We start from the raw sequence: 57,237 nt of genomic DNA, 5'->3' as shown, positions 1-57,237 counted from the left end.
CGCCGATCCGCGCCAACAGCAGATTGGCGCAGGTGTTGTCGCTGAGCTCGACGATCGCCTTGCACATCTCCCTGACAGACATCGCGCCGGCCGTGAGATTTTGTCTGGCCGCCGGCGCATACTCCAGGAGGTCGGCTTCGCGGTAAGGGATCATGGCCGCGAGTTGCTCCTCGCCGCGATCGGCCCGCGCCAGCACGCAGGCCGCGAGCGAGGCCTTGAATGTCGAGCACATCACGAACCGCTCGTCGGCGCGCCAGACGAGCTTCGCGCCGCTGGCCAGGTTTTCCGCATGGAGCCCGATCCGCCCGCCGCTCTCGCGTTCATAGGCCTCGAATTCCGGCGGCGCATCCGCGGCCAGCACGGGGGAGGCGGCCATCCAGCACAGTGAGGCGAGCAGGGAGCGGCGATCGAGCGGCATATGGGAGGCTTTCAGGCAAGTGGAGGCAGGATTGCGGAAGTTGCATCCGCGTCGTCATTGCGAGGAGCGAAGCGACGAAGCAATCCAGAGTCTCCCCGCGGAGGGATTCTGGATTGCTTCGTCGCTTCGCTCCTCGCAATGACGGAGAATGGACATCGAGCGCGACAGATATTGGGCGAACGTCGAGCCTCGTCACTCCCTCAGGTCATACCGATACGATTTCGACACGATCTGCCAGCCGTCGGCGAGCTTCATCGCGACCAGATAGTCGGTGAAATAGCGCGGCGGCAGCTGGCATCGGACCTTGATGAAGGCGGTCTTGTCGTCGGAGCGATCGATGGTGACGATGAAATCCTCGCGCGGCTTGCCTTCGGCCTTGCCGGAGGGGCGCTTGCGCACGCGGTCGAGCCAGTCCGGCACGGTCAGCACTTGAAGCTCGCCCTTCTCGACCCAGCGCAAATCGGCGGAGGGATGGAAGATGGCACCGAGTTTCTCGGCGTCGCCCTCATAAAGGCCGTCGAAATAGGATTGCACGACGGCTTCGACACTCGACCGGTTCTGGCTCATGGGTCATCCTTTTGCATGATGGCTTGAAGCGAATTTAGTCGGGCGCGCCAAAATGCGCTATGGGTGTCTCAGTAATTTACGTGAAAGCGTCGCCATGACCGGATCAGAAAATTCGAACGTTCGTATCCTGATCGGCGAATGCTATTGCCGCGCCGTGCGCTTCGAGGTCGCCGACGAATTCTCCTATGCGATGAACTGCCACTGCTCGAACTGCCGTCGCACGACCGGCGCGGCGTTCAAGCCGTTCGCCGGCATCGCGCAGGACAAGCTCCGCATCATCAGGGGCGGCGACCTGCGGATGATTTTCGGCGACGATACCACCCATAATGCGCATTGTGCCCGCTGCGGCTCGCTGCTCTATTCCCGTGTGCGCGAGGGACAATGGGTCCATGTCGCCATGGGAACCCTGGTTGACACCCCCTCGATCCGGCCAAGCGCCCATATTTTCGTGGGTTCAAAGGCGCCCTGGCATGAGATTGCGGACGATCTGCCGCAATATCGGGAGCATATCGGGGTTGTCTGAGGGAGCCCGGTTCGCTCGACCCTGTCGGCGAACCGCGACCGGGCTGGTGCGACAAACATAATGGGTCCTTTCGTCCAGCCGTCGGCGTCGCCTTCGTGACCTCCGTCACAAGCGCCGGCGGCGGATCCTGCTAAAGCGGTCCCACGGGCTCGAAAGGCCCCCGAACCTTCGGAAGTCGTGTCATGCGCAATCTGCTCAGACTTTGCCCGCTTCTTCTCGCCGTCGTGTTGCTGCTCGGCGCCCAGCCCGCCCTTGCCGGCAAGCGCGTCGCCCTGGTGCTCGCCAACTCGGCCTATCAGCACGCACCATCGCTGGCGAACCCCGTCAATGACGGTTCGGTGATGGCCAAGACGCTGAAGGAGGCCGGCTTCGATGTCGTCGATTCCCGGCACGATTTGTCGGCGCTGGAGACGCGTCGGGTGCTGCGCGACTTCGCAGATTCGACCCGGGATGCCGACATCGCCGTGGTCTACTATGCCGGTCACGGCATCGAGGTCGAAGGCTCCAACTATCTGATCCCCGTCGACGCCAAGCTCGAGCGCGACACCGACGTGTACGACGAGGCGCTTTCGCTCGATCGCATCCTGGTCGCGGTCGATCCGGCAAAGCAGCTCCGCCTGGTGATCCTGGATGCCTGCCGCGACAATCCGTTCGGCAAAAGGATGAAGCGCACCGTCGCCTCGCGCAGCTTCGGCCGAGGCCTGGCCCAGGTCGAGCCCTCCAGCCCCAACACATTGATCGCCTATTCGGCCAAGGCCGGTTTCACGGCGCAGGACGGCGACGGCGTCAACAGCCCGTTTACGGTTGCTCTGTCGAAGCATTTGACGACGCCGGGCCTCGATGTCCGCCGCGCTTTCGGCTTCGTGCGTGACGACGTGCTCAAGTCGACCGGCAACAAGCAGGAGCCGTTCGTCTATGGCTCGCTTGGCGGCGAGGACGTGCCGCTGGTGCCGGTCAAGGTGGCTGCGGCACAAGCGGCGCCGCTGGCGAACCCGCAGGCCGACATCCGCCGCGACTACGAGCTCGCGCTCCAGGTCGGCAACAAGGCGGCATGGGATGCCTTCCTCGCCCAGCATCCCGATGGCTTCTATGCGAGCCTTGCCAAGCTCCAGGTCGAGAAGATCGGCGCCGAGCAGGCCCACGCAGCGGCGATCGCGAAGGCAAAACAGGCCGAGGCCGAGCGCGACCGCCTCGCCGCCCTCGGCGCCCAGAAGGACGCGCAGGCCAGGGCCGCAGCCGACGCGAAAGCAGCCGAGCAGGCCCAGCTTGCCGCCCAGAAGGCGAAGGAGCAGGCGCAGCAGCAGGCTGCGGCCGCCGAACAGCAGCGGGTCAATCTCGCCGCCACGGCACCGAGCGCTGCGCCGGCCAGCACGGCGAGCCCCGCCGGCACCAACGTCGCGGCACTGACGCCCGCGACTGCGCCCGCCGATCTCAGCCGCTCGGTGCAGGCCGAGCTCGGCCGCGTCGGTTGCTTCACCGGACAGGCCGATGGCAATTGGAATACGTCCTCGCAGCGGTCGCTGTCGCAGTTCAACCGCTATGCCGGCACCAAGCTCGACGTGAAGGTGGCCAGCACCGACGCGCTCGATACCGTCAAGACCAAGCAGTCGCGTGTGTGTCCGCTGGTGTGCGAGCACGGCTTCAAGGCCGACGGCGACAAATGCACAAAGATCGTCTGCCGCGCGGGTTATGCCGTCAACGATGATAATGAGTGCGAGAAGCAGCGTGCGGCCAAACCGGCCAAACCTGCGACCGCCAAGCGCGACGACGGCGATGAGCGTCCCGCACGCCAGCGTCGCCAGTCCGCAGGCGCGGCAGGCGGCTATGGCGCCTCCGCCGGCATTGCTGCTGGCGCCGGTCGCGCCGCCGGTGGCGGGCAGGTCTACTGCAACAACACTGGTTGTCGTCCGGTCCATCGCGGTTGCCGTCTCGAATATCGCGGCGGCGGGGGCCCCGGCAATGACGCCAATGCCGAGGTCTGTTACTAGGGTTGCGGTGTGGCTACATGGTCGTCCTGGCTTTTGCCGGGACGACCGGAGAGACTAAGTCGAGATCGCGCTCGCCGCGATATTCACCGTCAGCGCCAGCAATGCCGTGTTGTAGATGAAGGAGACGATGCCGTGCGCCGTCGCGGTGCGGCGGATGGTCTTGTCGGTGATGCCAACGTCGGAGACCTGCGCGGTCATGCCGATCACGAACGAGAAATAGACGAAATCCCAATAGTCGGCGTGGTCTTCTTTGTCGCCGCTCGGGAATTGCAGGCCGCCGGGCTTGGCGTTGCGGTAATAATCATGCGCGTAATGCAGCGCGAACGTCGTATGCACAGCCGCCCATGACAGCACGATGGTGGTGATCGCGACGGTGAGCTCGAGGACGCCGCGGTGCGGCGTGCCGAGTTCGGAGACGATCGCCGCGATGCTGGCGAACGCGCCGGTCGCCGTTACCAGCAGGATCACGAAGCGGCCGTCGTCCTGCATGGCCGCGGCGCGACGGATGTGCTTGTGATCGTTGCACAGCATCATCGCGTAGACCAGCACGAGATAGGCCGCGATCAGTGCGTCCCACCCGAACAACAGCCGGGTCACCAGGCGGTGCGTGCCCGGCAGCAGCAGGCAGACGAGAATGCCGACGGCGAGCGCGATGAAGGTCCGTGGCCGCGCATAGAGCAGCCGCATCGGCCGCGACATCTGGCGGAAGCGGACGAGGACGGGATCCTCTTTGCCGCCGGCCGCCATCACCGCGCGTCAGTTCTTCCGTTCGGCGACAAAGCGCGCCGCGGCCTGCAACACGGCGGCGCGGTCGCCGAAGATCGACACCGCGCTGTCCGCGCGCGCGAGCAGATCGCGCACGCGCTGCTTGGCGCCGTCGATGCCGAGCTGGGTGACGAAGGTGGTCTTGCCGAGCGCGGCATCGGCGCCGGCCGGCTTGCCGAGCGCAGCCGCATCACCTTCGACGTCGAGCAGGTCGTCGGCGATCTGGAAGGCTTCGCCGAGCGCGCGGCCGTAATCGTCGAGCGCCTGATATTCCTTCTGCGAGGCCTGGCCGAGGATCGCGCCGGCGATGCAGCCGTAGCGCAGCAGCGCGCCGGTCTTCATCTGCTGAATGCGGGCGACGTCGATCGGCTCGTTGCCGCCGAAGCGGCCTTCGCCGGCAAGATCGAGGATCTGGCCGCCGACCATGCCGCCGATGCCGGCGCAGCGAGCCAGCGCCCGGGTCAGCAACAGCCGCACATTGGCGTCGCGATGGATCTCGTCCCGGGTGACGATGTCGAAGGCGAGCGTGAGCAGGCCGTCGCCGGCGAGGATCGCGGTCGCATCGTCGGTTTTCTTGTGCAGGGTGGGCCGGCCGCGGCGCAGATCCGAATTGTCCATCGCCGGCAGATCGTCGTGGATCAGCGAATAGCAGTGGATGCATTCGAGCGCGGCGCCCACGAGCAGCGCCGCTTCACGGGGCACGCCGAACACGGCCGCGCTTTCGACCACCAGGAACGGCCGCAGACGCTTGCCGCCGTTGAGGCTCGAATAGCGCATTGCGTCCATCAGTCGCTTGGGCCGGGCGATCTCGTCGTGCAGGATGTCGTCCGACAGCAAGCGGCCGAGCAGGGCCTCGGTGTCATCAGCGGTCTTGTCCAGACGATTGGCGAAATCGGACGGGGACGTGCCGGTCATCAAGAAGGGCTCCAGAACTAAAATTCGGCGGGACAATCCTTTATGCGCCCGCCCCAGTCAATCGCTTGGAAGGGCTAAAAAGTGCTGGAAAAGGCCCGAATAATCACAGACTTAATGGTCTGGCCCGTAGCCGCGTTTCATTTTGTGCCGGAAAGGTCGATTTGCGCATCGTTAAAATCCTTCTCCTGGTGCTCGTGGTCGCAGCTCTCGCGCCCTATGTGATCGCGCCGTTTTACCGGGTCGGCCATCCGGTTTCGACGCTGATGGCCTGGCGTTCGCTCCGGGGTGCGCCGATGCAGCGGCAATGGATCGATCTGGCGGCGATGTCGCCCTATCTGCCGCGCGCGGTGGTGGCAGCGGAGGACGCGCATTTCTGCAAGCATCACGGCATCGATTGGGGGGCGCTGCGCGAGGCGATCGATGACGCGCAGGAGGACGGCACGCCGTTCCGGGGTGCCTCCACCATCACCCAGCAGGTCGCAAAGAACCTGTTCCTCTGGCAGGGCCGGGATTTCGTCCGCAAAGCGCTGGAGTTCCCGCTGGCGCTCTGGATCGACCTCGTCCTGCCCAAGCAGCGGATCCTGGAGATTTATCTCAACATCGCCGAACTCGGCCCGCAGGGGCAATTTGGCGTCGAGGCAGCCAGCGCCTATGCCTTCGGCAAGTCGGCGGCCAACCTTTCGTCCCGGGAAGCCGCCCTCCTGGCCTCGATCCTGCCGAATCCGGTCAAACGCAGCGCCCGAACCCCCGGCCCGGGCGTCCGGCGGCTGGCGGCGACCTATATGGCGCGGGGGCAGGCGAGCTCGCTTGCGACCTGCTGGCGCGAAAATCGCTGATTTCGGGCCTATTTTGGGCCGATTTTCCGGCCCAAAAGCCTAGCTTTACGGCCAGCCTTCCTCTATAAGCCCGGTCTTGATCGGCATTCAGCTCGCCTCCTATTGCGGGTGCTGAGCCGTCCTTCGCGGACGATGCCCTGATGACACCAATCCCTAGAGGATATTGAAATGGCCGTTCCGAGAAGAAAAACCTCGCCGTCGCGCCGTGGCATGCGCCGCTCGGCAGACGCCATCAAGAAGCCGACCTATGTCGAAGACAAGGACTCCGGCGAGCTCCGTCGTCCGCACCATCTCGACCTCAAGACCGGCATGTACAAGGGCCGTCAGGTCCTGAAAAAGAAAGAGTCCTAAGGGACCTTTCTTCAGGCGGGACGATCGCGCTGCCTGATTTCGGCCAACCCATGAGCTAGACGGTGACGGCGGCGGAGCAAATGCTTCGCCGCCGCATTGTCCTGTCCGGATATCTTGATCGAGAAGGCATTTTGCCGATGGTCGGTTTCCCGCTGCTTCTGATCCCGCTCGCAGTCTACAACATTATCGCCTTCCTGATGCCGACCGTGTCCTTCACGGACGTGCTGTTCAAGGTCCCGATGGTGTCCGGCGAGGTCTGGCCGGTCACGCTCGCCGATCTCCTGCTCGCGCTCGGCGTGGTGCTGCTGCTGCTCGAAGTGGTCAAGGGGGCCCGGCCCGGCTCCAAATTCCTGATGGACCATCTGCTGTCGCTGATCGTGTTCGGCGCGGCCGCGGCCGAATTCGTGATGTGGCTCAAATTCGGCAACTCCACCTTTTTCCTGCTGGTGCTACTTGCGATGGCCGACTTTTTCGCCGGCATCGCCCAGCGCACGCGCCGTCGCGTCACCTATGTCGCCGAGACGACGGTGGCCGCGCCACGCAAGGCCAAGCGCCAGGCCGAAGCGCCGGCAGAGGATGTGGCGTCCGAGCGCAAGTTCGAGCCGGTGATTGCGCCGCAGGCGGCACCGGCCGAGCCGCCCGCACCTTCGGCGCAATCCGTCGCCGAGTCCGTGCTGATGGATCATCCTGCGCCAAAGCCCGCACCGGGCGCGCCGTCGCCGGAAATTCCCTCGCCGCATCTCCAGCCGGGTAACGGCACACCGCCGTCTTCCGAGACGCCGCCGCGCTGATCGGCCTCAAGCCACCTGCCGTGTCCGCGCGCTGACGCTTTGCAGCGGACGTTTGCTGCCATAGGCCATCTGCGCATCTTCGGACGAGGCGCGGCGGAGCGGGCGCGTCTGGGGCAACTGCTCGGCATTGGCGATCAGCTGGGTGACGAAGCTGGGATCGGGGCGGGGCAGGGGCATTTTGTGGACCCACGCAAGCGTAGGCAGCATCGGCACCAGGTCCGTGCCCGTGCGCGTGCCGTTGTCCACTTGGTCCAATCGATCGGTACCCAACATCGCCATCACCGTTGATCCGGCGGAGCCTGTCGCGTTTTGGGACGCTGGCGCCGGTGCGTGTCAGTACTCGCAAGGCCTATGCCGGCTGAGCCTACTTGGTTCCCGACCACCTTGGAAACGTGGTTTCCAAATTGTTTATGAACTTTGCCTAGGGTCGAAGACGAATCTGGCTTTATCCTGTACCGGCTCAGGACTCTCTGCTGTCCCGAAACGAGGCGATCTTGACCCCTGCATTGCCGCAAGCCTCCGACATTCTGGCCGCGCTCGGCCAGGCCGTGTTCGCCTGGGACATCGCCAGCGACGTCATCGTCTGGGGTGAGCAGGTCAGCGCCGTCTTCCCGAACATTCCCGCCGAACGGCTCGCCACCGGGGCCGAGTTCGCCAAGCTGATCGAACCGGCGCAGACGCTGCGCACCGCGGCGCTGGCGCAGACCTCCGCCGTGCATGGCGCCGACGGCACGCCGTATCGGGTCGAGTACGGCGTGCGCATGAGTGCCTCCGATCCGGTGGTCTGGGTCGAGGAGACCGGCCGCTGGTTTGCCGGCCCCGACGGCCGCCCCACGCGCGCGATCGGCTCCGTCCGCATCAACAATGAGCGCCATGCCCGCGACGAGGAGCTGTCGAAGCTGGCCCGGCTCGACCCGCTGACCGGCGAGCTCAACCGCTCCCATCTGATCGCGGCGCTGGCCGAGTCCATCGAGGAGACGACCCGCTTCCGCTCGACCGCGGCCTTCATGCTGGTCGGCATCGATCACCTTGCCCGCGTCAACGACGCCTTCGGCTTCGACGTTGCCGATGCCGTGATTCTCGACGTCGCCAAGCGCATACGCGCGCGCTTGCGCGGCGGCGACGTGCTCGGCCGCTTCTCCGGCAACAAGTTCGGCCTGATCCTGAAGAACTGCACCGTCGACGATATGAACGTCGCCGCCGAGCGCTTCCTCGCCGGCATCCGCGACGAGGTGGTGCCGACCAAATCAGGCCCGGTCTCGGTCACCGCATCCATCGGCGCGGTCAGCGTGCCGCGCTATGCCCGCAACACCGATGAAGCCGTCAACCGCGCCCATGAGACGCTGGATGCCGCCAAGCGCCGCCGTGTCGGCTCGTTCGCGGCATGGCGTCCGGATGCCGCGCGCGACGCGCAGCGCCGCGTCAACATCCGCGTCACCGACGAGATCGTCACCGCGCTGAACGAACGCCGCATCAAGCTCGCCTATGAGCCGGTGGTGGCGGCCGCCTCGCGCGAACGCGCATTCCACGAATGCCTGGTGCGGATGGACCAGGGCGACGGCCAGGTGCTGCTGGCGCCCGACATCGTGCCGGTCGCCGAGCGGCTCGGGCTGATCCGCTTGGTGGATCATCGTGTGCTCGAGCTCGTGGTCGCCGAGCTCGCGGCCGCGCCCGATATCTGCCTCAGCCTCAACATCTCGCCCGACACGACGATGGATCCGGACTGGTGGGCGGGAATCGAATCGCTGATGCAGGCCCATCCCGGCGTTGCCGAGCGGCTGATCGTCGAGATCACCGAAACGGTTGCGATCCAGGACATCGACGACGTTCGCGCCTTCGTCGGCCGCCTCAAGCATTTCGGCAGTCGGATCGCCATCGACGATTTCGGTGCCGGCTACACCTCGTTCCGCAATCTGCGCAAGCTCGGCGTCGACATCGTCAAGATCGACGGCGCCTTCGTGCAGAACATCACCCGTTCCGCCGACGACCGCGCCTTCGTGCAGACCCTGATCGACCTCGCCCGCCGCCTCGACATCAAGACGGTCGCCGAATGGGTGCAGGACGAAGAGGCCGCAAGCATGCTGCGCGATTGGGGCTGCGACTACATCCAGGGGCGCCTGATCGGGCTTGCATCAGCCGAGCGGCCATGGGGCGGGACGGCGGATAGCGCGCTGCCCGCGGCGGGGTAGCTGATGAATATTGCTCCCGTAAGCTTTGTGGATCGCGACACTGGCGATGATGCGATGGTATTGGTCCGTGTGACCGAACATCATGTCGGCCTTGCGCTCTCGCTGAAGCGAAATGGCGATATCGAAGTCCTTTTTGGCGCGAAGGAATTGGATCAGGTCATCGCAGCGCTGGAGTTGGCGCGTTCTGCTGTTCGACGATCGTGATCTTCACGCCCCTTCATCCAGCGCCACCAGTTCGCGCTTCTTGCGCAGTGCGGGCAATAGCGGCGCGATCAACAGCACCAGCGCGAACGCCAGGCACGTTGCCGAGATCGGCCGCTGCACGAAGGTCCAGAGATCGCCTTGTGACAGGATCAGCGACTTGCGCAGATTGTTCTCCAGCATCGGCCCAAGCACGAAAGCGAGCACCAGCGGCGCCGGCTCGTAGCCGAGCTTGCGCATGAAATAGCCGATGATCCCGAACGCGATCATCACATAGACGTCGAACACGTTGTTGCTCGAGCAATAGACGCCGATGATGGTGAAGAGGATGATGAGCGGAAACAGGATGTTGTAGGGCAGCTTCAAGAGCTGCACCCACATGCCGATCATCGGCAGATTGAGCACCAGCAGCATAACGTTGCCGATATACATGCTGGCGACGATGCCCCAGAACAGGCCGGGATTCTGCGTGATCATCAGCGGTCCCGGCTGCAGGCCGTGAACCACGAAGGCGCCGAGCAGCAGCGCCATCACCACGTTCGGCGGGATGCCGAGCGTCATCAGCGGAATGAAGGCGCCGCCGGCCGCGGCGTTGTTGGCGGATTCGGGGCCCGCGACGCCTTCGATGGCGCCATGGCCGAACCGCTCCGGCGTTTTCGACAGCCGCTTCTCCAGCGCATAGGAGCCGAACGACGCCACGACAGCGCCGCCGCCCGGCAGAATACCGAGCAGGAAACCGAGCAGCGTACCGCGCCCTACCGGGCCCGCGCTCGCCTGCCAATCGGCTTTGCTTGGCAATAGCTGCGTGATCTTCGTGTCGATGATGTCGCGCTTGATCGCCTGCTCGGTGTTGAGCAGCACCTCGGCGACGCCGAAGAGGCCCATCACGACGGGCACGAGCCCGATGCCGTCGATCAGCTCCATGCGGCCGAAGGTCAGCCGCGGCTGTGCCGTGATGCTGTCGAGCCCGACCAGTCCGAGCACGACGCCGATGCAGGCCATCAGCAGCGCCTTCGGCATCGAGCCCTGGGTCAGGAAGGTCAGCACCACGAGGCCGAGCACCATCAGGCTGAAATATTCGGCCGGGCCGAACGCGATGGCGATGCTGGCAAGCCGCGGCGCCACCAGCATCAAGGCGATCAACGCAAAGGTGCCGGCGATGAACGAGCCGAAGGCGGAGATGCCGAGTGCGGGACCGGCGCGGCCCTGCTTGGCCATCTGATGACCGTCGATACAGGTGACGACGGAAGCGGCCTCGCCGGGGATGTTGACCAGGATCGACGTGGTCGAGCCGCCATACATCGAGCCGTAATAGATGCCGGCCATCATGATGATGCCGGATTCCGGCGTGCCCGACAATGTTACGGGCAGCAGCAGCGACATCGCCGAGATCGGGCCGATGCCCGGCAGCACGCCGACCAGCGTGCCGATGAAGACGCCGATGAAGCAATAGAGGAGGTTGATTCCAGTCAGCGCGACGCCGAACCCGTGCGCGACATTGGCGAGCGTATCCATGTGATCAGCCGATCCCGAACAGGCCGGAGGGCAACTGGATCAAGAGCAGGCGCTTGAGCACCCACCACATGCCCATCGGCACCAGCACGGCGATCGGGACCGCCAGCGTCCAGCGCACGGGGTCGATCAGCCGCAACAGCAGCAGCACCAAAGGGATCGATGACAACAGGAAGCCCAGCGGTTCCAACGCAAGAGAGAATGCGGCGAGGCAGGCGATGACGAGAAGCGGCTTGCCCCAGCGTGCATTCTCCCAGCGCGAGGCCAGGGTAGGCCCGCCTTCGGTGACGGCGGAGATGATGATGGAGCCTGCGAACACGCAGATCAGGATGCCGGTGTAGAACAGCACGTAGCCGGAGCCGGGATCATTGATGGTGCCGAGCTTGAGCTTCAGGCCCTGCCAGATCACGAAGCCGCCGATCGCGAGCCCGATCAAGCCGCCCCAGAGCTCGGAGTTGCTGAGGCGGAGTTTGACGTTGGTTTGGTCGTTCATCGATTCTCTCTCGTGCCCCGGACGCAGCGCAGCAGCCATAAGTGCGTTCACGCACGTCTTCGACGTGATATGGCGGTGCGCTGCAGAACCGGGGCCCATCAGTGTGAGCGAAAAAGCTGGTCCCGGCCCTGCGCAGCAGCGTTGCACGCTGCAGCGCGTCCGGGACACAAGCAGTGCGACTCTACTTCTTCGCCAGCCCAAGCGTCTCGATCACCTTGCGTTCGGACTCCGTGACCTCGACGACGAACTTCTTGTAGTCCTCGGTGTTCTTGTAGTTCGGGACCATGTCGAACTTGGCGAGCGTCGCGATCACCGCGGGGTCGTCGAGCGCCTTCTTGAAGGCATCGTGCAGCTTAGCGACGATCTTGGGATCCATTCCCTTCGGGCCGGCGATGCCGAACGGGGAATCATAGACCATGGGATAGCCAAGCTCCTTCAGCGTCGGCACATCAGGGTAATTCGGTGAACGGGTACCGGTCCACACCATCAGCAGTTTCAGCTTGCCGGCGTCGACCAGCGGTCGCCATCCCGTGGAATCGGCCTGAAGCATCGTGTGCTGGCCGAGCACGGCGGCATTGGTCTCCGCGCCGCCCTTGAACGGCACCTGCGTCAGCTTGATGCCGGCCATCCCAGCGATCTGCTCCATCCCGATATGCAGCGAGGTGCCGGCACCGGGGGTTGCGTAGGTCACCTTGCCCGGGTTGGCCTTGGCGAACTCCACCACGTCCTTCCAGCTCTTGAACTGCGACTCCGCGCTGGTGGTGACACCGAAGGTGTAGCCGGTGAGGTGGACGATGTAGCTGAAATCCTTCGCCGGATCCCACGACACCTCCTGCATCAAGGGCAGGCGGAATACGGTAATCGGAATCTGCGAGATGGTGTAGCCGTCCGGCTTCGCCCCCGCTGCCATGGTCGCAGGCCCCACCGTGCCGCCGCCGCCGGCTTTGTTGTCGATCACGATCGGCTGCCCCAGGACCTTCGAAGCGCTGTCGGCGATTGCGCGCATCGAGATGTCGGTCGAGCCACCGGCCGGCCATGGCACGATCAGCGTGATGGGTTTGGTGGGATAATCCTGCGCATTGGCGCCAGTGGTGAGCACTGCACCCATGACCGCATGCACGGCGGCAAAGGCAATCGTCTTCAGCCCGTATCGCAACATCGAAAAGCCTCCCTCGCAGCAACCGCGCTCGGGCCGCCGCTCCTCATTCTTGTGGCGGCGATTGTTCACGAAATCACGAGAGAAGAAAAGCGACATTGCGCGTGCTGGGCGAGGAGCCGGACGACAACCCGACCGGCAACGTTGCGTGCGACAATTGGTCGTTCGAAGATGTACCGAGATACGGAATTTGAGCGGGCGATACCGCTACGCCACGCGCCGGAACGTGCTCAGCGTCTCGATGGCATGGCGGACCTCGGCCGCCGGGCACGGCTTGCCGAAATAATAGCCCTGCACCGCGGTGCAGCCGCATTCGCGGACGAAGTCGAGCTGCTCCTCGGTCTCTACGCCCTCCGCCGTGGTCTCGACGCCGAGCACGGTGCCGAGGCTGGCAATGGTGCGGACGATGGCGACGCTCTCCGGGCTTTCGCCGAGCGTGCCGACGAAGGAGCGATCGATCTTGATGCGATCGAACGGGAATTTGCGCAGATAGCTCAGCGAGGAATAGCCGACGCCGAAATCGTCGAGGCTGACCCGCACCCCTAAGGTGCGGAGCTGGTGGAGAATCTCAATCGTCGCCTCGCTGTCGTCGAGCAATGCCGTCTCGGTGACCTCGAGCTCGAGCCGGTGTGGCGGCAGGCCGGCTTCGGCAAGCGCGCTCGTGACCATCGCCACCAAGCCGCGCGAGCGGAACTGCACCGGCGACAGGTTGACCGCGACGGTGACGTCGGGCCAGGACACGGCGGTCGCACAGGCGCTGCGCAGCACCCATTCGCCGATCGGGACGATCAGCCCGGTCTCTTCCGCGATCGGAATGAATTCGGCCGGCGAGACGAAGCCGCGCGAGGGATGCTTCCAGCGCAGCAGCGCCTCGAAGCCGGTGAGCTCGGAGTTGTCGAGGCGGACCTGCGGCTGGAACACCAGATGGAACTCATGCGCCTCCAGGGCGCCGCGCAGGTCGTGCTCCAGCGCGTGCCGGCTGCGCGCCTCTTCCTCCATCTCGGGCTCGAACAGCTGATAGGCGCCGCGTCCCTTGGCCTTGGCCTGGTAGAGGGCGAGGTCGGCGCATTTCATCAGTTCGTCGGCATCGAGCCCGTGATCGGGCGCGATCGCGATCCCGACGGAGACGCCGACATGGATCGATTGGTTTTCCAGCGGCGGCGGGTGGCCGATGATCTCGACCAGGTGGCGGGCGAGCTTTTCGGCCGATTGCGGCTGTGGTCCGCGCTGGAGCACGGCGAACTCGTCGCCGCCCAGCCGTGCGACGGTGTCGTGCTCGCCGACATTCTCCTTCAGTCGCGCCGCGACCCAGCGCAGCAGCCGGTCGCCGGCGGCGTGGCCGAGGCGATCGTTGACGGTCTTGAAATTGTCGAGGTCGAAGCACAGCACGGCCATCGCGCCGCCGGCGATCGCGACCTGGTTCAACCCTTCGCTCATCTTCTCGCGGAACAGCGTGCGGTTGGGCAGGTCGGTCAGCGAATCGTGGCGCGCCATGTGCGCGACGCGGGCCTGGGCCTTGTGGCGCTCGGTGACGTCCTCATAGGTGACGACCCAGCCGCCATGCTCCATCCGCTTGTGATTGAGCTTGATGATGCGGCCGTCGCTCAAATGGCGGTGCAGAGTATGCTCGCCCTCGCGCAGCCGCTCGACGTAATCGGCATAGAGCCGCGCACCGGTGGTGTTCGGATGGATGCCGAGCTCGCAGCTGTGCTCCATGATCTCGCGCATAGAGACGCCGGGCTTCACGATCTCGGGCGACAGCTCGTACATCTCGATGTAGCGGCGATTGCAGACAATCACGCGCAGACTCGAATCGAGCATGCACAGGCCCTGGCTCATATTGTTCAACGCGGCATCGAAGCGGCGATATTGTTCGCTCAGTTCTTCGACCGCGTGCTCGCGCTCGGTGATGTCCTCGTAGGTGGCCACGAAGCCGCCATCTGGCAGCGCGCAATAGCGCACCGAGATGACGGTGCCGTTCGACATGCGTCGTCGCATCGGCGAGGAATCGCGGCTCGCAATCCTCGCGCTCGCGGCTTCCATGAGCTGTTGCGGACTGTATTCGGAAGCGAACGCGCCGTTGGCCATCGACCGCTCGATCAGTTCGGAAAGATGCGTGCCGGGCCTGGTCTCCTCCGGCGACAACAGGTAGATCTTGCGGTAGGTGGTGTTGCAGACGCGCAGGCGCATGTCGCTGTCGTAGAAGGCGAGCCCGTGCGCCATGTTCTCGAGAGCCGCATCGAGGATGAAGTTCTGCTGCCGCAGCGTCTCCTCGTATTGCAGCCGCTCGGTGACGTCCTCATGCACCGTCACCCAGCCGCCGTCGGGCAGAAAGCGGGAGACCGCCTGCACCATGCGTCCGTCGTAGCGCATCACCAGCAGGGTCTTCGCTTTCCTGGCGCGCACGTCATCCAGACGGCTCTGGTGAAATTCGTCGCCCTGCATGCCCGGTAAATTGCCGCGCGACATCCAGTGCTCGATCACCGTACAGTGCGAGACGCCGGGCTTCACGATGTCGGCGTCGAGGTTGTAGAGCTTCAGAAAGCGCTCGTTGCAGACCACGACGCGGCTCTCGGCGTCGTACATGATCAGGCCGTGCGACATGTTGGAGAGCGCATGCTGGCTGCGCTCGGTCTGCACAAGCAATTCCGCCTCGAGCCGGGCGAGCCGGCTGACGTCGTCGCAGATCGTCATCCACCCGCCGCCAGGCAGCGGCTTCAGCTCGAGCGCCATGACGATGCCGCTTGCGAGCCGCTGCTCGGTTCGGAACGGTTTGCCGCCTGCGATCTGAGCGATCCGCGCCGAATACAGCGCGTCGAGCTCGCTTTCCGGAAAATTGCCGCGGCTCGCGCTGTGCGCGAGCACCTCGCGATAGCTCGTTCCCACCCGGACGAATTCGGCCGACATGTCGAAAAAGGAGAGATAGCGCTGATTGACCAGCACGATCCGGTTGTCGGCATCGTAGACGCAGACGCCCTGCTCCATATGGTCGAGCGCGAGCTGGCTCAGCGCAACCAGGGCTTCCGGGCCCTGTTCGCGGCGTGCGGCACCAAGCTCGTTGTCGCGGGTCGACGTCATGGGATCGGCGGGATCTCGGCGGGCAATGGACTTAACGCAACGTAATTCAGCCGCCGAGGGTAGCGAAGAGGCCGGAAAATTCCCTTAAGCGCCGTAGTTTACGGAGGGTGACTGGTGATGGAGAGAGGCGTGTTCCGCACGCGAATGCGGGACCTGCAAGCCAGCCTGGCTGAAAGCGCGCAATAAATCCCGCCGTCGTCCTGTTCGCAGGGACGACAGCGGATGCTTGGTTGATCTCCTACGGCCCGTACAACACGAGTTCCGTGTCGGTGAGGTCGGCGAGTTGCGGCCGGTGCGGGCCCTTGAAATATTTGCGGCCACGCCGCTCGGTATAAATACCCACCAAGCCGGGAATCGGGCCGTTGGAATCGACCGTCACCGAGATCTTGCCGAGCCGCAGCAGCAGCCGGCCGATGCGGCCCGCGCAGGCGGCGTATTCGGCAGTGTTGCGGCAGTAGATCAGCTTCATGGCCGGCGGTGCGATGAAGCCGCGGCGGATGCGGACCGCTTGCAGGACGAAGGGGAAGGTCCCCTGCGGCGTGCGGCAGACCAGGCTGAGACAATTGTAGCGCGCATGCCGCGTCAGAAGCTCGGTCTCGGTTTCGGATAGCCCCTCGATCGCCTTGGCATGGTGCGAGATGACCTCGATCTTGCTCCAGCGCGGGGCCCGCGCCAGCGCGGGCACCGAGAAGAAGATGCCGTGGCAATAGGCACGGAAACCCTGCGTCTCGATGATCGGCCAGGTCCACGGCGCCGGGCTGATGTTGAGATAGGTGACGTCCTTGTGCCGCTGCGCGATCTTGGTGAGCAGCGGAGCATAGTTGCGGTAGGCCGGATCGACGTACCAGCTCGACAGGTTGCACTGGATGGCGGTCTCATCGCCGCCCTGGCGCGCCGTGTAGATCAGCAGCAGCACGCCGACCGGCGTGCCGCCATCGTCGAGCATGTAGCCGAAGCGCGGATAGCCTTCCGGCACGGATCGGAAGGCCTGCCGGCGCAGGCCCTGCATCCAGTATTCGCGCGAACGCCCGACGAAGCCGCGCGTCAGCAGATCCGCGATCTTATCGACGTCGGCCTCGGTAATCTCGCGGCATCGGACCTTGGTGTGAATCACGCTCGTCTTGCCCGTGGAAATGGTCGGCCTCGTGAATTTTGTTAGCGCCAGCCTTCGCCATGGGCATCGGCCGAAGCGCGTGGCTGCATGCCCATGATCTCGCGGACCTTCGCGGGCCAGGCGGAAAGATCTGTGCCGTGGGTGTGGAACATGGCAACCGCGAGCCGGTCCATGCCGAAAGCGACACAGCCGGTGTGGGCCGGCTCGCCATTGGCGTCCTGGATGCCCCAGGTCGTGCCGAAATGTTCGCGGTGATAGTTGAAGCTCATGCAGGCGGTCGGCTGCTCTTCCGAGCGCAGCGGGATCAGGAGCTCGAATTTGAGCTGCTGCTGCTTCTGGCTCACCGCTTTCATCTGGCCGACGCGGCCGAAGAAGGGATCGCTGGCATAGTCGACGCGGAAGGTCAGGCCGAGGTCGCGGGCGATCGCCTGCGCGCGGACCATCCAGCGTTCGCGGAAGTCAGCGACGTCATCGGCCGTGCCGATGCAGACATATTCGCGCATCCGGAACGATTGCAGCCGGTCGAGATGCTTGGACGGTTCGCGGCGGAAGCAGTCGGCGGCGACGTCGAAGCGCAGGCCACCCTTCGGCAACTGACCGCGGCTTGCGGCGATCGGGTAGACGGGATAGCAGGCGGCCGGCGACAGCACGAGGTCGGCCGGCGACAGCGAGGTGGTCCAGTCGCCGCCGGCGTCGAAGCGGCTCACTGCGGCGTTGATCTCGCGCTCGGTGCCGTGCAGGCCGCAGACGCAGCCGAGCAGGTTCGGAAAGCTCTTGAGGTAGCCGGATTTCTCCAGCTGAGCCCGGCTCATCACGGGCGGAAAGCGCATCACCTCGGTACCGGCCTCGCGGTGGCCGGTGATCAGCGCAGCGAGCCGCTCGACGACGCCCTCGTAAAGCGCGGTGCGGGCGTAGACGCCGTCCGAGCCCATCGGATGGAACAGCTTGTCGGCGAGATGATCGAGCGGATCGATGAGTTGCGGCGCGGTCTCGGGCGAATCGGGGAGGACGGCAATGTTCATGGGTCGATGTCCTGCTATCTCAAAATTGTTCTTGTTGTTTCAGTCGGCAAGCACGTCAGTCGTGAAGGCTCGATGGCACGCCGCTCATCAAGGTCGATGTCGCGGCGTTGGCGAGTATGCGATCGTTGTTGATCATGATCGGCGACGACAGCACGTCGCGCAGGTGACGGCCCATGGTGAACTCGCCGTCGTTGCGGTAGCCGGAAAGGCCCGCCGTGCGCATCGCGTGCATCACGGTTTCGACCGCGAGCTCGGACGCCTGCACCTTCAAGAGTGTGATCGAGGACTGGAAGTCGAGCGAGCTCAGCGCGCGCTCGTCATGCTCGGCGCGGGCGAAGGCGTCGATGTTGGCGGCGATCAGCGCGCGCAGCTTGGCCAGCGACATTTTCGCGGCCGTGAAGTGCGCCGCAGCCGGCGGCATCTGGCCGCCCGACGAGCGAGCCGCCCTGCGGATGAACGCCTGCGCGCGGGTCACGGCCGCAGCGGCAATGCCGGCCCAGGCCGACGACCAGCACAGATGCGCGAACGGCGTCATGGTCTGGGCATGGATCTTGTCATAGGATTCCGGGAAGACACGGTCGGCGGGGCAATCGACCTTCAGCTCGAAGCCGGTCGAGCAGGTGCCGCGCATGCCGAGCGTTTCCCAGCCCAGCGTCCGCTTCAGCGAGTAATCGTCCTTGGCAAGCGCCAGCAGCACCTGGTCGGAGGCCGCCGCATCGGTGGCGCGTCGCGCGATGGTGACGAGGCCATCGGCTTCGGCCCCGTAGGAGATCACGGTGGCGTCGCGGACCAGCGAAACGGTGTCGCCGGCGTGGTCGACGGCGGCCGCGCTGGCGCGGATGTTGCCACCGTTCTGGCCTTCGGTCGTGGAGGAGGCGAGCAGCCACTGGTCGCGGGCGACCCGGCGCATCATGGTTTCCATCCAGGGGATGCCGTGGCCGTGCCTGATAACGCAGGCCACCTTGGTCTGGTGCATCGCGTAGATCATCGCGGTCGACGCGCAGGCGCGCCCAAGCGTGTAGCAGATATCGGTGACGTCGTAGATCGAGGCGCCGAAGCCGCCGAACTCAACCGGGATCATGACGCCGAGCAGTTTCTGCTCGCGCGCCACCTCGAAGGCCTTGTGGGGGAAGCGGGCGTCGCGATCGACCCCGTCGGCGTCGGCCGCAGCCGCTGCGGCCGTCCGCGCGGCACGTTCGACCAGGGAGGGACCCTGCTCGAGGAAGTTCGTCTGCATTTCGTCGACAGTGAGGACTGCTTCACGCACGTTCATACTCGTCCGCCTCCGGTTTGCCGTTCGAGATCGCCGGCATCATTCGCGATGCCGCTTGAAGCGATCCTCCGACCATCTTTGCTTGTGAGACGAGGCTACGGATTTAATTCAAATTCGTCGATGAAATAGAGGGTAAACAAAGCCCAATTCCGAACGAACAGTTAAGGTCCGGTTGTTTGCATCGCCGGAATTTCGCGGGCCCTGTTAGGGATCTGGAAGAGAGCGGAATTTTAGTCAATCTGGGTCATCGTTTACTAAGGAAAGCGAAGTAATCCTCACGCCCATTGCAGGAACGGCCGCCCGTGCCCATCGTGGCCGGAAGTCCGATCCGACCTCGATAGACAGATGGAAATTCGCCGATGCAGGCCTTCGATACCGATTTGCGCAATCGCATCATCAAGCTGGTGAAGGGGATTCTCGAACAGAATTCGCTCACCGCTGACGTCACGCTGCAGGCGAAGCTGGTCGATGTCGGCCTCACCTCGATGGACATGGTCAATTTGATGCTCGGCGTCGAAGCCGAGTTCGACTTCACCATCCCGCAATCCGAAATCACGCCGGAGAATTTCCAGTCCGTCGAGACGCTGGAGCGGATGGTCGCGGCCCAGCTGCAGCTGGCGAACGCCGCTTAAACGAGGGCGCGCGGCTCCTTCCACGGTGTCGTCCCTACGAACGCAGGGGGCCCATACGCGGAATCTATCGACCTTGGACGGTCGCAGTACCGAACGACGAGTCTTCGCCCAACCACGGCCTGTGGTTATGGGTCCCTGCGTTCGCAGGGACGACACTGGAGTGTGGGCCCCGCACTCTCACACCACCGGCATCGCCGCCGTCCCCGTTCCAAATCCGTCGCAAAGCTGGCATAGCTTAACCATGTCGCAGGTAGCTGACAGGGTGGAATAGATATGACGCAGGCGGTATTGGGCATCATCGGCGGTTCCGGCATCTATGATCTGCCGGGGCTCGAGGGTGCGCACGAAGAGGTGATCAAGAGCCCGTGGGGCGAGCCGTCGGCGCCGGTGCGGCGCGGCACCATGGCGGGCCTGCCGATCGTGTTTCTGCCGCGGCATGACAAGGGCCATCGGCTGTCCCCCTCCGATATCAATTATCGCGCCAATATCGACGTGCTGAAGCGGGCCGGTGTCACCAGCCTGATCTCGCTGTCGGCCTGCGGTTCCTTCAAGGAAGAACTGTCGCCCGGAACCTTCGTCCTGGTCGACCAGTTCGTCGATCGCACCCACAAGCGTGAGAGCTCGTTCTTCGGCAAAGGCTGCGTTGCGCATGTGTCGATGGCGCATCCGGTCTCGCCGCGGCTGCGCATCCACCTGGCCGCGGCCGCCGAGGCCGAAGGCATCGCGATCGCGCGGACCGGGACCTATGTCTGCATGGAGGGGCCGCAATTCTCGACCTACGCGGAGAGCATGACCTACAAGACGCTGGGCTATTCCGTGATCGGCATGACCAACATGCCCGAGGCGAAGCTCGCGCGCGAAGCGGAGATTTGCTATGCCACCGTCGCGATGGTGACGGATTTCGATTGCTGGCATCCCGACCACGACGCCGTCACCGTGCAGGACATCATCCGCGTTTTGACCTCGAACGCCGACAAGGCGAAGGCGCTGGTGGCGCGGCTGGCAAAGGATTTTCCGCGCGAGCACGAGCCGTGCCCGATCGGTTCGGACCGTGCGCTCGACACCGCGCTGATCACGGCGCCCGAGGCGCGTGATCCCGAACTTCTGAAGAAGCTCGATGCGGTGGCAGGGCGTATCCTGCGCGGCTGAAGCGAAAGGCAGAGCGCCATGAAAGTCGACGGCAAGCATTTCCGCAGCATCTGGCGCGAGCGCGATGGCTGGTCGGTCGGCGCGATCGACCAGCGCAGGCTGCCGCACGAATTCATCGTCGCGAAGCTGACGTCCTGCGAGGACGCGGCAGTCGCCATTCGCGACATGCTGGTGCGCGGCGCGCCGCTGATCGGCGCCACCGCAGCCTATGGCATGGCGCTCGCAATGCGCGAGGATGCCTCGGACGCGGGCCTGAAGCGTGCCTACGAGCGGCTCGTCGTGGCGCGGCCGACCGCGATCAATCTGAAATGGGCGCTGGACGAAATGCGCGCGACACTCGCGCCGATCGATCCGGCCGAACGGGCGGAGGCGGCGTATGCGCGCGCGGACGAGATCGCCGAGCAGGACGTCGAGATCAATCGCGGCATCGCCGACAATGGCCTGAAGCTGATCGAGGCGGTCGCGGCGAAGAAGCCGGGCGAGACGGTGAACGTCCTCACCCATTGCAACGCCGGCTGGCTCGCGACGGTCGACTGGGGCACGGCGACGGCGCCGATCTATCTCGCGCATGAGCGCGGCATCAAGATCCATGTCTGGGTCGACGAGACCCGTCCGCGCAACCAGGGCGCTTCGCTCACCGCCTGGGAGCTCGGCCATCATGGTGTGCCGCACACGGTGATCCCGGACAATACCGGCGGCCATCTGATGCAGCACGGCATGGTCGATCTCGCCATCGTCGGCACCGACCGCGTCGCCGCCAATGGCGACGTCTGCAACAAGATCGGCACCTATCTGAAGGCGCTCGCCGCGCACGACAATCATGTGCCGTTCTACGTCGCGCTGCCCTCGCCGACGATCGATTTCGCCGTTCATGACGGCATTCGCGATATCCCGATCGAGCAGCGCAGCGGCACCGAGGTTACCGACATGACCGGCCGCACCGCCGACGGCCGGCTGGAGACGGTCCGCATCGTGCCGGAGAACTCACCGGTCGCGAATTATGCATTCGACGTCACGCCGGCGCGGCTCGTCACTGGCCTGATCACCGAGCGCGGCGTGCTGAAGCCCGACCGTGCCGCGTTGGCAGCGGCGTTTCCGGAGCGGATCGCCGCCGCGGCGGAGTAGGTCTCGTAGGGTGGGCAACGGTGCGTGAGCGCCGTGCCCACCATCTTCATTCCGTGCCGTGAGCTTTGGTGGGCACGCTTCGCTTTGCCCACCCTACAGGTTTTGCGAACTAGGTCAGCTTCAGCCCCGTCGCCTTCTCGAGATCCGCGATCGCCTGGGCGCCGCTCGTCACCTTGATCGTGGTCATGCCCATCTCGCGCGCGGGCTTGAGGTTGACGCCGAGGTCGTCGAGATAGACGCAGCTCTTGGGATCGACCTTTAGCGTCTCGACCATCAGGCTGTAGATGCGGGGATCGGGCTTGCGCAGGCCGATCTTGGCGGATTCGATGACATGGTCGAACAGCACCATCACCTCCGCGACATAGAGTGAGCGTCCGGTCATGCTGCCAATGGCGTTGGCCGGAAGGTTGTTGGTGATGCAGCCGGTCTTGAACTGCGCCTTGATGCGCTTCAGCGCCTCGACCATCTCGGGGCGCAGATCGCCCTGCAGCAGCGGCAGCACGTCGCGGCCGCGCACCTCTGCGCCGAGCGCGCCTGATTCCTCGGCGAACAAGAGATCGAACGTGTCGATATCCACCTCGGCCCGTTCGAACTTGGCCCAGGCATTCTCCAGATGGTTGGCGGCGTTGGTGCGCCGGATGATGTCGGCGGGCAGGCCGCGCTCGGTCTCGAACCGCGTGAACGCCTCGAACGGCGAGCTCGTCAACACGCCGCCAAAATCAAAGATCACAGCTTCGATCGTCAAGGTCCCGACCTCGTCAATTCCGTACAGAGATTGCTGACAAGACGGCTAGCACGCGCTATCGGCAAGGGCCAGCCCGAACCAAGCTCGGCCCCTGACCGACCCGATCGCCGAGGCGTATGCCCCATGAAGACTATCGCGACATTCATCACGACAGTTCTGTTGCTGGCCACGCCGGCTCACGCCATCGTCGGCGGCGGGACGCCGCAGGCCGACGGTGTCGCGCGTGCCGTGGTCACGATCGTCGGCTCGCGCGGTAATTTCTGCACCGGCAGCCTGATTGCGCCGAAACTGGTGCTCACCGTCGCGCACTGCGTGCAGCCTGGTGCAGACTACAAGATCGTCGATCGCAGCAATGACGGCCAGCCGCAATTGCTGAACGTCCGCACCGTCGCGATCCATCCGAGCTTCAACATGCAGGCGATGCAGGCGCATCGGGCCACCGCCGACGTGGCGCTGCTGCAACTGGAAATTCCACTCAAGGGAAAATCGACGGTGACTGTCGGCACGCCGACGATTCCCATCCGGGTCGGCAGCCGCTTCACGATCGCGGGCATCGGCGTCACCACGAGCGGCGATGGCAAGAGCGGCGGCATCACACGCGTTGCTGCGCTGGTCGCCACTGGCCAGCCTGGCACGCTCCAGATCCGACTGGTCGATCCCGTAACCAACGGTGTTCGCGGCGGAATCGGCGCTTGCACCGGCGATTCCGGCGGTCCCGTGTTCGAGGACAGGCCGAACGGTGCCGTGGTCGTCGGCGTCGTCAGCTGGTCGACGGGGCCGAACGGCGCTGCCGGTTGCGGCGGGTTGACCGGGGTCACGCCGCTCACGCTCTACCGCGACTGGATTCTGCAGACCGCGCGGAGCTGGGGTGCGGCGCTGTGATTTGACGTCGACCTGATCTATGTCATTTTGAACGGGAAGCGCGGCGACCACAGTGTCCGTCGCGGAGGAAACGCGCCGTCCGACCGAGGCCGGCCATAAGAACAAGCAAGGCAACAAGCAACGATGAATGTCGCCGTTCGCGGTCACACCGCCACCAAGCAAGCTCCCGAACATTTCGACGTGCTGATCGTCGGTGCCGGCATCTCCGGCATCGGCAGCGCCTACCACATCAACAAGCAGCTGCCGGGCACGAGCTACGTCATCCTGGAAACGCAGGCGACGTTCGGCGGCACCTGGAGCACGCATCGCTATCCGGGGATCCGCTCGGACAGCGACCTCCACACCTTCGGCTACAGCTTCAAGCCCTGGGTCGGGCCGCCGATCGCCACCGCCGAGGAGATCCTCTCCTACATGAAAGAGGTAATCGACGACAACGATATCGCCCGCCACATCCGCTACAAGCACAAGATCAACTCGGCGAGCTGGTCGAGCGAGCAGAATCTCTGGACCATCGAGGCGGTGACGACCGACACCGGGGAAGCAAAGACCTTCACCGCGAACTTCCTCTGGATGTGCCAAGGTTACTATCGCCATTCGGAAGGCTACACGCCGGAATGGAGGGGCATGGATCGCTTTAAGGGCCGCATCGTTCATCCGCAGACCTGGCCTGACGATCTCGATCTCGGGAACAAGAAGGTGGTCGTGATCGGCTCGGGCGCGACCGCGGCGACGCTGGTGCCGAACATTGCGGACAAATGTGCGCATGTCACCATGCTCCAGCGCTCTCCGACCTATTTCCGGCTCGGCCGCAATGCCATCGAGATCGCGGAGGAACTGCGCAGGCTTCAGGTCGACGAGGCGTGGATCCACGAGATCGTCCGCCGCAAGATTCTGTTCGAGCAGGACGCATTCACCAGGCTGTGCGTCTCCAAACCGGAGCAGGTGAAGAAAGAGCTGATCGGTCAGATCAGCGCGGTTCTCGGTCCCGACTACGACGTCGAGACGCATTTCACGCCAACATACCGGCCGTGGCGGCAGCGCATCGCGTTCGTGCCCGATGCCGATCTGTTCAAGGGCATCGCCAGCGGCAAGGCCTCCGTCGTCACCGACGAGATCGAGTGCTTCGTCGAGAACGGCATCCAGCTCAAATCCGGCAAGTTGCTGGAGGCCGATGTCGTGGTCACCGCAACCGGCTTCAACCTCGCCGCACTCGGCGACATCGCCTTCGAGATCGACGGCAAGCCGCTCGCCTTCGGCGATACCGTCACCTATCGCGGCATGATGTTTACTGGCGTGCCGAACATGGTCTGGGTGTTCGGCTATTTCCGCGCGAGCTGGACGCTGCGCGTCGATCTCGTCGCCGATTTCGTCTGCCGGCTGCTCGGTCACATGAAGGCCAGGGGCGCAAAGAAGGTCGAGGTGAGCCTGCGTCCCGAAGACCACAACATGCCGATCCTGCCCTGGATCGATCCGGAAAACTTCAACCCCGGCTACATGATGCGCAACATGGATCTGTTGCCCAAGCGCGGTGACAAGGCGGAATGGCAGCACAGCCAGGATTACTGGACCGAGAAGGACGAGATCCCCAAGACGGATCTGGATGACAAGGTGTTTGTGTATGGGTGAGGGGAGCGCGTGAGGGCACGATAGCGACCGCTACACACTCCGCTGTCGTCCCTGCGAACGCAGGGACCCATGCCGCGGATTTTCCCGATCTCGGTCGGTAGGCGTGCGGAACGACGAGTCTTCGCCAAACGTCTCCCTGCGGCTATGGGTCCCGGATCGGCGCTCCGCTGCGCTGCGCTTGTCCGGGACGACACTGTTTGCTGGATTGGCCGCGTCTCAACTCATTCGCAGCAGTGCTAAGAATTCCTTCGCGTCGCATTCGCGGCGATCGCCGCCGCCGCGGTGCGATTCTCCACACCGAGCTTGGCGTAGATCTGCTCCAGGTGCTTGTCGACGGTGCGCGGGCTCAATCCTAGGATCTGCGCAATGTCGCGGTTGGTCTTGCCTTTGCTGAGCCAGGCCAGCACCTCGCCTTCCCGGGTGGTGAGGCCGAGCTCGCTGGTGAATTCGGGCGGTGGCGCAGTGCCGGCCTCCTTGGACAGCCGGAGCAGGAATTCGTTCGGTGCGGTTTCACCCATGTAATAGAAGCGGAGCTGCGGATTGTCCGGCAGTGAAGCAGCCTGAGACTTCGAGCTGCCTTTGGCTTTGGCCTGATCCAGCCATTGCAGCAGCGATGGCGGCAGGACGAAGTCGTCGGCCTGCGGGCCGTGGTGATCCGCCAGCAGCCTTTGCGCTTGCGGCGTCGCCCAGAGCAAATTGCCCTGCCGGTTGACCGCAAACAGGAAGCGGCCGGAGACGTCGAGCGCGGCCCGCGCGCTCTGGGTGAGGCGGGCATTGCCGAGATGGACGCGGATGCGCGCCAGCATCTCCTCGATCACGATCGGCTTCGTCACGTAATCGACGCCGCCCGCCTCCAGCCCGCGAACGATATGCTCGGTCTCGGCAAGACCCGTCATGAAGATCACGGGCACATTGGCAAGGCCCGCATCGCGCTTGAGCCGGCGGCAGGTCTCGAAGCCGTCGATGCCGGGCATCACGGCATCGAGCAGCACGATGTCGGGCGTGATCTGGTCGACGATGCGCATCGCGGCGGCGCCGTCGAGCGCGACCATCACCGTCATCCCGGCGCCGTCGAGGGCATCGGTGAGCAGCCGCAACGTCTCGGGAGAGTCGTCGACGACGAGCGCGATGTCGCGCTTCTTGGGCTCAATGCTCATGCGCATGCAACGTCTTCAATGTGGCCATGTACTGATCGAGATCGAAGCGATCGACCAGAAAACGCATCTGCGCGATGAAGTCGGCATGTTCAGGATGCTCGCTGCCGATCTCGTCGAGCTTCAGCTGGATGCCCCTGACATAGCCGATCTGGCCGAGCCCGATCAGCGCCTCGATATGCCGCACCGGCGGCTTCGATCCGCTCTCCGGCCGCCAGAACGGCACGACGATCTCGTTCGCGCCGTATTGCCATTCGATCTTGAGGAGCTGCCGGACCGTCTCCAGCAGCCGTGGAATGTCGATCGGCTTCATCAGATAACCGTCATGGAACGGTTGGGCCAGAGGCGTGCCATGTGCCTCCAGCGCACTCGCCGACACCATCAGGATACGCGCTGCGTGATGGCCGCTCGCACGCAAGGCTTCCGCCACGGCCCAGCCATCCATGGCCGGCATCGAGATGTCGAGCAGGAACAGGTCGGGCCGGCAATGCTGCGCCAGCGCGAGGCACCCGGGCCCATCGGGGGCGCTGAGCAGGATGAATCCGAGCGGCGCCAACACTTCGCGCAGGAGGTCGCGATGAACGGGATCGTCGTCCGTGATGAGGATGGTCTTGCGCGCACCATGATAGCCCGAGACCGGTGCCTCCACCGGCGCGATGCGCTGGGGATTGGTGACCTCCGACAGAAGGATCTTGACCTTGAACGTGGAGCCGGCGCCGACCGTGCTCATGACCTTGATGTCGCCGCCCATGACGCCGGCAAGCAGCCGGCTGATGGTAAGGCCCAGCCCTGTCCCAGTCTGCGGTTGCGAAACGCCGAGCGCACCGCGCTCGAAGGGCGCGAAGATGCGCTCGAGATCGTCGCTCTGGATGCCCGGACCGGTGTCGACCACCTCGAATTCGGCGACGGGGCTGCGATAGTGAACCACGAACTGCACCCTGCCGGCCTGGGTGAACTTGATCGCGTTGGAGAGCAGGTTGATGAGCACCTGTCGTAGCCGCTTCTCGTCGGCGTAAACCACGACCGGCAGCGCGGCGGGCCTTCTGAACACGAAGTCGATGCCCTTCGCCGCCGCCTGGAGACGGAACATGCCGACGAGTTGGTCGAGAAACTCGCTGAGGCGCACCTCGTCGCGCGACAAATACAGCCGTCCCGCCTCGATCTTGGAGATGTCCAATATGCCGTCGATCAGGCCGGAGAGGTGATCGGCGCTGCGGCGGACGACGCGGACCTGGTCGCGCGGCTTGGTGGCCAACGTCGAATCCTGCTCCAGCAGCTGAGCATAACCGCTGATGGCGTTCAGCGGCGAGCGCAGCTCGTGGCTCAGGCCGACGACGTAGCGGCTCTTCGCGAGGTTGGCGGATTCGGCCACTTCCTTGGCGCGCTGGAGCTCGGCGTCCGTGCGCTTATGCGCGTCGATTTCCTGGATCAGCAGCGTCGTCTGCCGTTTGGTTTCGTCTTCCGCGGCGCGGCGGCTCTGCTGCGCCAGCACGAACAGCCAGGCCACCACTCCGATGATGATGCTGAGCGAGAAGAACACCTTCCAGAGCACGTCGGAGACGAGAATGTTCTCGCCATGGACGCTCGCCGAGGTCTGGAGATAGATCAGCCCGAGCACCAGCGCGACGAGACCCGCGGAGATCACGAACACGCCGACGTAATGGCCGAACTGCGAGTTGATCCGCTGGTAGATTGGCTGTGGCAGGATCCGGCCGAGCGCCTCGGAGAACTGCACCTGGGCGCGCGCATGCGGCTTGCAGAGATCGTGGCAGCGGGCATCGAGCGAGCAGCACAGCGAGCAGATCGGGCCGGCATAGGCCGGGCAGGAGGTGGTGTCTTCCGGCTCGAAGCTGTGCTCGCAGATGCAGCACTGGATTGCCTCGATATTGGCCCAGCTCTTCTTGGGCTTGCGCGCGATGTAATACTTTCCGCCGGTGAGCCAAGCGATGACAGGCGCGGTGACGAAGGCGACGGCGAGCGCGACGAAGGCCGCCAGCGCCTTCGCGGTCGGGCCGAACAGGCCGTAGAACGCCGCGATCGACACGATGGTCGCGATCGTCATGGCGCCGACGCCGACCGGGTTGATGTCGTAGAGATGGGCGCGCTTGAACTCCATCTGCGGCGGGCGCAGGCCGAGCGGCTTGTTGACGACGAGGTCGGCGACGAGCGCGCCGACCCAGGCGATCGCGACGTTGGAGTAGAGCGCTAGCGTCTGCTCCAGCGCCTTGTAGACGCCGATCTCCATCAGCAGCAGCGCCACCATCACGTTGAACACCAGCCACACCACGCGGCCGGGATGGCTGTGCGTCAATCGCGAGAAGAAGTTCGACCAGGCAATCGAGCCGGCATAGGCATTGGTGACGTTGATCTTGATCTGCGACAGGATCACGAACGCCCCGGTGAGCGCCAGCGCCATGTCCGGCTGCGATAGCACATATCGAAACGCTTCGAGATACATGTGCGCTGGCTCGGCCGCCAGCTCGCCGGAGAGGCCGTGGCTCAGGGCAAAGAAGGCAAGAAACGAGCCCAGCAGCAATTTCAGCGCGCCGAAGATGATCCAGCCCGGCCCTGCGATCAGCAGGGCGATCCACCACGAGGTTCGCGACGTGCGACGGTCGCGCGGCAGGAATCGGAGGAAGTCGACCTGCTCGCCGATCTGCGCCACCAGCGAAAACACCACGGACGAGGCGACGCCGAACAGCAAAAGGTCGAAATGCCCGTTCACGTCGCCGTGCTCGCCGGCGAATTTGCGCCATTCCCCGAATGAGTAGGGATTGGCCCAGGCGATCGCGGCAAAGGGCAGGATATGCAGGACGACCCAGATCGGCTGCGTCCAAAGCTGGAAGCGGCTGATCAGGGTGATGCCGTAGGTGACGAGCGGGATGATCCCCACCGCGCTGATGAGGTAACCGATCGGGCGGGGAATGCCGAAGCACATTTCGAGCGCGGTGGCCAGGATCACCGCTTCGATGGCGAAGAAGATGAAGGTGAAAGAGGCGTAGATCAGCGAGGTGACGGTTGAGCCGATGTAGCCGAACCCGGCGCCGCGTGTGAGCAGGTCGATGTCGATACCGCATTTGGCTGCGTAATAGGCAATCGGCACGCCGCAGAAGAAGATGATGATGGAGACGGCGAGGATCGCGGCACAGGCGTTGGTGACGCCGTAATTGAGCGTGATGGTGCCGCCGATCGCTTCCAGTGCCAGAAAGGAGATCGCGCCGAGCGCGGTGTTGGCGACGCGGGCGGCGGACCAGCGGCGCGCGCTCTTCGCCGTGAAGCGCAGCGCGTAGTCTTCCAGCGTCTGGTTGGCCACCCATTGGTTGTACTGGCGCCTGACGCGGTCTATTCGCTGCCGCCCTGCCACGCTCTACCCCACTCCCGATACGGACCCGGAGCCCCTCGCAAATTCCGTACCAAAAGCCTACGTCGGCATTTTGCGGTGCAGTATACGCGATCTTGCGTATGCTTGAGCTGCACAAATTCGAGCCATCCTCACGGCACCAACGCGTGTCTCGAACAAAAGTGGGGTGCTCATGTCAGACGAAGCAAACAAGGGCTTGTTGTCGCCGTTCAGGCGTAAACTGTTGATGGGAATGGCGGCGGTTCCTGCCATCACGATGCTGCCGAAGGCATCGTTTGCGCAGGCGCCCGCGACCTCGGCGGTCAACACCACGGGCCTGGCGGTCACCGACACCGAGGTCACGGTCGGCATCCTGCATTCGGCGACCGGCACCATGGCGATCTCCGAAACCGGCTCGATCCAGGCCGAAAAGCTCGCGATCGAGCAGATCAACGCGGCCGGCGGCGTGCTCGGCCGCAAGATCAAGTTCATCCAGGAGGACGGCGCATCGGACTGGCCGACCTTCGCCGAGAAGGCGAAGAAGCTGCTCGTCAACGACAAGGTCGCGGCGATCATGGGCTGCTGGACCTCGGCCTCGCGCAAGGCGGTGCTGCCGGTGGTCGAGCAGTATAACGGCATGCTCTACTACCCGACCTTCTACGAAGGCCTCGAGCAATCCAAGAACGTGATCTACACCGGCCAGGAAGCGACCCAGCAGATCCTCGCCGGCCTGAACTGGATCGCCAAGGAGAAGGGCGCCAAGTCGTTCTTCTTCATCGGCTCCGACTACATCTGGCCGCGCACCTCGAACAAGATCGCGCGCAAGCACGTCGAGAACGTGCTGAAGGGCAAGGTCGTCGGCGAGGAGTACTACGCGCTCGGCAGCACCCAGTTCAATTCGGTCATCAACAAGATCAAGCTGACCAAGCCCGACGTGATCTTCACCGACGTCGTCGGCGGCTCCAACGTCGCTTTCTACAAGCAGCTCAAGGCTGCCGGCATCGATCTCTCCAAGCAGGCGCTGCTCACGATCTCGGTGACCGAGGACGAGATCGACGGCATCGGCGGCGAGAACATCGCAGGCGCCTATGCCTGCATGAAATACTTCCAGTCGCTCGACAACGCCAACAACAAGGCCTTCGTCTCGGCCTTCAAGAAGGTGTGGGGCGAGAAGACCGTGATCGGAGACGTCACCCAGGCTGCCTATCTCGGCCCGTGGCTGTGGAAGCTGACGGTCGAGAAGGCCGGGTCGTTCGATGTCGACAAGATCGCCACGGCCTCTACGGGTGTCGAGTTCAAGGGCGCGCCGGAAGGGTATGTGCGCATCCACGAGAATCATCATCTCTGGTCGAAGACCCGCGTCGGCCGCGCCAAGCTCGATGGCCAGTTCGAGCTGATCTACGAGACCGCCGATCTCGTCGAGCCGGATCCGTTCCCCAAGGGCTACCAGTAAGAAGCCTTACCAGTAAGTCGCGGCGCCCGTCGCACTTTCCCTCAAGGCAAAACCGCTCCCTGGCGTGGATCGCAAGTCCATGCCTCAAGCCCCCGCGTCGCGAACCTGCTCGCGACGCGGGACCCTTTACCGACGGAGGACATGGATGTTCGGCGACTATTCGATTGGCGACCTCGGCTCGATCTTCGTCATGCAGGGGTTTGCCGGACTGATCCTGTTCTCCGTCTATGTCCTGATGGCACTCGGCCTCGCCATCATCTTCGGCCAGATGGGCGTCATCAACATGGCCCATGGCGAGTTCATGATCCTCGGGGCCTACGTCACCTGGATGACCTCCAATTTCTTCCAGGCCTATTTGCCGAGCCTGTTCAGCGGCTACTTCTTCCTTGCAATGATATTGGCCTTTCTCGCATCCGGCGCGCTGGGCATGCTGGTGGAATGGGGGCTGATACGGCACCTCTACAAGCGCCCGCTCGATACGCTGCTCGCGACCTGGGGCCTCAGCCTGATGTTGCAGCAGGCCTATCGCTCGGTGTTCGGCGCGCGCGAGGTCGGCGTCGAGCTGCCGCAATGGATGCTGGGCTCGCTGCACGTCACCGACAGCATCGAGGTGCCGATCAACGGCGTCTTCGTGATGTGTCTCACCGTGCTGATCACCATTTCCGTCGCCTATGTTCTCTACATGTCGCGCTGGGGCCGCCAGGTGCGCGCGGTCGTGCAGAACCGCATCATGGCCGGCGCGGTCGGCATCAACACCGAGAAGGTGGATCGCTACACGTTCGGCCTTGGTTGCGGCATCGCCGGTGTCGCCGGCAGCGCCTTCACCATGATCGGCTCGACCGGGCCGACGTCGGGCCAGCTCTACATCGTCGACACCTTCCTCGTCGTCGTGTTCGGCGGCGCCGCCAGCCTTCTCGGTACCATCGCCTCCGCCTTCTCGATCTCGCAGACGCAATCGACGCTCGAATTCTTCATGTCGGGCTCGATGGCCAAGGTGCTCACGCTGCTCGCCGTCGTCGGCATCCTGATGCTGCGGCCGCAGGGTCTCTTCGCCCTCAAGGTCCGTAAATAACGAGAGGCAGGCAAGTCATGATCAACTCACGCTTCTTCAATCGATCCGAGCTCATGGGCTTCATTGCCCTGGCGGCCGTGCTGTTCGTGATCCTGCCGCTGACGCTGGATGTATTCCGCCTCAACCTGGTCGCGAAATATCTGACCTACGCCTTTGTCGCGCTCGGCCTCGTGCTGTGCTGGGGCTATGGCGGCATCCTGAGCCTGGGGCAGGGCGTGTTCTTCGGCCTCGGCGGCTATTGCATGGCGATGTTCCTTAAGCTCGAGGCCTCCAGCGTCGAGAACACCAAGATTCAGTCGACGCCGGGCATTCCTGATTTCATGGACTGGAATCAGATCACGTCGCTGCCGCTGTTCTGGCAGCCGTTTCACAGCCTCACCTTCACCATCCTCGCCATCATCCTGGTGCCCGGCCTCTTCGCCCTGATCATCGGCACCGCGATGTTCAAGCGCCGGGTCGGCGGCACCTACTTCGCGATCATCACCCAGGCCGTCGCCGCCATCCTCACCATCCTGATCGTCGGCCAACAGGGCTATACCGGCGGGATCAACGGCATGACCGATCTGCGCACGCTCAAGGGTTGGGACATCCGGCCCGACCACGCCAAGGTCATCCTGTACTTCGTCGAGGTGGTGCTGCTGTTCGCCTGCATCGGCATCGCGCAGTTCATCCGCCTGACCAAGCTCGGCCGCATCCTGGTGGCGATGCGCGAGCAGGAGGATCGCGTCCGCTTCTCCGGCTACAGCGTCGCCAATTTCAAGATCTTCGCCTTCTGCATGGCCGCGGTCTTCGCTGCCATCGGCGGCGCCATGTTCGCGCTCAATGTCGGTTTCATGTCGCCCTCCTTCGTCGGCATCGTGCCGTCGATCGAGATGGTGATCTACACCGCCGTCGGCGGACGAATGTCGATCTTCGGCGCGGTCTGGGGGGCGATCCTGGTCAACTTCGCCAAGACCAGCCTGTCGGAATCTTTCCCGCAGCTCTGGCTGTTCGGTCTCGGCGCACTGTTCATCGCAGTCGTGCTCGCTTTCCCGAACGGCCTGTCCGGGCTCTGGGCCGATTACGTGCAGCCGCGCATCGATCGGCTGTTCGCCTCGCGCAAGCCGAAGCCGGGCTGGAACGACAATTCGGTCGCCGACGGCGCCCCGGCAGAGTGAGGAAGCCATCATGCTCATCGGTCATCAACCAAAGGAATTCCTGCTCGCGGTCTCCGGACTGACTGTCTCGTTCGACGGGTTCAAGGCGGTCAACGATCTCTCCTTCTACGTCGAGGAGAACGAAATCCGCGTCATCATCGGCCCCAACGGCGCCGGCAAGACCACGGTGCTCGACCTGATCTGCGGCAAGACCAAGGCCACCTCGGGCTCGATTCAGTTTCGTGGCAAGGAGCTCACGAAGATGAAGGAGAACGAGATCGTGCAGACCGGCGTCGGGCGCAAATTCCAGACGCCCTCGGTGTTCGAGGACCTCACCGTGTTCGAGAACCTCGAGATCTCGTTTCCCCGCGGCCGCAGCGTGTTCGGCTCGCTGACCTTCCAGCGCGATCAGCTCGTCAAGGAGCGGGTAGCCGAGGTCGCCGAGATGATCTTCCTCAAGGACAAGCTCCACACCTATGCCGACGAGCTCAGCCATGGCCAGAAGCAATGGCTTGAGATCGGCATGCTGCTGATCCAGGACCCCGACCTCCTGATGCTGGATGAGCCAGTTGCCGGCATGAGCGTGTCCGAGCGCGCCAAGACCGCCGAACTGCTCAACCGCATCATCAAGAACCGTTCGGTGCTCGTGATCGAGCACGACATGAAGTTCGTGGAAGACATCGCGCACAAGGTCACCGTGCTGCACCAGGGCCAGATCCTCTCCGAGGGGACGATGGAGAAGGTGAAGAACGATCCCAAGGTCGTCGAAGTCTATCTGGGGCACTAGCAAATGATGTCGTCAAGCGAGCCTGTGGCGGCAACGCCGGTGCACCTCTCCCCTTGTGGGAGAGGTCGGATCGCGCAAGCGATCCGGGTGAGGGGTATCTCTCCGCGAGGCAAACTGCCATTCGCATTCGCAGATGCAGACCCCTCATCCGTCGCGGGCTTCGCCCGCGCCACCTTCTCCCACAAGGGGAGAAGGAAGGTATACCGAGCCTAGGAGCGCATCATGCTGGCAATCTCCGATCTCCACGTCGCCTACGGTCAGAGCGAGGTGCTGCACGGGCTCAACGTCAAGGTCGCGCCCAACGAGATCGTGGCGATCATGGGCCGCAACGGCATGGGCAAGACCACGCTGATGAAGTCGCTGATGGGCATCCTGCCCGCGAAGAGCGGCTCGGTGAGCATGGACGGCGCCGAGCTCGGCGGCCTCAAGAGTTTTGAGCGCGTCGCGAAGGGTCTCGCCTATGTGCCGCAGGGCCGCATGATCTTCTCCACCATGACGGTGAAGGAGAACATCGAGACCGGGCTCGTGGTCTCCGGCGGGTCCGAGGTGCCTGAAGACATCTACGAATTGTTCCCGGTGCTGCTGGAGATGAAAGGGCGCCGCGGCGGCAATCTCTCCGGCGGGCAACAACAGCAATTGGCCATCGCCCGCGCACTCGCCACCAAGCCGAAGGTCCTGCTGTTGGACGAGCCGACCGAAGGCATCCAGCCGTCGATCATCAAGGATATGGCGCGCACCTTGAAGCGCATTCGCGACGAAAAGGGACTTTCGATCGTCGTGTCCGAGCAGGTCCTGAGCTTCGCGCTCGACATCGCCGACCGCGTGCTGGTGATCGAGAACGGCGAGATCGTGCGGGACGATCCGCGCGACGACGTCGATGCCGCGCAGGTCTCGAAATATCTGTCCGTCTAACCAACCGTAGTAAAGGGGAGCCTCTCGATGCCAGAGACACTGATCAAGGTCGATCTCACCAAGTCGGCTTATGAAAATGACATGGTGCACAACCGCTGGCACCCCGACATCCCGATCGTGGCCTGGGTCAATCCCGGCGACGACTTCATCATCGAGACCTATGACTGGACCGGCGGCTTCATCAAGAACAACGATTCCGCGGACGACGTGCGCGACATCGACTTGTCGATCGTGCACTTCCTGTCCGGCCCGATCGGCGTCAAGGGCGCCGAGCCCGGCGATCTCCTCGTCGTCGACCTGCTCGACGTCGGTCCGCTCAAGGAGAGTCTGTGGGGCTTCAACGGCTTCTTCTCCAAGCAGAACGGCGGCGGCTTCCTCACTGACCATTTCCCGCTGGCGCAGAAGTCGATCTGGGACATCAAGGGTCTCTACACCTCGTCGCGCCACGTGCCCGGCGTGAACTTCGCCGGCCTGATCCATCCCGGCCTGATCGGCTGTCTGCCCGATCCGAAGATGCTGGACACCTGGAATAAGCGCGAGGCCGAGCTGATCTCGACCAACCCGACCCGCGTGCCCGGCCTCGCCAATCCACCGTTCGCGCCGACGGCCCATGGCGGCCGCGCCAAGGGCGATGTGAAGGCCAAGATCGGTGCGGAGGGCGCGCGCACCGTGCCGCCACGCGAGCATGGCGGCAATTGCGACATCAAGGATCTCTCCCGCGGCTCCAAGATCTACTTCCCGGTCTACGTGCCGGGGGCCGGTCTCTCGATGGGCGATCTGCATTTCAGCCAGGGTGACGGCGAGATCACCTTCTGCGGCGCCATCGAGATGGCGGGCTGGCTGCATCTGAAGGTCGAGGTGATCAAGGACGGCATGGCGAAATACGGCATCAAGAATCCGATCTTCAAGCCGTCGCCGATCACGCCGAACTACAAGGACTATCTGATCTTCGAAGGCATCTCGGTGGATGAGGCCGGCAAGCAGCATTATCTCGACGTCCACATCGCCTATCGCCAGGCCTGCCTCAACGCCATCGAGTACCTGAAGAAGTTCGGCTATTCCGGCGCCCAGGCCTATTCCATTCTCGGCACCGCGCCGTGCCAGGGCCACATCTCCGGCGTGGTCGACGTGCCCAATGCCTGCGCCACGCTGTGGCTGCCGACGGAGATCTTCGACTTCGACGTGATGCCCTCAGCGGCAGGGCCGATCAAGCACATCACGGGCGATATCCAGATGCCGATCTCGCCGGACAAATGACGCCGCGTTCCCTCTCCCCGTTCTTACGGGGAGAGGGGCTCTCTCCGCACGCGCGGTCACCAAATACGTAGGGATCAACAATGCCGGTGTATGAATATCTCTGTGATGATTGCGGACCTTTCAAGGATCTGCGCCCGATGGCGGAATGCGACGACGCGCAAAGCTGTCCGCATTGCGAGACGCTAGCGCCGCGGGTGATCCTGACCGCGCCGAATTTCTTCTGCATGCCGGCGGAGAAGCGCAAGGCGCACGCCGTCAACGAGCGCAGTACGCATGCGCCGCAGACGCTGGCGCAATACAAGGCCTCGCACGGCCCGGGTTGCGGCTGTTGTTCGTCGGGCAAGACCGTCAAGGACAAGGGCGCGTCCGACAGGAAGAAGCCCGCGCGGCTGATGACCAAGTCCAGGAGCGGCGCCAAGGGTTTTCCAACGGCGCGTCCCTGGATGATCAGCCACTAACGCCACACGCCATCATCAAACAAAATAGAGTACAGGAGCGCTCGACATGCTTCACGGTGACATCTCCAGCAGCAACGACACGGTCGGCGTCGCGGTCGTCAACTACAAGATGCCCCGCCTGCACACGAAGACCGAGGTACTCGACAACGCCCGCAAGATCGCCGACATGATCGTCGGCATGAAGGTCGGCCTGCCCGGCATGGACCTCGTGATCTTCCCGGAATATTCCACGCAAGGGATCATGTACGACTCCAAGGAGATGTACGAGACGGCGTCCGTGGTGCCGGGCGAGGAAACCGCGATCTTCGCGGAGGCTTGCCGCAAGGCGAAAGTGTGGGGCGTGTTCTCGCTCACCGGCGAGCGCCACGAGGAGCATCCGCACAAGGCGCCCTACAACACCTTGATCCTGATGAACGACAAGGGCGAGATCGTGCAGAAATATCGCAAGATCATGCCCTGGGTGCCGATCGAAGGCTGGTATCCCGGCAATTGCACCTATGTCTCCGACGGACCGAAAGGTCTGAAGGTCAGCCTTATCATCTGCGACGACGGCAACTATCCGGAGATCTGGCGTGACTGCGCCATGAAGGGCGCGGAACTGATCGTGCGCTGCCAGGGCTACATGTATCCGGCCAAGGAGCAGCAGGTCATGATCTCCAAGGCGATGGCATGGGCCAACAACGTCTATGTCGCGGTCGCCAACGCGGCCGGCTTCGACGGCGTCTATCCTACTTCGGTCACTCCGCGATCATCGGCTTCGATGGCCGCACGCTCGGCGAATGCGGCGAAGAGGACTACGGCATCCAATACGCTCAGCTGTCGAAGCATCTGATCCGCGACGCGCGCCGCAACGGCCAGTCGCAGAACCACCTCTACAAGCTGGTCCACCGCGGCTACACCGGCATGATCAATTCCGGCGACAACCCGCGCGGCGTCGCGGCCTGCCCGTATGATTTCTACAAGAACTGGATCGCCGATCCCGAAGGCACGCGCGACATGGTCGAAGCGATGACCCGCTCGACGCCGGGGACCGACGAGTGCCCGATCGACGGCATTCCGAACGAGGCGGCGGCGTCGAACTACTAGCCTGATGCCTGATCGGCCGTTGATGTGAATGGCCGTCCATATGCATTGCGGGTCGGAGACATCGCCGCATGCGCGGAATGGGAATGGCGCGCGGCAAACCGTGGCGCGGTTGCAACATGGACTGTTGAATCGGCCCGAGACGCGGTCCCTTCGGCGGATTCTCGGTGCACCGTAGTTCTACCGGCCGTCCTCATGGCCTAAGTTCCACGCGGCGCCGCTGGGAGCGCCGCGGGGCGAGGGGAAGTGCGTGGGGGCTTGGTTGCCATCGAGTGGGCTCGGTTGCTCGCGCCGGAGCTGCACGACCATGCGCGCGGCATTTGGGGTGAGCCTTGCCCTGGGCGTGGCTGTCGTGACGACCCCGGCCGGAGCCCAGCAGTACTTCAATGGATCGCAGACCACACCGAACGGTGCCGTCAACGGCGGCGGCGGCGTCTGGGACGCCACCACCACCAACTGGACCGACTTATCCGGCTCGATCAGCACCGCTTACGATCCGTTGTCGGCCGGCACGATGTTCGGCAGCGGCGGTCCTTCGACGCCGGCAATGGGCGGGACGGTGACCGTCACGCCGACCGGCGTGCAGCTGACCAGTCTCGTGGGCTTCGACCTCACCGGCGACGGTTCGATCTATACGATCCAGGGCGGCGACCTCAGGCTCGCCCCGGGCGGCACCACGTTCGTCACCAACGATGTCACAGGGACTGGGGACCCGTCGGCGGCGATCGCGTCGCGCATCACCGGCAGCGGCGGCATCACCGTAGACGGGCCCGGTTTCCTGGCGCTGTTGGGTGCGAACACATATGCCGGTGGCACTTTCATCTGCAACTGCGGCTCGCTTCAGCTCGGTGACGTGACCCATACCGCCAGCATCATAGGCGCTGTCATCAATGAGGGTCTCTTCAACGTCGTCAATGCCGACATGTCGGGAGTTACGTTGCTCCTGAATGAGCTCTCCGGCCTGACCACGTTTCGCAATGCGACCTCCGCCAGCTCAATGGCGATCACCAACAGAGGCCAGCTGTACTTTGGCGATTTGACGGGAGGCGGGACCGACACCGCGACGGCTGGCCGGGCGACCATCATCAACGATAGCGGCTTGACCGGCTTCTTCGGCCGCACCAATGCGGGCATGGCCAGCATCACCAACTACAATGGCGGCGGCACCGTGTTCATCGAGCAATCCTCGGCGGGCTCGGCGACCATCGTGAACAATGATCTCAGCGGAACCGTCTTTGGTACGATGACCGGATCCGACACCGCGACCGCAGGCAACGCGACGATCATCAACGAGTCCGGCGGCCGGACCAATTTCGGCGCGTTCACCACGGCGGGCAATGCCACCATCGTCACCAAGGACGGCGGCAAGACCGAATTCTACGATAATTCCACCGGCGGCACTGCGCGCTTCATCACGACCGACACGGGCATCGTCAATTTCGGCGTCAGCATCGGTCCCAACGGCGACGGCCGCGTCACGGCCGGCTCGATCGAAGGCAACGGCTTCTACTATATCGGTGGCGGCAACACCCTCGTCGTCGGGGGCAACAACCGCACGACCGAGGCCAGCGGTGTCATCGGCGATTTTGATCCCTGCAGCTGCGGTCCTGCTGGTCCGGGCTCGCTGGAAAAGGTCGGCAACGGCGCGCTGATCCTCTCTGGCACCAATACCTATACCGGCACGACGACCGTGAACGGCGGCGTCCTCCGGGTCGACGGCAATATCTCGCAGTCGAGCCTCACCACCGTGAACGCGGGCGGCGCGCTGTTCGGTGCCGGAATCGTCGGCAATACCGTCATCGCCAATGGCGGCATCTATGCGCCCGGCGATGGTGGGCCGGGTTCGAGCATGTGGGTTCAAGGCGACCTCGCCTTCCAGTCCGGTGCGCTGTACCTCGTTCAGGTCGGTAGCGGAAGCACCGCGAGTTTTGCCAACGTTTTGGGCAACGTGACCCTGAACGGCAATGTCGGCGTCTCGCTCTACGCCGGCAGCACCATATTGCCCCAATACACCATCATGCAGTTTTCCGGCGCCGCAGCCGGCAATTTTACCGGCGTTGCCGCCCCCGGTGGTCTCATCGGCACGACCACCGTGGATCCCAGCGGCACTGTCCATCTCAATTTCACGCTGGACTATGGTGCGAAGTACGCACTCAACATCAATCAGAAGAACGTCGCCACCACGCTTCAGAATTTCTTCAACAGCAATGGTTTCCTGCGAGCCGAATTCGCGGGTCTCGGTCCCAACGGCTTGACGCAGGCTTCCGGTGAACCCGCGACAGGCTCGCAGCAGACGACGTTCAACGCGATGAACCTGTTTCTCGGCCTGCTGACCGATGTCTACAATTCAGGACGGAGCGGCATGTCCGGTGCGATGCCATATGCCGATGATGCGAGCGCCAATGCATACGCCGCACGTCGCAGGGATGCCCGCGACGCCTTCGCCTCGATCTACCGCAAGGCACCGGCCGCGACCTTCGAGCAGCGCTGGGATGTCTGGGCGGCCGGCTATGGCGGTTCGCAGACCACCGACGGCCACGCCGCGCTCGGCTCGAACGACACCACCAGCAGTGTCTACGGCACGGCCGTCGGTCTCGACTACCGCTTCTCCCCGTCGACCGTCGCCGGTTTCGCGCTTGCCGGCGGGGCCACCAGCTTCGGCGTCAACGGCCTCGGCTGGGGCCGCTCCGACTTGTTCCAGGCCGGCGCGTTCGTGCGTCACACCGCTGGTCCCGCCTATGTGACGGCTGCGCTGGCCTATGGCTGGCAGGATGTCACCACCAATCGCATCGTCACCGCCGCCGGGTTCGACCAGCTGCGCGCCCAGTTCAATACCAACGCGTTTTCGGGCCGCGTCGAGGGCGGGTATCGCTACGCCATGCAATGGGTCGGCGTCACGCCTTATGCAGCGCTCCAGGCCACCATGTTCAGTCTACCGGGCTATTCGGAGTTCGCCGTGGCCGGCAGCAACGTCTTCGCCCTCAACTATGCCGCCAAGGATGTGACCAGCACCCGCACCGAGCTCGGTCTGCGCGCGGACAATTCGTTTGCCGCGCCCGGGGGCTTGGTGACTCTCCGCGGCCGCCTAGCCTGGGCGCATGACTACAATCCGGATCGGACCGTCGGCGCGGTGTTTCAGACCCTGCCCGGATCGGCCTTCGTCGTGAACGGCGCCGCTCAGGCGCGCGATTCCGCGCTGACCACGGCATCGGCGCAGATGAACTGGATGAACGGCTGGTCCGCGTCGGTGACCTTCGAGGGCGAGTTCTCGAACGTTACCCGCTCCTATGCCGGCAAGGGCCTCGTGCGCTACACGTGGTGAGCTAGTCTAGCGCTTCTGTTCCGTCGGCCTGCGCGGCGGTCGCGGCGCCACGGGCGTTCCCGCCATCTTGTTGGCGGTCTCGCTGACGTCGAGCAGCGAGCGGCGGATGTCCTCGAGATAGCCCGCCGATTTCTTCTTCATGGTATCGGCGAGCTCGTGCAGTCCTTTTATTTTCTCAAACAGCTCGTCGGCCTTGCCGTCGACGAAGCCAGGCACCGCGCCCTCGATCTTCGTGACCGCCTTGTCGAAGCCCGCGAAGGCGTCGTCGACCTTGGCCATGACGGCGTCGATATCGCCGCCCTTGCTCCTGAGGTCGGCGGTGTAGCTCTCGAATGTGCGCAGGCCCTCCTTGATCGCTGGAGCGTTGCTCACGATCGAGCGGTCGACGCTGTGCAGGGTCTCCACGATCGACTCGGCGTCGCTGAGATCGGCGGTCAGGATCGGGATGCCGTCGGAATCCAGCGGCACCGGCGGCGCGGTCGGGGCGCCCCCGATCAGCGAGATCGCGGCGACGCCGGTGAGCCCCTGGAACTCGATGCCGGCGACGGTGTCCTTGCGGATCGGCGCGGCGTTGTCCAGCATCACCAGCGCCACGATCCTGCGGGGACTATCCAGCTTGATCGACAGGATCTGGCCCGCGGGCACGCCGTCGAAATTGACCGGCCCGCCGCGCCGCAGTCCGCTGGCGGAACCGCCTTCGAACACCACGCGCAACTGGCTGCGGCTCTGGATGGTACGCCATTTCTGGACACCGAGCAGCCCACCGAACGCCACGGCGATCGCCGTCAGCGTCGCTGTTCCGATCACCAGATTGCTCGCGCGTGCCATGCAGGGGCGATTTTACGGCCAAAGCGGGGGAGTTGGAAGGAGGCCGGATGATAAGTAGGGCGGGTTAGCGAAGCGTAACCCGCCGCCTTCTTCGCCTGTCGCACGTGGCGGATTACGCTGCGCTAATCCGCCCTACGGACTTTAATGCCCAGCCGCGCGCTTTGCCGCGGCGTTGTTCAGCACGATCAGCGCATCGACCGCCACGCCGGTCTTGGTGTTGATCAGGAACGGGTTGATGTCGATCGAGGCGATCCGGTCGCCGGCATCCGCGATCAGGTTGGACAGCCCGACCAGCGCCTTCACCGCGGAGGCCTCGTGGAGCGCCGGGTTGCCGCGATAGCCGCGTAGCTTGATCCCGGCCTTGGTGCGGCCGATCAGCAGCCGCGCCTCGGCTTCGTCCAGCGGCGCGCCGGCGAGTGCGACGTCCTTCATCAGCTCGATGTCGATGCCGCCGGTGCCGAACAGCACGACCGGCCCCATCTCGGCATCGAGCGAGGCGCCGACCACGAGCTCGAGCTCGGCCTTGACCTGCTGCGCGATCAGGATGCCGTCGAGCTTCGGCTTGCCCTTCAGCCTTGCGACCCGGGCGGTGATGTCGGCGAACGCCTTCTTCACCTCGGCGGCGCTGTTGAGGTTCAGCACCACGCCGCCGATGTCTGATTTGTGCAGGATCTCGGCGCTGACGAGTTTTGCCACGACCGGGAATCCGATCTGCTTGGCGATCGTGGCGGCCTCCGCCGCCGTCTGCGCTATGGCCTCCTTCGAGACCGGAATGCCGTAGGCCTTCAGCAGCCTCTTGGAGGCGACCTCGTCGAGTGCGGCGCCGCCGGCTGATGTCAGCGCCTTCTCCAGCACGGCCCGTGCGGCCGGCTTCGAGCTCGAGGCGATGTCGGGGACTTCCTTGCGCAGCTTCGCGTAGTCGAGCAGCGACTTGATCGCCGTCACGGCGCGCTCCAGGCCCTGCATGACGGCGAGATGCGGCAGCGACTTGCGTAGGTCCTTGGTGAATTCGGTGAAGCCGATCGACATCGCGCTGATATAGATCACGGGCTTCGAAGCCTTGCTCGCCATCTCGTCGACGATGCGCAAATTGCGCTCCCGCAGCTCGTGTGGTGCCTTCGGCAGCTCGGCGTCGATGATGACGACGTCGATGTCGGGATCGTCGATCATCAGCTTGATCGACTTCATGTAGACGGAGGGATCGACCACGGCGGCAAAGCCTGCGTCGAGCGGATTGCCGACGATCGAGCCGGGGCCGAGCATCTTCCCCAGTTCCGCGCTGACATGCGGGCTGAGCGGCGCGAAGTTCAGGCCCGCGGCATAGAAAGCGTCGATCAGCATGCCGCGCTTGCCTCCGGAGAGCGTGACCGCGGCGAGCCGGCCGCCTCTGGGTGCTGCGGCGTGGACGAAGCACTCGGTGGTCTCGATCAACTCGTCGAGCCCGCCGACCCGAATGACGCCTTCGCGCGTTGCGATGGCATCGAACGTTTCGATCGAGCCGGCGAGCGCGCCGGTATGCGCCATCGCTGCCGCGCGGCCGCCTTCGGATGCCCCGAGCTTGAGCGCGATCACGGGCTTGCTGGCGGCGCGCGCCGCCTTGCAGGCATCGCGGAACGCCTTGGTGTTGCGCACGCCTTCGAGATAGACGACGATCACCTTGATGCTCGGGTCCTCGGCGAAATAGCGCATCAGGTCCGGCGTCTCGAGCCCGGCCTCGTTGCCGGTGGTCACCATGTAGCCGACGCCGACACCCCGATCCTCCAGTGCCTGGCGGATCGCCATGACGATCGCGCCGGATTGTCCTGCGATCGCCACCGCGCCCTGCTCCATGGTGACAATACGATCGTCAATATTGGTGAAGAGCTTCTCGCCGGCGCTCAGATTGCCGAGGCAGTTCGGCCCCGTCACCGCAAGTCCCGTCTCGCGCACGGCCGCCTGAAGTTCGGCGGCAAGCTTCTGGCTCTCCTCGTCCTGCAATTCGCTGAAGCCCGAGGTGACGATGGTGGCCGAACGTGCGCCGGCCGCGGCGGCATCGCGGATCACCTGCACGGCCGCGCGCGCCGGCACCAACACCAGGACGTGATCGGGCTTTTCCGGCAGGCTGGCAAAGTCCTTGTAGCACGGGACGTTCCAGATCGTGTCGCGCTTGGCGTTGACAGGATAGAGGCCGCCCTCGTAGCCGTATTTGACCAGATTATTCCAGATGCGCTCGGCATAGTTGCCCGGCTTGTCGGTCGCGCCCACCAGCACGATGTTGTGCGGATGCAGCATGGCATGGATGCCCTTGACGATATCGCCGGCGTCGGGCGGAGGAGACCATGGGCGCGGAGAGACCGACGCAACAGGCACCTGAGCTTCCATGGCACTTCCTCACTTTTGTTCTTGTTGCAGCCTGTTCTTGTTGCGACCTGCCGGACTCGCTGCGCGCGGTCGAGCGCGGGATTCCGGCGAATTGATCGGGATGGACTCCATGCCGCGGGGCGGAATGAGCGGGACTTCGTGACGAGGCTAGCATCGCCAGACTTTTGGCGAAAGTGCGAACGATCCGCCGAAATGCTAGGAGTGCGTGGCGTTCGTCCTCTCGATGGTGATCATGCCGCTCCTGTCAATCGTGGTGCCGACTCTCGATCGTCCCGATACGCTTCGCCACGCCTTGGCGACCATGGCGTGCCAGCCCGCGCATGCCGATTGCGAGTTCATCGTGCAGAACAATGGCGGCAATCCCGAGATCGCGGACATGGTCGCGGGTCTGAAGGATGCGCGCTTCAGGCACTTTGCCAGCGACACCGTCCTGACCATGACCGACAATTGGGAGGCGGCGCTCGGCCACGCCTCGGGCGAATACGTCGGCTTCATCGGCGACGACGACGGACTGATGCCCTATGCGTGCGCCACGGCGTCGGAGATCCTCTCGGGCCGCAACATCGATCTGTTGAGCTGGCGCGCCTACAGCTACTACTGGCCAAGCTACCACCATCCGGCATTTCGCAACCGGCTGGTCGCCGAAATCGACCTTGCTTCGTCCGTGGAGCGCGTTTCGTCACGCGGCGAGCTGGCCCGCATCTTCGGCTTTCAGGCTCACTATGCGCATCTGCCGATGATCTACAATTCGTTCGTCCGGCGCGATGTCATCGATCGGATGCGTGCGATCGGTGGTCGCTATTTCATCGGCCTTTCGCCCGACGTGGCATCGGGCATCGCCAATGCCGCGCTGACCGACAGCTTCGTCCGGCTCTCGCGGCCGCTCGGCATGGCCGGCTTTTCGCGGCACAGCACCGGTCACGCCCTGTTCTTCGAGACCACGGATCTGCTGCAGACCTCGCGCGGCGCCCGCGATTTCGGAGCGATCGACGACGATCCGCAGCTTCCCGATCTCAACGCGCTCCAGCTCTTCATCGCCAAGGACATGCTCGTCCTCAAGCGTCTGCTGCTGGCGGACGACGATCATGTGAGGCTCGACTTCAAGTCGCTGGCGCAGGCCCTCGCGACCGATATCAACGATCGTCCGCTCCTGTATGATCGCACGGTCCGGACCATCGGTGAGCTCGCTCGTATGCATGGTTTCGACGTCGCAGACATCATCATTCCGGCACGCCTCACAGACCGGCCGCCGCCCGGGCGAGGTGTCCGCCCAAGCGGGCCGAACCGCATGCTTTACGAGCTCGACGGTTCGGCGCTTGGGCTCGGCTCGATCGCGGATGCGGCGCGTGTGATCGCGCAGTTCGTGCCGGATCAGGAGCCGTTCGATCCGAGCGCTCTGGAATCTCCCGTATCCGCACCGCGCCTGGGCACGGAGAAGCTCGCGTTCACGCGCGGTGACGCCGGCGTCGCTGCATTGATCGAGGGATGGAGCGAACCGGAGGAATGGGGCACCTGGTCCATTGCCAGGAGCTGTGTGCTTCGCTTCGAGCTCGATCCCGTTCCGTCGCGGCCGGTCGAGATCGTGCTGGCCTGCCGGGCCTTCGTCTCCGACGGGAATCCGCGGCTGCATGCCCTCTGCCGCGTCGGTGACGGGACGCCACAGCAACTGACATTCTCGATGGGAGCGTTCAGCGGCCAGCGCCGTCTGGCGCTCGATCCCGCCGCCGTCGCCGCCGACGGGACGGTGACCATCCGCCTGGCGCTGTCAGATCCGCGCTCGCCCGCGGATCTCGGATTGAGCGCCGACGTGCGGCCACTAGGCATCGGCCTGGAGCGGATCTGGCTCGAAGACGACATCCGCTCCTCCCGAGCTCGCTGATCACGGCCTGCTCAATACCGCAGCAGGCGCAGCTTGTGGGCGTAGTGATAGGCCAGTTGCTTCGCGAGATAGGGAGCGATGGCGCGTCGGATCTGCATATGTGTCGGATCGAAGCCGAGCACGCGACGCCGCAGGACGCCCATCTCCCTGACTCCGACCGCGTAGGTCGACGCCGTCTTCTGGGCGTCGTGGATTCGGAAGCAGGCGAGAAACCGTGGCACGCGCACGAACTTGAATCCGGCTGCCTGAGCCCGCAGGATGAAGTCCCAGTCCATCGCATAGTGGAAGTTTTCGTCGATCGGCCCGATCTTGTCCCACACGCGCTTGCGCCAGAACATCGTCTCCTGCGGAATGTAGTCGGCATATTGCAACGCTTGGCCGTCGTGAGGCGGCAGCACGGCACGCCCCACCTCGAGCCCGTCGCGATCGACGAAGACGCGATGGCCGTAGACGATGTCGACATGGGGATGCGTCATGAAATAGTGGGCGACATAAGCGAGTGTGCCGGGCAACAGCATGTCGTCGCTGTTGAGATAGGCCATGATCTCGCTGTCGACGCCGGCGAAGCCGAGATTGATGGCACTGGACTGTCCCTTGTCGGGTTCGCTCCTCCAACTGATGCTGTCGCCGCGGCCCTTCAGGAGCTCGAGCGTGCCGTCGATCGAGGCGCCGTCCTGCACGTGATAATGCAGGTTCGGATAGTTCTGACTCACGATACTCTCGATTGTGGCACCGAGATATTGCGCGTGATTGTAGCTGGGCGTGACCATTGCGATCCGCGGCGCACTAGCGTCGACCGAGGGCGCCGGCGCGAATGTCGCCAGGTTGAGAAGGCGTGGCGGATATTGTTCGAAGGTCCACATCGGCGGACGCCGCCAGAGGCTGCGCAGGGAGGAGCGTCTTTGTCCGGCGGCAACGCGATCAAGATTGCGTTCCAGTAGCGCGACGCATTTTTCGAGCTGCTCCAATCGCTGTTCGAGGCGCAGCTTGAACTCGTCGTCCATTACCGTTCTACCTGCAATTGGAGCGTAAGATGGTCAATCGACCATGCTTATAGCTCTCCGGCCGTCAACGCCAGTTCAGGAGCTCCAGATTGCGAACGGCTATTCATCGGCTGCGATCAAGATGGCATGCAGGACATAGCGCTCCGGGCCGGACGTGACCGCGTCGAACGGCCAGCACGTCGCAAGCACGAGCTCTGCGTCCCGCGTCGTAGGATCGATGCCCGATGCATCGAAGCGGACCACGGCGGAGGCATCCGCGCGATAACGAAAGCGTCTGCCGTCGCTGCGTGTGACATCGACCACATCGCCGATGGCCACATCCCGCAAGAAACGAAAGTGTGTGTCGCGATGGCCGGCATAGACGGCAACGCCGCGCTCGCCAACCTCAGCCGTTTGGTGGATGTGTCCGGGACCGAAGGCAAGCGCCTGGCCACTGGCGCCCTCCAGCACGATGGCGCTGGAGCCGATCCGCTTCACCTCGATCCGCGCGACGGGCCAGGTGTCGGCCCATGACCATGGCTTGACCGGCCGGCCCGTCGCGATGCTTTTGTCGAACGCGCGCTCCAACAACATCTGCGCGAGCCACGCCTTGGCATGGACGTAAGCGCCATCGCCGAACAGGATCAGGCCGATTAGCGCAAGGACCAGGGGAGGGATGAAGCGGGGCATAAACAAGTCCTTCCCGTCATTGCTTCGTCGCTTCGCTCCTCGCAATGGCGATTGACAAAAAAGGCGCGCGCGGCCGTTGGTTGTGGGACGGGCAGCCGCGCGCGCTGAAGCAGAGGAGTCGGGGGGCTCCTCTCTCAAGCGGCGTCGGTGAGCAAGGGCCGACGCCGGTTGAACACGAACAGGAACAGGGCGAGCATGATCAGGATCAGCCCTGCGATCATCTTCAGCTCGGCCGAGGTTGCGGTCTTGGGCAGGCGGATCGCGTCAGGCGCAGAGGGGATTGGTCGTCGCGCGGTCGGCTGGTTGCGCGCATCCGCATGGCGTTCGCGCAACTGCTCGGGCAACAGCTGTCGTTCGCCAAAGACCTTCTCGAAATCCCAGCCGGCCGGCAGGTTGAGCGGCAATTCGCTGAGCTTGAGCGGCTCGCCTTCGGGGCGGCTCGGCGTCTTGTCGACCGCGACCAGGCTGGTCAGCCGGGTGACGATCTGATGGTCGAGCGCCAGCGCCAGGATTGCCTTGTCGGAATCTTCTGGCGTCATCTCGCGCAAGGTACGCGCCACTTCGGCATCGCCGATCTTGCGCTTGGCCCAAAGTTTCGACAGGCCCTTGCCTTCGGCGGCATTTTCAAGCGGCAGCGTCACCGACCACGGGCGATCGCCGACGCGACCCTTGATCTCGACCGAGCCCGCGAGCTTGTCGAGCTTGGTCGCCAGCACCAGAGGCTCGTCGCGATAGACGTCGGGAATGATCGCCGGGGTGACGTCGGCCTTGGCTTCGGAGAATTTTGCGGTGAGCCCGGTCACCACAGGATTTTCCAGCTTGGCGAACAGACCACGCATGCGCTCCTCCACCTGTTCGACGGAGCCGATATGGGTGAAGGCGCCGCGGCCGAGCTCGGCGGCCCGCGTCATCAGGTAAGTATTGGGCGCAGACCCGATGCCGACCATGAACACGCGCGAGCGGCCGCGCATCGCCGTGATCGTTTCGAACAATTGCTGCTCATTGCCGATCGCGCCGTCGGTCAGGAACACGACTTGGCGGACCAAGCCGGTCTCGCCGAGCTTGTCGGTCAGCGCCGCGCGCATCGCCGGCACCATCTCGGTGCCGCCGCGCGCCTGTAAGGCGCTGACGAAGGAGGTCGCCTCGCCGACATGCGCGGCATCCGCCGGCACGGAGGCGGGAAACAGCATGTCCATGGTGTCGTCGAAACGGACCACGTTGAAGCGATCGGTCGGCTGGAGACGGGAGAGCGCATAAGCGAGGCTGGCCTTGGCCTGGACGATCGACGTGCCGCCCATCGATCCCGAATTGTCGATCACGAACACGACCTCGCGCGGCAGCGGCTTCTGCGTCGCCTGATCCACGCTGGGAGGGGTGACGAGGGCGAGCAGGTAATCGGCACCGCCGACATGCTCGCGGAATAGGCCGACCGACGGCGCCTTCTCCGCTACCGGTTTCCAGGTCAGCTCGAAGTCGCGATCGGCCGCGACGGTACCGTCGGCGAGAGTGACCACGCGCGTCGTGGCGTCAGGGCTCTCGATCTTGACGTTATGGTGATGGCTCTTGATTTCGCCGAGCGCAAAGCCGGCCTTCAGGCGCACCGTGATGCTGGTCGGGTTGACCGGCGCGTGCTTCGCGGGATCAAGCACCGGCGGCGAGATGTGGTCGCGGTCCGGAACAGGGTCCGGGTTGATCGCGCCCCAGCCCGAGCCGTCCTTGCGGAAGTCCACGCTCTGCACGATCGGCGCCGGATTGTAGCGCGGCCCCACCACCAGCGGCAGGCGCAGCGAATATTCATTGCCGGACTGATGCACCGGCTCCTGATACTCGATCTGCACCAGCACGGTTTCGCCGGGCCCGATGTTAGCGAGCGAGTTGGTGAAGATGTTCGGCCGTTCCTGCTCGGTCAGCGCCGCCTTCTGACCGGCGCGGCGCGCCTCCTCGTAGATCACGCGGGCTTGCTGCCGCTCCTTGATGTCGCCGACGATGATGCGATCGCCCACCACCATCTTCAGCGTATCGACGGCACCGCCGGTCGCGAGCGGATAGACATAGGTCGCTTCGACCCAATTCTTGGTCGGATTGCGGAAGACCTGCGTCACCCTGGTGCGCAGCGTCGGACCTGACACGGTGACGTCAATGTCGATGCCCAGGCGGATCGCTTCAATTGTGGCGCCGTCGTGCTTCAGGAGGAGAGTGCCGGAGCGGGCATCGCCGGGCTGGAGCAGGCTCGCCTGCTCCGTCGTCGCCGACCAGCCCGGCTGGAAGCTGACCAGCAGGGCGACGAAGGCGACCAGCACTACCGCGATGCCTTGTGCCAGAAGAAACAGTCCGACCACGATCAGCCGGCCCAGCCAGGGGTGTTCGTTGTTGTCGACCGTGTCGCAATTGTCCATCTGGCCTGCTCCCGAAGGTGTTTGACGACGTGAGCATCGGTCGGAAGGGCCTGATTTCGCGAGCAGAATGATCGGCAATGTTCCGCCTTGGCCGGCCCGGCCGCGCCGCCGCCACGGCGTGGTGTGCGGTTTTGTGCTGGTTTGTCCGCCCTGCTAGAATGGCCGTCCTGGAGCAGGGACTTGATGCAGACGCAGGATAAACTCACCGACAAGCAGCTTTCGGACGAGCAGAGCCGGGAGATTGCCGAGACCATTCGCGAGGAACTGGCCAGACGGCGGATCTCGAGGCAGGCGCTGGCCGAGCAGGCCAAGCTCAGCCTGTCGACGCTGGAGAAGGTGCTTGGCGGCCGCCGGCCGTTCACGCTGGCGACGATGGTCCGGCTGGAGCAGGCACTGGGCGTTTCCTTGCGCAAGAGCGCCGTCGTGGTGACGTCGCCGGCCGCAAACGATGTCGCACCCGACAGCCTCGGCTCCTATGCGCACCGCGCGGTGAGCTGGCTCGAGGACGTCTACATCACCCTGCGGCCGTCGTTCGGCGACAAGGACGCGATCTTCGCCTATCGCACCGAGATCATCTGGGAGCCGAAAGTCTCCTCGCTGGTCTTCCGCGAGGGCGACCGGACCGATGCCGCCTACGAACATACCGGTGAGGTCGCCGTCCCCCACCAGTCCGGCTTCATCTACCTCGTCATCATCAAGCACGGCCAGCATCGTGTGATCACGGTGTCGCGGCCGACAGTTGCCGGTGAAATGTATGGCATCATCTCGACGCTCCGCGCCGGCCCGGGTTCGCAGCTCACGCCGGTCGCCGCGCCGATCGCCTACGTGCCGCTCAAGAACGTCCCGAAGCCGTCCTTGGGACGCGTCGCGCCCGACGACGCCAACTACGGCCTGTATCGAAAGCATCTGCGCCGCACGGTGGAAGAGTCCTTTGCGCTCTTCCTGCCCGCATAGCCTTGCTTCGACTTCGCTCACACAAAAAGATAGCGGCCTTTCGGCCGCCATCTCGTTGGGCATGGTCAGCTGATGCGAGCTAGCCTCCGGTTTCCGCGCTGATGATGTCGCCGAACAGCTCCCACTGACCAGCCTTGAAGCGGATCATCTTGAGCTGCTCGATCGGCGCGAAGTCGTTGGGGCCGGTGTTGATCTTGATGCCGGGGATCAGCGTATCCGGCGCGAAGTCCTTCAAGCTGGCGGCCTGCTTCATCACGTTCTCCCGCGTCAGCACGTCGCCGCACTGCTTCAAGGTCTGGACCAGGGTCTGCGCGGCGGCATAGCCATAGACGACGTTGGTGTCGGAGACGTTGGCGCCGGGCATGTACTTGTCGATGAACGCCATGAACTTCTTCATGCCTTCGTCGTCCTTCCATTGCGGATCGGACGCGTCCTTCAGATAGCTTGCCGACAGCACGCCTTCGGATGCCTCGAGACCCGCGGGCTTCATCACCGCGCCGATCGAGATCGACACGTCGGTCATCACATGCATCGGCTTCCATTCGAGCTCGGCGATCTTCTTGATCGCCTGCGCGGCGAATTTGGGCGTCGAGATGTTGACGAAGACATTGGCGCCGGTGCCCTTCAGCTTGACGATGTGGGAATCGATCGAGGGCTCGCTGGTCTCGTAGCTCTCTTCCGCGACGATCAGTGAAGACGCCTTTTCGCCGAAGATCTCCTTGATGCCGGCGACGTAGTCCTTGCCGAAATCGTCATTGGCATAGAAGATCGCGACCTTGGCATCGGGCTTGGCCTGCAGGATATATTTGGCGAAGATCCGCGCCTCGACGCGGTAGCTCGGCTGGAAACCCATGGTCCAGGGAAAACCCTTTGGGTCGTTCCATTTGCTGGCGCCGGTGGCCAGGAAGAGCTGCGGCACCTTCTTGGCGTTATGATATTTTTGCACGGCGGTCTGGGTCGGCGTGCCCAGCGCGTTGAACACCAGGAACACTTCGTCGCTCTCGATCAGCTTGCGGACTTGTTCCACGGTCTTGGGCGGCGAATAGCCGTCGTCATAGGAGATCCAGTTGATCTTGCGGCCGTTGATGCCGCCCTGGTCGTTGATCATCTTGAAATAGGCTTCCTCGGTCTTGCCGATGATGCCGTAGGCCGAAGCCGGGCCGGAATAGGCCTCGACATTGCCGATCTTGATCTCGGTGTCGCTGGCGCCTGTGTCGTATTTCTTCTGCGCGTAGGCGCCTTGAACCGAGAGCAATGACAGGGCGGCTGCGGCGGCGAGGAGGACGAGTTTCTTGTTCTTCATGGAAATTCCTTGGCGTTTCTTGTGGGTTGGGCAGGCACGTCAAAAAGAAAAGCGCCCCGAAGGGCGCCTCGATCAAGCGTTGGCGGCTTTCTTGTCGATCTCGGAAGCCACCGAGAACTCCTTGCGCAAGGTCGGCTTGTGGATCTTGCCGGTCGCGTTGCGCGGCAGCGCCTCGACGAAGCGGATCTGGCGCGGGCACTTGAAGCGGGCCAGATTGGCGGCGCAATGCGCGTGCACGTCGGCCTCGGTCAGCTTCTGGCCGGGCTTCACCGCGACGATGGCGAGGCCAACCTCGCCCCATTGCGGATCGGGAATGCCGATCACGGCGGCTTCCGCGATGGCGTTGAGCTGATGCAGGACGTTCTCGACCTCGGCCGGATAGACGTTCTCGCCACCCGAGATGTACATGTCCTTCCAGCGATCGACGATGTAGTAGAAACCTTCCTCATCGATGCGGGTGGCATCGCCGGTGTGCAGCCAGCCGTCGGTGAAGGACGTCTTGTTCGCTTCCGGCCTATTCCAGTAGCCCGGCGTGATATTGGGCCCCTTGACCCAGAGCTCGCCGAGCTCACCGACATCGGCATCGCTGCCGTCGGGGCGGACGATACGCACTTCGGTATGCAGCACCGGCTTGCCGGCGGAGCCGGCCTTGCGCGCTGCGTCCTCGCGGTCGAGCACCAGCACGGCCGGCGAGGTCTCGGTCATGCCGTAGCCCTGCTGAAGCGCAACGCCGCGCGCCTCCCAGACCTTGAGCAGTGGCACCGGCATCGGCGCGCCGCCGACACCGCCGACGATCAGCCGGCTGAGATCGGTCGTGGCGAAGGCCGGATGCTGCGCCATGAACTGGTAGATCGCGGGCACGCCGAAGAACACGTTGATGCCCTGCGCAGTGTCATTGATCAGGCCGAGCGCCGTGCCGGGATCGAAGGCGCGCATGATCATCACGGTGCCGCCGGCATGCAGAACGGGATTAGTGTAGCAGTTGAGCCCGCCGGTGTGGAACAGCGGCAGCACGGTGAGCAGCACCGAGGACGGACCGATGCAGGCGGGGCCGCCGAGATTGACGCAATTCCAAAACGTCATGCCATGGGTGATGGTCGCGCCCTTGGGATGTCCCGTCGTGCCCGACGTGTACATGATGGTTGAGACGTCATCGAGCGTGACCTCTTCGGCGCGGTCGAGCGGCCTTGCGGCGGCGATACCGGCTTCATAGGTGCCGCCGGGGCCGAGCAGCAGGCTGGTCGGGATGCCGCAGAGCTTTGCGACGCTGAGCGCGGTCTCGGCGAGATCGGTGTCGTGGATCATCACCTTCGGCGCGCAGTCAGCGGTGATGAACTGCAGCTCGGGAACGGTGAGGCGAGTGTTCAGCGGCACGAAGATCGCGCCCAACCGCCCGCAGGCAAACTGCACCTCCAGCGTATCGGTCGTGTTCAGCGCCAGCACCGCGACACGGTCGCCGCGCGAGACGCTGAGCGTGTGGCGCAGGAAGGAGGCAAGGCGCGAGACGCGTGCATCGAGCTGCGCATAGCTGAAGCGGCGCTCGCTCGCGAGGTCGACCAGCGCGACCTTATCAGGTGTGCGGCGGCCGTGGTGGACGATCCAATCATAATAACGAACGGCCAAAGGTCCTCCCTCGGCGGCCTCGCGCCGCCCGCGTGTCCATTGTCGTGCACCATGCCCGGCATGGCCCTGGGGCCAGCCGGAGTCTGTGCAACACGTATTTTTTGATGCGGAGTTGGCCTGCGAGGAGCGAAAATCGTCTTGCGTTCAGTTGCTAGGACATCAGCGGCTCGCGAACCGGATGGTCCGGATCAGCCACTCCACGCAAGTGAACCAACAATGTTCCGGCCATGGTGGCTGGACGAATCCGTCCGAGGCGCGAGTGCCATGAAGAGCCCGTTCTATACCGCGGAGCACGACGCCTTCCGCGACGTCATGCGTCGCTTCGTCGACAAGGAGATCACCCCGTTCGCCCATGAGTGGGACGAGGCCGGCGAATTCCCGCGCACGCTCTGTCGCAAAACGGCCGAGATCGGCCTGTTGGGGCTTGGATTCCCCGAAGAACATGGCGGCATCGCCGCCGATCAGTTCATGAAGATCGTGGCCAGCCAGGAGCTCGCGCAGGCCGGCGCCGGCGGTGTCAGTGCCAGCCTGATGAGCCACACCATCGGCGCGCCTCCGATCGCGCGCGCGGCGCGTCCCGAGGTGAAAGCGCGCGTGCTCCCGCAGGTGCTGGCCGGCGAGAAGGTATCCGCGCTCGCGATCACCGAGCCGGGCGGCGGCTCCGATGTCGCGAACCTGCGGACCCGGGCGCGCCGCGACGGCGATCACTACGTCGTGAGCGGCGAGAAGACCTTCATCACGTCAGGAATGCGCGCCGACTATCTGACCGTTGCCGTGCGTACCGGCGGCGAGGGCGCCGGCGGCGTCAGCCTGCTCCTGATCGAAGGGGATACGCCGGGCCTGTCGCGGACCAAGCTGAAGAAGATGGGATGGTGGGCCTCCGACACCGCGACCTTGCATTTCGACGAATGCCGCGTGCCCGCCGCAAACCTGATCGGCGAGGAGGGTCAAGGCTTCAAGATCATCATGCAGAACTTCAACAGCGAGCGCATGGGCATGGCGGCGAGCTGCACTGCCTTTGCGCGGGTCTGTGTCGACGAGGCGATCGCCTACGCCAAGGAGCGCAAGACCTTCGGCAAGCCGCTGGCCCAGCACCAGGTTATCCGCCACAAGATCGTCGACATGGCGCAGAAGGTTGCGGCCTCCCAAGCGATGCTGGAGATGCTGGCCTGGCGGCTCGAACAGGGCGAGAGCCCGGTCGCCGAAATCTGCATGATGAAGAACCAGGCGACCCAGACCATGGCCTTCTGCGCCTCCGAGGCGGTGCAGATCTTCGGCGGCGCCGGCTTTATGCGCGGCATCAAGGCCGAGCGCATCTATCGCGAGGTCAAGGTCAATGCCATCGGAGGCGGCACCGAGGAGATCATGAAGGATCTGGCGTCGCGGCAGATGGGATTGTAGCCGCATTCTCCGTCATGCCCGGGCTTGTCCCGGGCATCCACGTTCTTTTGCCGGGTGACGAAGCCGTGGATGGCCGGGACAAGCCCGGCCATGACGAGCACATCAGAGATACGAGAGCTGAGCTGACAAAAAATGCTATTCACCGCCGACCACGACGACATCCGCCGCTCCCTGCAAAAGTTCATCGCGGGCGAGATCAATCCTCATGTCGATGAGTGGGAGAAGGCTGACATCTTCCCGGCCCATGAGCTGTTCAAGAAGATGGGCAGCCTCGGCTTTCTCGGCCTGAACAAGCCGGTGGAGTTCGGCGGCTCAGGCCTCGACTATTCCTATGCACTGATGATGGCCGAAGAGCTCGGCGCCATCACCTGCGGCGGCGTACCGATGGCGATCGGGGTGCAGACCGACATGGCAACCCCGGCACTGGCGCGGTTCGGCTCGGACGAGGTGCGGCGCGAATTCCTGGCGCCGTCGATATCGGGCGACTACGTCGCCTGCATCGGCGTCTCCGAGCCCGGCGCCGGGTCGGACGTGGCCTCGATCAAGACCAATGCGCGCTCCGATGGCGACGACTACGTCATCAACGGCGGCAAGATGTGGATCACCAACGGCACCCAGGCCGACTGGATCTGCCTGCTCGCCAATACCGGCGACGGGCCCGTTCACCGCAACAAGTCGCTGATCTGCGTGCCCATGAAGAGCAAGGGCGTCACGGTGGCGCGAAAGCTCGACAAGATGGGCATGCGCTCGTCGGACACTGCGCAGATCTTCTTCGACAATGTCCGCGTGCCCAAGCGCAACCGGATCGGCGAGGAGGGCAAGGGCTTCACCTATCAGATGATCCAATTCCAGGAGGAGCGGCTCTGGGGCGCGGCGGCCTGCCTGAAAGCGCATGAATACATCATCGATCAGACCATCGAATACACCCGCAACCGCAAGGCCTTCGGGAAGTCGATCCTCGATAATCAGGTCGTGCACTTCAAGCTGGCGGAGATGCAGACCGAGGTCGAGCTGTTGCGTGCGCTGATCTATCGCGCCGCCGAGCAACTGGTCGCCGGCGAGGATGTGACACGGCTTGCGACCATGGCCAAGCTGAAGGCCGGGCGGCTCGGGCGCGAGCTCACCGACGCCTGCTTGCAATATTGGGGGGGAATGGGCTTTACCAACGAGACGCCGGTGAGCCGCGCCTATCGCGACAGCCGCCTGACCTCGATCGGCGGCGGCGCTGACGAGGTCATGCTGATGGTCCTGTGCAAGATGATGGGCACGCTGCCCGGCAGCAAAGGAAGCGCTTGATGATCACGCTCTATCACTGCGACGCTGCTCGCTCGTTCCGTCCACTCTGGATGCTCGAGGAGATGGGGCTGCCGTACGAACTGAAGATGCTGCCGTTCCCGCCGCGGGTCTTCGCCAAGGACTATCTCGGCATCAATCCGCTCGGCACCATCCCCTTCCTGATCGACGGCGAGACGCGGATGACGGAGTCTTCAGGCA

At 64.2% G+C, this 57,237-nt stretch carries 47 protein-coding genes and 1 pseudogene (2 of these 48 cut by a window edge); 26 read left to right on the top strand and 22 right to left on the bottom strand.

Translation table 11 applies throughout. The features are described 5' to 3' along the window. On the bottom strand, positions 1–418 hold the start of the coding sequence (bla, locus tag BCCGELA001_RS35155; RefSeq protein WP_008540538.1) for a class A beta-lactamase. Its footprint begins 440 nt before the window's first position; the window shows 418 of its 858 coding nt (coding positions 1–418); it begins with the start codon at positions 416–418; its stop codon lies beyond the left edge, outside the window. Positions 419–610: 192 nt separating this feature from the next. Next, complete coding sequence (locus tag BCCGELA001_RS35150) at positions 611–985, bottom strand: nuclear transport factor 2 family protein (protein WP_008540543.1); 375 nt, start codon at positions 983–985, stop codon at positions 611–613. Between the two features lie 94 nt (positions 986–1,079). On the opposite strand from BCCGELA001_RS35150, the gene BCCGELA001_RS35145 reads away from it, so the two are divergent. Both BCCGELA001_RS35145 and BCCGELA001_RS35140 read left to right on the top strand, forming a co-directional pair. After that, the gene (locus BCCGELA001_RS35145) at positions 1,080–1,508 is read left to right on the top strand and encodes a GFA family protein (RefSeq protein WP_008540544.1); all 429 of its coding nucleotides are present in this window, start codon (positions 1,080–1,082) and stop codon (positions 1,506–1,508) included. A gap of 182 nt (positions 1,509–1,690) precedes the next feature. Next, positions 1,691–3,496, top strand: a complete 1,806-nt coding sequence (locus BCCGELA001_RS35140) for a caspase family protein (RefSeq protein WP_060737381.1) — start codon at positions 1,691–1,693, stop codon at positions 3,494–3,496. Positions 3,497–3,550: 54 nt separating this feature from the next. Here the strand turns inward: BCCGELA001_RS35140 and BCCGELA001_RS35135 are convergent, their stop codons facing one another. Both BCCGELA001_RS35135 and BCCGELA001_RS35130 read right to left on the bottom strand, forming a co-directional pair. Next, entirely contained in the window at positions 3,551–4,243 is a 693-nt protein-coding gene (locus BCCGELA001_RS35135) for a DUF1345 domain-containing protein (RefSeq protein WP_008540552.1), read from the bottom strand. A gap of 9 nt (positions 4,244–4,252) precedes the next feature. Continuing rightward, positions 4,253–5,176 carry a polyprenyl synthetase family protein gene (locus BCCGELA001_RS35130; RefSeq protein ID WP_008540553.1) on the bottom strand — a complete coding sequence of 308 codons (924 nt, stop codon included), beginning with the start codon at positions 5,174–5,176 and terminating at the stop codon, positions 4,253–4,255. A gap of 161 nt (positions 5,177–5,337) precedes the next feature. Between BCCGELA001_RS35130 and mtgA the strand changes: the two genes are divergently transcribed. The 3 genes from mtgA (at position 5,338) to BCCGELA001_RS35115 (ending at position 7,154) form a co-directional block, all read left to right on the top strand. Then, positions 5,338–6,012, top strand: coding sequence for a monofunctional biosynthetic peptidoglycan transglycosylase (gene mtgA, locus BCCGELA001_RS35125; RefSeq protein WP_008540556.1), 675 nt, complete (start codon positions 5,338–5,340; stop codon positions 6,010–6,012). Between the two features lie 168 nt (positions 6,013–6,180). Further along, positions 6,181–6,363, top strand: a complete 183-nt coding sequence (rpmF, locus tag BCCGELA001_RS35120; RefSeq protein ID WP_007598106.1) for a 50S ribosomal protein L32 — start codon at positions 6,181–6,183, stop codon at positions 6,361–6,363. A 137-nt stretch (positions 6,364–6,500) separates the two neighbouring features. After that, the gene (locus BCCGELA001_RS35115; RefSeq protein ID WP_008540557.1) at positions 6,501–7,154 is read left to right on the top strand and encodes a hypothetical protein; all 654 of its coding nucleotides are present in this window, start codon (positions 6,501–6,503) and stop codon (positions 7,152–7,154) included. 6 nt (positions 7,155–7,160) lie between these two features. Here BCCGELA001_RS35115 and BCCGELA001_RS35110 read toward each other — a convergent pair whose 3' ends face one another. After that, entirely contained in the window at positions 7,161–7,427 is a 267-nt protein-coding gene (locus tag BCCGELA001_RS35110; RefSeq protein ID WP_060738025.1) for a hypothetical protein, read from the bottom strand. A gap of 221 nt (positions 7,428–7,648) precedes the next feature. On the opposite strand from BCCGELA001_RS35110, the gene BCCGELA001_RS35105 reads away from it, so the two are divergent. Both BCCGELA001_RS35105 and BCCGELA001_RS37770 read left to right on the top strand, forming a co-directional pair. Further along, the gene (locus BCCGELA001_RS35105) at positions 7,649–9,343 is read left to right on the top strand and encodes a bifunctional diguanylate cyclase/phosphodiesterase (protein WP_060737380.1); all 1,695 of its coding nucleotides are present in this window, start codon (positions 7,649–7,651) and stop codon (positions 9,341–9,343) included. Positions 9,344–9,346: 3 nt separating this feature from the next. Beyond that, positions 9,347–9,547 carry a hypothetical protein gene (locus tag BCCGELA001_RS37770; protein ID WP_144441650.1) on the top strand — a complete coding sequence of 67 codons (201 nt, stop codon included), beginning with the start codon at positions 9,347–9,349 and terminating at the stop codon, positions 9,545–9,547. A 3-nt stretch (positions 9,548–9,550) separates the two neighbouring features. Here BCCGELA001_RS37770 and BCCGELA001_RS35100 read toward each other — a convergent pair whose 3' ends face one another. The 7 genes from BCCGELA001_RS35100 to BCCGELA001_RS35070 all read right to left on the bottom strand — a co-directional run bounded on the left by BCCGELA001_RS35100 (position 9,551) and on the right by BCCGELA001_RS35070 (position 19,192). Then, on the bottom strand, positions 9,551–11,059 hold the full coding sequence (locus BCCGELA001_RS35100; protein ID WP_060737379.1) for a tripartite tricarboxylate transporter permease: 1,509 nt from the start codon (positions 11,057–11,059) through the stop codon (positions 9,551–9,553). Between the two features lie 4 nt (positions 11,060–11,063). Further along, positions 11,064–11,549, bottom strand: coding sequence for a tripartite tricarboxylate transporter TctB family protein (locus BCCGELA001_RS35095; RefSeq protein WP_060737378.1), 486 nt, complete (start codon positions 11,547–11,549; stop codon positions 11,064–11,066). A 181-nt stretch (positions 11,550–11,730) separates the two neighbouring features. Beyond that, positions 11,731–12,708 (bottom strand): tripartite tricarboxylate transporter substrate binding protein, encoded by a 978-nt coding sequence (locus BCCGELA001_RS35090; RefSeq protein ID WP_060738024.1) that lies wholly within the window; start codon positions 12,706–12,708, stop codon positions 11,731–11,733. Between the two features lie 204 nt (positions 12,709–12,912). Beyond that, positions 12,913–15,783, bottom strand: a complete 2,871-nt coding sequence (locus BCCGELA001_RS35085; protein WP_060737377.1) for a PAS-domain containing protein — start codon at positions 15,781–15,783, stop codon at positions 12,913–12,915. 238 nt (positions 15,784–16,021) lie between these two features. After that, on the bottom strand, positions 16,022–16,897 hold the full coding sequence (locus BCCGELA001_RS35080; RefSeq protein ID WP_008540585.1) for a hypothetical protein: 876 nt from the start codon (positions 16,895–16,897) through the stop codon (positions 16,022–16,024). Between the two features lie 41 nt (positions 16,898–16,938). Continuing rightward, positions 16,939–17,919, bottom strand: a complete 981-nt coding sequence (locus tag BCCGELA001_RS35075; RefSeq protein ID WP_008540586.1) for an amino acid--[acyl-carrier-protein] ligase — start codon at positions 17,917–17,919, stop codon at positions 16,939–16,941. Between the two features lie 55 nt (positions 17,920–17,974). Continuing rightward, positions 17,975–19,192, bottom strand: coding sequence for an acyl-CoA dehydrogenase family protein (locus tag BCCGELA001_RS35070; protein WP_060737376.1), 1,218 nt, complete (start codon positions 19,190–19,192; stop codon positions 17,975–17,977). A gap of 359 nt (positions 19,193–19,551) precedes the next feature. Between BCCGELA001_RS35070 and BCCGELA001_RS35065 the strand changes: the two genes are divergently transcribed. The 3 genes from BCCGELA001_RS35065 (at position 19,552) to mtnA (ending at position 22,098) form a co-directional block, all read left to right on the top strand. Continuing rightward, complete coding sequence (locus BCCGELA001_RS35065; RefSeq protein ID WP_008540597.1) at positions 19,552–19,824, top strand: phosphopantetheine-binding protein; 273 nt, start codon at positions 19,552–19,554, stop codon at positions 19,822–19,824. A 273-nt stretch (positions 19,825–20,097) separates the two neighbouring features. Then, a complete protein-coding gene (locus BCCGELA001_RS35060) occupies positions 20,098–20,973 on the top strand; it encodes an S-methyl-5'-thioadenosine phosphorylase (RefSeq protein WP_060737375.1) in 876 nt (291 codons plus the stop codon). A gap of 18 nt (positions 20,974–20,991) precedes the next feature. Continuing rightward, positions 20,992–22,098 (top strand): S-methyl-5-thioribose-1-phosphate isomerase, encoded by a 1,107-nt coding sequence (gene mtnA / locus BCCGELA001_RS35055; RefSeq protein WP_008540604.1) that lies wholly within the window; start codon positions 20,992–20,994, stop codon positions 22,096–22,098. Positions 22,099–22,207: 109 nt separating this feature from the next. Here the strand turns inward: mtnA and BCCGELA001_RS35050 are convergent, their stop codons facing one another. Next, a complete protein-coding gene (locus BCCGELA001_RS35050) occupies positions 22,208–22,843 on the bottom strand; it encodes an HAD-IA family hydrolase (protein WP_008540605.1) in 636 nt (211 codons plus the stop codon). Positions 22,844–22,966: 123 nt separating this feature from the next. Here BCCGELA001_RS35050 and BCCGELA001_RS35045 point away from each other — a divergent pair, with 123 nt between their 5' ends. Beyond that, entirely contained in the window at positions 22,967–23,725 is a 759-nt protein-coding gene (locus BCCGELA001_RS35045; RefSeq protein ID WP_008540607.1) for a S1 family peptidase, read from the top strand. Positions 23,726–23,848: 123 nt separating this feature from the next. Next, on the top strand, positions 23,849–25,351 hold the full coding sequence (locus BCCGELA001_RS35040; RefSeq protein WP_060737374.1) for a flavin-containing monooxygenase: 1,503 nt from the start codon (positions 23,849–23,851) through the stop codon (positions 25,349–25,351). Positions 25,352–25,587: 236 nt separating this feature from the next. Here BCCGELA001_RS35040 and BCCGELA001_RS35035 read toward each other — a convergent pair whose 3' ends face one another. Both BCCGELA001_RS35035 and BCCGELA001_RS35030 read right to left on the bottom strand, forming a co-directional pair. Beyond that, positions 25,588–26,514, bottom strand: a complete 927-nt coding sequence (locus tag BCCGELA001_RS35035) for a response regulator (RefSeq protein WP_060737373.1) — start codon at positions 26,512–26,514, stop codon at positions 25,588–25,590. Beyond that, the gene (locus BCCGELA001_RS35030) at positions 26,498–29,869 is read right to left on the bottom strand and encodes a hybrid sensor histidine kinase/response regulator (protein WP_008540620.1); all 3,372 of its coding nucleotides are present in this window, start codon (positions 29,867–29,869) and stop codon (positions 26,498–26,500) included. The genes BCCGELA001_RS35035 and BCCGELA001_RS35030 overlap by 17 nt, the downstream gene beginning before the upstream one ends. Positions 29,870–30,038: 169 nt before the next feature. Here BCCGELA001_RS35030 and urtA point away from each other — a divergent pair, with 169 nt between their 5' ends. The 9 genes and pseudogenes from urtA to BCCGELA001_RS34985 all read left to right on the top strand — a co-directional run bounded on the left by urtA (position 30,039) and on the right by BCCGELA001_RS34985 (position 41,325). Continuing rightward, a complete protein-coding gene (gene urtA, locus BCCGELA001_RS35025) occupies positions 30,039–31,298 on the top strand; it encodes an urea ABC transporter substrate-binding protein (RefSeq protein WP_008540622.1) in 1,260 nt (419 codons plus the stop codon). Between the two features lie 145 nt (positions 31,299–31,443). Next, a complete protein-coding gene (gene urtB / locus BCCGELA001_RS35020) occupies positions 31,444–32,370 on the top strand; it encodes an urea ABC transporter permease subunit UrtB (RefSeq protein ID WP_008540623.1) in 927 nt (308 codons plus the stop codon). Between the two features lie 17 nt (positions 32,371–32,387). Continuing rightward, complete coding sequence (gene urtC / locus BCCGELA001_RS35015) at positions 32,388–33,527, top strand: urea ABC transporter permease subunit UrtC (protein ID WP_008540625.1); 1,140 nt, start codon at positions 32,388–32,390, stop codon at positions 33,525–33,527. Positions 33,528–33,537: 10 nt separating this feature from the next. Beyond that, the gene (gene urtD / locus BCCGELA001_RS35010) at positions 33,538–34,293 is read left to right on the top strand and encodes an urea ABC transporter ATP-binding protein UrtD (RefSeq protein WP_008540626.1); all 756 of its coding nucleotides are present in this window, start codon (positions 33,538–33,540) and stop codon (positions 34,291–34,293) included. Between the two features lie 222 nt (positions 34,294–34,515). Further along, positions 34,516–35,205 (top strand): urea ABC transporter ATP-binding subunit UrtE, encoded by a 690-nt coding sequence (urtE, locus tag BCCGELA001_RS35005; RefSeq protein ID WP_008540629.1) that lies wholly within the window; start codon positions 34,516–34,518, stop codon positions 35,203–35,205. Between the two features lie 27 nt (positions 35,206–35,232). Continuing rightward, complete coding sequence (gene fmdA, locus BCCGELA001_RS35000) at positions 35,233–36,462, top strand: formamidase (protein ID WP_008540630.1); 1,230 nt, start codon at positions 35,233–35,235, stop codon at positions 36,460–36,462. 80 nt (positions 36,463–36,542) lie between these two features. Continuing rightward, entirely contained in the window at positions 36,543–36,920 is a 378-nt protein-coding gene (locus tag BCCGELA001_RS34995; protein ID WP_008540633.1) for an FmdB family zinc ribbon protein, read from the top strand. A gap of 46 nt (positions 36,921–36,966) precedes the next feature. Beyond that, a pseudogene (locus BCCGELA001_RS34990) lies at positions 36,967–38,006 on the top strand (aliphatic amidase). Between the two features lie 304 nt (positions 38,007–38,310). Further along, positions 38,311–41,325: an autotransporter outer membrane beta-barrel domain-containing protein gene (locus BCCGELA001_RS34985; RefSeq protein WP_063921128.1), complete on the top strand. Its 3,015-nt coding sequence runs from the start codon at positions 38,311–38,313 to the stop codon at positions 41,323–41,325. Between the two features lie 6 nt (positions 41,326–41,331). Here the strand turns inward: BCCGELA001_RS34985 and BCCGELA001_RS34980 are convergent, their stop codons facing one another. Further along, on the bottom strand, positions 41,332–42,153 hold the full coding sequence (locus BCCGELA001_RS34980) for an MlaD family protein (protein WP_008540638.1): 822 nt from the start codon (positions 42,151–42,153) through the stop codon (positions 41,332–41,334). Between the two features lie 141 nt (positions 42,154–42,294). Then, positions 42,295–44,514 (bottom strand): acetate--CoA ligase family protein, encoded by a 2,220-nt coding sequence (locus BCCGELA001_RS34975; RefSeq protein WP_060737371.1) that lies wholly within the window; start codon positions 44,512–44,514, stop codon positions 42,295–42,297. A 232-nt stretch (positions 44,515–44,746) separates the two neighbouring features. Between BCCGELA001_RS34975 and BCCGELA001_RS34970 the strand changes: the two genes are divergently transcribed. Continuing rightward, positions 44,747–46,393, top strand: a complete 1,647-nt coding sequence (locus BCCGELA001_RS34970) for a glycosyltransferase family 2 protein (RefSeq protein ID WP_236840806.1) — start codon at positions 44,747–44,749, stop codon at positions 46,391–46,393. Positions 46,394–46,404: 11 nt separating this feature from the next. Here the strand turns inward: BCCGELA001_RS34970 and BCCGELA001_RS34965 are convergent, their stop codons facing one another. The 3 genes from BCCGELA001_RS34965 to BCCGELA001_RS34955 form a co-directional block, all read right to left on the bottom strand. Next, positions 46,405–47,397, bottom strand: a complete 993-nt coding sequence (locus tag BCCGELA001_RS34965; protein ID WP_060737370.1) for a glycosyltransferase family 2 protein — start codon at positions 47,395–47,397, stop codon at positions 46,405–46,407. 99 nt (positions 47,398–47,496) lie between these two features. After that, positions 47,497–48,066, bottom strand: coding sequence for a class GN sortase (locus BCCGELA001_RS34960; RefSeq protein WP_008540643.1), 570 nt, complete (start codon positions 48,064–48,066; stop codon positions 47,497–47,499). Positions 48,067–48,200: 134 nt separating this feature from the next. Then, positions 48,201–50,462, bottom strand: a complete 2,262-nt coding sequence (locus BCCGELA001_RS34955; RefSeq protein ID WP_060737369.1) for a marine proteobacterial sortase target protein — start codon at positions 50,460–50,462, stop codon at positions 48,201–48,203. A gap of 183 nt (positions 50,463–50,645) precedes the next feature. Between BCCGELA001_RS34955 and BCCGELA001_RS34950 the strand changes: the two genes are divergently transcribed. Then, positions 50,646–51,416 (top strand): helix-turn-helix domain-containing protein, encoded by a 771-nt coding sequence (locus BCCGELA001_RS34950; protein WP_008540649.1) that lies wholly within the window; start codon positions 50,646–50,648, stop codon positions 51,414–51,416. Positions 51,417–51,495: 79 nt separating this feature from the next. On the opposite strand, the gene BCCGELA001_RS34945 is transcribed toward BCCGELA001_RS34950, so the two are convergent. Both BCCGELA001_RS34945 and BCCGELA001_RS34940 read right to left on the bottom strand, forming a co-directional pair. Continuing rightward, entirely contained in the window at positions 51,496–52,719 is a 1,224-nt protein-coding gene (locus tag BCCGELA001_RS34945; protein WP_008540650.1) for an ABC transporter substrate-binding protein, read from the bottom strand. 72 nt (positions 52,720–52,791) lie between these two features. Next, positions 52,792–54,342: an acyl-CoA synthetase gene (locus BCCGELA001_RS34940; protein WP_060737368.1), complete on the bottom strand. Its 1,551-nt coding sequence runs from the start codon at positions 54,340–54,342 to the stop codon at positions 52,792–52,794. A 264-nt stretch (positions 54,343–54,606) separates the two neighbouring features. Between BCCGELA001_RS34940 and BCCGELA001_RS34935 the strand changes: the two genes are divergently transcribed. The 3 genes from BCCGELA001_RS34935 to BCCGELA001_RS34925 all read left to right on the top strand — a co-directional run. Further along, positions 54,607–55,743 (top strand): acyl-CoA dehydrogenase family protein, encoded by a 1,137-nt coding sequence (locus BCCGELA001_RS34935; RefSeq protein WP_060737367.1) that lies wholly within the window; start codon positions 54,607–54,609, stop codon positions 55,741–55,743. 132 nt (positions 55,744–55,875) lie between these two features. Next, positions 55,876–57,039, top strand: a complete 1,164-nt coding sequence (locus tag BCCGELA001_RS34930) for an acyl-CoA dehydrogenase family protein (RefSeq protein ID WP_008540663.1) — start codon at positions 55,876–55,878, stop codon at positions 57,037–57,039. Further along, positions 57,039–57,237: the 5' portion of a glutathione S-transferase family protein gene (locus BCCGELA001_RS34925; protein WP_008540665.1), read on the top strand. Its footprint extends 458 nt past the window's final position; 199 of the gene's 657 nt are visible here — the first part of the coding sequence; it begins with the start codon at positions 57,039–57,041; its stop codon lies beyond the right edge, outside the window. Before BCCGELA001_RS34930 ends, BCCGELA001_RS34925 begins: the two co-directional genes overlap by 1 nt.

The organism is Bradyrhizobium sp. CCGE-LA001 (assembly GCF_000296215.2).
Classification (GTDB): Bacteria; Pseudomonadota; Alphaproteobacteria; order Rhizobiales; family Xanthobacteraceae; genus Bradyrhizobium.
This window is presented reverse-complemented; position numbering and strand designations above follow the sequence as displayed.

What these genes read in the sequence shown, in the direction of transcription:
- BCCGELA001_RS35130 (WP_008540553.1), bottom strand. Translation starts at nt 5,176, where the DNA reads ATGACCGGCACGTCCCCGTCCGATTTCGCCAATCGTCTGGACAAGACC.
- BCCGELA001_RS35085 (WP_060737377.1), bottom strand. Translation starts at nt 15,783, where the DNA reads ATGACGTCGACCCGCGACAACGAGCTTGGTGCCGCACGCCGCGAACAG.
- urtC (WP_008540625.1), top strand. Translation starts at nt 32,388, where the DNA reads ATGATCAACTCACGCTTCTTCAATCGATCCGAGCTCATGGGCTTCATT.
- BCCGELA001_RS34995 (WP_008540633.1), top strand. Translation starts at nt 36,543, where the DNA reads ATGCCGGTGTATGAATATCTCTGTGATGATTGCGGACCTTTCAAGGAT.
- BCCGELA001_RS34935 (WP_060737367.1), top strand. Translation starts at nt 54,607, where the DNA reads ATGAAGAGCCCGTTCTATACCGCGGAGCACGACGCCTTCCGCGACGTC.
- BCCGELA001_RS34985 (WP_063921128.1), top strand. Translation starts at nt 38,311, where the DNA reads ATGCGCGCGGCATTTGGGGTGAGCCTTGCCCTGGGCGTGGCTGTCGTG.
- BCCGELA001_RS35140 (WP_060737381.1), top strand. Translation starts at nt 1,691, where the DNA reads ATGCGCAATCTGCTCAGACTTTGCCCGCTTCTTCTCGCCGTCGTGTTG.
- BCCGELA001_RS34930 (WP_008540663.1), top strand. Translation starts at nt 55,876, where the DNA reads ATGCTATTCACCGCCGACCACGACGACATCCGCCGCTCCCTGCAAAAG.
- fmdA (WP_008540630.1), top strand. Translation starts at nt 35,233, where the DNA reads ATGCCAGAGACACTGATCAAGGTCGATCTCACCAAGTCGGCTTATGAA.
- BCCGELA001_RS37770 (WP_144441650.1), top strand. Translation starts at nt 9,347, where the DNA reads ATGAATATTGCTCCCGTAAGCTTTGTGGATCGCGACACTGGCGATGAT.
- BCCGELA001_RS34975 (WP_060737371.1), bottom strand. Translation starts at nt 44,514, where the DNA reads ATGGAAGCTCAGGTGCCTGTTGCGTCGGTCTCTCCGCGCCCATGGTCT.
- BCCGELA001_RS34965 (WP_060737370.1), bottom strand. Translation starts at nt 47,397, where the DNA reads ATGGACGACGAGTTCAAGCTGCGCCTCGAACAGCGATTGGAGCAGCTC.
- BCCGELA001_RS35135 (WP_008540552.1), bottom strand. Translation starts at nt 4,243, where the DNA reads ATGGCGGCCGGCGGCAAAGAGGATCCCGTCCTCGTCCGCTTCCGCCAG.
- BCCGELA001_RS34970 (WP_236840806.1), top strand. Translation starts at nt 44,747, where the DNA reads ATGCCGCTCCTGTCAATCGTGGTGCCGACTCTCGATCGTCCCGATACG.
- BCCGELA001_RS35150 (WP_008540543.1), bottom strand. Translation starts at nt 985, where the DNA reads ATGAGCCAGAACCGGTCGAGTGTCGAAGCCGTCGTGCAATCCTATTTC.
- BCCGELA001_RS34955 (WP_060737369.1), bottom strand. Translation starts at nt 50,462, where the DNA reads ATGGACAATTGCGACACGGTCGACAACAACGAACACCCCTGGCTGGGC.
- mtnA (WP_008540604.1), top strand. Translation starts at nt 20,992, where the DNA reads ATGAAAGTCGACGGCAAGCATTTCCGCAGCATCTGGCGCGAGCGCGAT.
- BCCGELA001_RS35090 (WP_060738024.1), bottom strand. Translation starts at nt 12,708, where the DNA reads ATGTTGCGATACGGGCTGAAGACGATTGCCTTTGCCGCCGTGCATGCG.
- BCCGELA001_RS34945 (WP_008540650.1), bottom strand. Translation starts at nt 52,719, where the DNA reads ATGAAGAACAAGAAACTCGTCCTCCTCGCCGCCGCAGCCGCCCTGTCA.
- BCCGELA001_RS35070 (WP_060737376.1), bottom strand. Translation starts at nt 19,192, where the DNA reads ATGAACGTGCGTGAAGCAGTCCTCACTGTCGACGAAATGCAGACGAAC.
- BCCGELA001_RS35035 (WP_060737373.1), bottom strand. Translation starts at nt 26,514, where the DNA reads ATGCGCATGAGCATTGAGCCCAAGAAGCGCGACATCGCGCTCGTCGTC.
- BCCGELA001_RS35110 (WP_060738025.1), bottom strand. Translation starts at nt 7,427, where the DNA reads ATGTTGGGTACCGATCGATTGGACCAAGTGGACAACGGCACGCGCACG.
- BCCGELA001_RS34980 (WP_008540638.1), bottom strand. Translation starts at nt 42,153, where the DNA reads ATGGCACGCGCGAGCAATCTGGTGATCGGAACAGCGACGCTGACGGCG.
- BCCGELA001_RS35095 (WP_060737378.1), bottom strand. Translation starts at nt 11,549, where the DNA reads ATGAACGACCAAACCAACGTCAAACTCCGCCTCAGCAACTCCGAGCTC.
- BCCGELA001_RS34950 (WP_008540649.1), top strand. Translation starts at nt 50,646, where the DNA reads ATGCAGACGCAGGATAAACTCACCGACAAGCAGCTTTCGGACGAGCAG.
- BCCGELA001_RS35065 (WP_008540597.1), top strand. Translation starts at nt 19,552, where the DNA reads ATGCAGGCCTTCGATACCGATTTGCGCAATCGCATCATCAAGCTGGTG.
- BCCGELA001_RS35040 (WP_060737374.1), top strand. Translation starts at nt 23,849, where the DNA reads ATGAATGTCGCCGTTCGCGGTCACACCGCCACCAAGCAAGCTCCCGAA.
- urtD (WP_008540626.1), top strand. Translation starts at nt 33,538, where the DNA reads ATGCTCATCGGTCATCAACCAAAGGAATTCCTGCTCGCGGTCTCCGGA.
- BCCGELA001_RS34960 (WP_008540643.1), bottom strand. Translation starts at nt 48,066, where the DNA reads ATGCCCCGCTTCATCCCTCCCCTGGTCCTTGCGCTAATCGGCCTGATC.
- BCCGELA001_RS35060 (WP_060737375.1), top strand. Translation starts at nt 20,098, where the DNA reads ATGACGCAGGCGGTATTGGGCATCATCGGCGGTTCCGGCATCTATGAT.
- urtB (WP_008540623.1), top strand. Translation starts at nt 31,444, where the DNA reads ATGTTCGGCGACTATTCGATTGGCGACCTCGGCTCGATCTTCGTCATG.
- BCCGELA001_RS35045 (WP_008540607.1), top strand. Translation starts at nt 22,967, where the DNA reads ATGAAGACTATCGCGACATTCATCACGACAGTTCTGTTGCTGGCCACG.
- BCCGELA001_RS35100 (WP_060737379.1), bottom strand. Translation starts at nt 11,059, where the DNA reads ATGGATACGCTCGCCAATGTCGCGCACGGGTTCGGCGTCGCGCTGACT.
- rpmF (WP_007598106.1), top strand. Translation starts at nt 6,181, where the DNA reads ATGGCCGTTCCGAGAAGAAAAACCTCGCCGTCGCGCCGTGGCATGCGC.
- BCCGELA001_RS35115 (WP_008540557.1), top strand. Translation starts at nt 6,501, where the DNA reads ATGGTCGGTTTCCCGCTGCTTCTGATCCCGCTCGCAGTCTACAACATT.
- BCCGELA001_RS35075 (WP_008540586.1), bottom strand. Translation starts at nt 17,919, where the DNA reads ATGAACATTGCCGTCCTCCCCGATTCGCCCGAGACCGCGCCGCAACTC.
- urtE (WP_008540629.1), top strand. Translation starts at nt 34,516, where the DNA reads ATGCTGGCAATCTCCGATCTCCACGTCGCCTACGGTCAGAGCGAGGTG.
- BCCGELA001_RS35145 (WP_008540544.1), top strand. Translation starts at nt 1,080, where the DNA reads ATGACCGGATCAGAAAATTCGAACGTTCGTATCCTGATCGGCGAATGC.
- urtA (WP_008540622.1), top strand. Translation starts at nt 30,039, where the DNA reads ATGTCAGACGAAGCAAACAAGGGCTTGTTGTCGCCGTTCAGGCGTAAA.